At 64.8% G+C, this 56224-nt stretch carries 52 protein-coding genes and 1 pseudogene (2 of these 53 running past the window's edge); 26 read left to right on the top strand and 27 right to left on the bottom strand.

Features of this window, described 5'->3' with window-relative positions; genetic code table 11:
• The 5 genes from KHP16_RS14635 to KHP16_RS14615 all read left to right on the top strand — a co-directional run.
• Window positions 1-281: the 3' portion of a glycine zipper domain-containing protein gene (locus KHP16_RS14635; RefSeq protein ID WP_115954519.1), read on the top strand. It extends 178 nt beyond the left edge of the window; the window shows 281 of its 459 coding nt (coding positions 179-459); the start codon falls outside the window, past its left edge; its stop codon occupies window positions 279-281.
• Window positions 282-372: 91 nt separating this feature from the next.
• Window positions 373-942 carry a hypothetical protein gene (locus KHP16_RS14630; RefSeq protein WP_115954430.1) on the top strand — a complete coding sequence of 190 codons (570 nt, stop codon included), beginning with the start codon at window positions 373-375 and terminating at the stop codon, window positions 940-942.
• A 25-nt stretch (window positions 943-967) separates the two neighbouring features.
• Complete coding sequence (locus tag KHP16_RS14625) at window positions 968-1354, top strand: hypothetical protein (RefSeq protein WP_244214775.1); 387 nt, start codon at window positions 968-970, stop codon at window positions 1352-1354.
• A 9-nt stretch (window positions 1355-1363) separates the two neighbouring features.
• Complete coding sequence (locus tag KHP16_RS14620; RefSeq protein ID WP_179594298.1) at window positions 1364-1639, top strand: hypothetical protein; 276 nt, start codon at window positions 1364-1366, stop codon at window positions 1637-1639.
• A 79-nt stretch (window positions 1640-1718) separates the two neighbouring features.
• On the top strand, window positions 1719-2855 hold the full coding sequence (locus tag KHP16_RS14615; RefSeq protein WP_211960519.1) for an AI-2E family transporter: 1137 nt from the start codon (window positions 1719-1721) through the stop codon (window positions 2853-2855).
• On the opposite strand, the gene aspT is transcribed toward KHP16_RS14615, so the two are convergent.
• Together aspT and KHP16_RS14605 are read right to left on the bottom strand one after the other, a co-directional pair.
• Window positions 2839-4530 (bottom strand): aspartate-alanine antiporter, encoded by a 1692-nt coding sequence (aspT, locus tag KHP16_RS14610; RefSeq protein ID WP_121492525.1) that lies wholly within the window; start codon window positions 4528-4530, stop codon window positions 2839-2841. The genes KHP16_RS14615 and aspT overlap by 17 nt on opposite strands.
• Window positions 4531-4588: 58 nt before the next feature.
• A complete protein-coding gene (locus tag KHP16_RS14605) occupies window positions 4589-6205 on the bottom strand; it encodes a bifunctional aspartate transaminase/aspartate 4-decarboxylase (RefSeq protein WP_179594300.1) in 1617 nt (538 codons plus the stop codon).
• A 195-nt stretch (window positions 6206-6400) separates the two neighbouring features.
• On the opposite strand from KHP16_RS14605, the gene KHP16_RS14600 reads away from it, so the two are divergent.
• The gene (locus tag KHP16_RS14600) at window positions 6401-9136 is read left to right on the top strand and encodes an aminotransferase class I/II-fold pyridoxal phosphate-dependent enzyme (RefSeq protein WP_244835807.1); all 2736 of its coding nucleotides are present in this window, start codon (window positions 6401-6403) and stop codon (window positions 9134-9136) included.
• Between the two features lie 6 nt (window positions 9137-9142).
• Here KHP16_RS14600 and KHP16_RS14595 read toward each other — a convergent pair whose 3' ends face one another.
• Window positions 9143-9889 (bottom strand): SDR family oxidoreductase, encoded by a 747-nt coding sequence (locus KHP16_RS14595; RefSeq protein WP_109584160.1) that lies wholly within the window; start codon window positions 9887-9889, stop codon window positions 9143-9145.
• Window positions 9890-10006: 117 nt separating this feature from the next.
• Here KHP16_RS14595 and KHP16_RS14590 point away from each other — a divergent pair, with 117 nt between their 5' ends.
• Window positions 10007-10921, top strand: coding sequence for a LysR family transcriptional regulator (locus KHP16_RS14590; RefSeq protein WP_211960518.1), 915 nt, complete (start codon window positions 10007-10009; stop codon window positions 10919-10921).
• 5 nt (window positions 10922-10926) lie between these two features.
• On the opposite strand, the gene KHP16_RS14585 is transcribed toward KHP16_RS14590, so the two are convergent.
• The gene (locus KHP16_RS14585; RefSeq protein WP_373561966.1) at window positions 10927-11385 is read right to left on the bottom strand and encodes a phosphate-starvation-inducible protein PsiE; all 459 of its coding nucleotides are present in this window, start codon (window positions 11383-11385) and stop codon (window positions 10927-10929) included.
• Between the two features lie 202 nt (window positions 11386-11587).
• Here KHP16_RS14585 and KHP16_RS14580 point away from each other — a divergent pair, with 202 nt between their 5' ends.
• Together KHP16_RS14580 and KHP16_RS14575 are read left to right on the top strand one after the other, a co-directional pair.
• Complete coding sequence (locus KHP16_RS14580; protein ID WP_211960517.1) at window positions 11588-12829, top strand: MFS transporter; 1242 nt, start codon at window positions 11588-11590, stop codon at window positions 12827-12829.
• Between the two features lie 1226 nt (window positions 12830-14055).
• On the top strand, window positions 14056-14970 hold the full coding sequence (locus KHP16_RS14575; protein ID WP_211960516.1) for an AbiJ-NTD4 domain-containing protein: 915 nt from the start codon (window positions 14056-14058) through the stop codon (window positions 14968-14970).
• A 594-nt stretch (window positions 14971-15564) separates the two neighbouring features.
• Here the strand turns inward: KHP16_RS14575 and KHP16_RS14570 are convergent.
• From KHP16_RS14570 to KHP16_RS14545, 6 genes and pseudogenes are all read right to left on the bottom strand, one after another.
• Window positions 15565-16098, bottom strand: coding sequence for a restriction endonuclease (locus KHP16_RS14570; RefSeq protein WP_211960515.1), 534 nt, complete (start codon window positions 16096-16098; stop codon window positions 15565-15567).
• Window positions 16098-17000 (bottom strand): TIR domain-containing protein, encoded by a 903-nt coding sequence (locus tag KHP16_RS14565; RefSeq protein WP_211960514.1) that lies wholly within the window; start codon window positions 16998-17000, stop codon window positions 16098-16100. Before KHP16_RS14565 ends, KHP16_RS14570 begins: the two co-directional genes overlap by 1 nt.
• A gap of 152 nt (window positions 17001-17152) precedes the next feature.
• The gene (locus KHP16_RS14560) at window positions 17153-17479 is read right to left on the bottom strand and encodes a hypothetical protein (protein WP_211960513.1); all 327 of its coding nucleotides are present in this window, start codon (window positions 17477-17479) and stop codon (window positions 17153-17155) included.
• A gap of 150 nt (window positions 17480-17629) precedes the next feature.
• Window positions 17630-18320, bottom strand: a pseudogene (locus KHP16_RS14555) (transposase family protein); the annotation flags it as partial.
• Window positions 18321-18410: 90 nt separating this feature from the next.
• Window positions 18411-18926 (bottom strand): hypothetical protein, encoded by a 516-nt coding sequence (locus tag KHP16_RS14550; RefSeq protein WP_211960512.1) that lies wholly within the window; start codon window positions 18924-18926, stop codon window positions 18411-18413.
• 8 nt (window positions 18927-18934) lie between these two features.
• Window positions 18935-20077: an XRE family transcriptional regulator gene (locus KHP16_RS14545; protein WP_211960511.1), complete on the bottom strand. Its 1143-nt coding sequence runs from the start codon at window positions 20075-20077 to the stop codon at window positions 18935-18937.
• 149 nt (window positions 20078-20226) lie between these two features.
• Here KHP16_RS14545 and KHP16_RS14540 point away from each other — a divergent pair, with 149 nt between their 5' ends.
• Both KHP16_RS14540 and KHP16_RS14535 read left to right on the top strand, forming a co-directional pair.
• A complete protein-coding gene (locus KHP16_RS14540; protein ID WP_211960510.1) occupies window positions 20227-20682 on the top strand; it encodes an antitoxin Xre/MbcA/ParS toxin-binding domain-containing protein in 456 nt (151 codons plus the stop codon).
• The gene (locus KHP16_RS14535) at window positions 20679-21149 is read left to right on the top strand and encodes an RES family NAD+ phosphorylase (RefSeq protein WP_211960593.1); all 471 of its coding nucleotides are present in this window, start codon (window positions 20679-20681) and stop codon (window positions 21147-21149) included. Before KHP16_RS14540 ends, KHP16_RS14535 begins: the two co-directional genes overlap by 4 nt.
• 87 nt (window positions 21150-21236) lie before the next feature.
• On the opposite strand, the gene KHP16_RS14530 is transcribed toward KHP16_RS14535, so the two are convergent.
• From KHP16_RS14530 to KHP16_RS14515, 4 genes are read right to left on the bottom strand one after another with little or no spacing between them, the layout of a single operon-like run.
• The gene (locus tag KHP16_RS14530; RefSeq protein WP_211960509.1) at window positions 21237-22178 is read right to left on the bottom strand and encodes a GlxA family transcriptional regulator; all 942 of its coding nucleotides are present in this window, start codon (window positions 22176-22178) and stop codon (window positions 21237-21239) included.
• Window positions 22179-22208: 30 nt separating this feature from the next.
• Entirely contained in the window at window positions 22209-23633 is a 1425-nt protein-coding gene (locus KHP16_RS14525; protein WP_211960508.1) for an efflux transporter outer membrane subunit, read from the bottom strand.
• Between the two features lie 9 nt (window positions 23634-23642).
• On the bottom strand, window positions 23643-26810 hold the full coding sequence (locus KHP16_RS14520; RefSeq protein ID WP_211960507.1) for an efflux RND transporter permease subunit: 3168 nt from the start codon (window positions 26808-26810) through the stop codon (window positions 23643-23645).
• A gap of 37 nt (window positions 26811-26847) precedes the next feature.
• Window positions 26848-28101, bottom strand: a complete 1254-nt coding sequence (locus tag KHP16_RS14515) for an efflux RND transporter periplasmic adaptor subunit (protein WP_211960506.1) — start codon at window positions 28099-28101, stop codon at window positions 26848-26850.
• Between the two features lie 206 nt (window positions 28102-28307).
• Here KHP16_RS14515 and KHP16_RS14510 point away from each other — a divergent pair, with 206 nt between their 5' ends.
• Genes KHP16_RS14510 through KHP16_RS14495 form a run of 4 tightly spaced genes read left to right on the top strand, consistent with a single transcriptional unit; the run spans window position 28308 to window position 30429 of the window.
• Complete coding sequence (locus KHP16_RS14510) at window positions 28308-28628, top strand: DUF3817 domain-containing protein (protein WP_211960505.1); 321 nt, start codon at window positions 28308-28310, stop codon at window positions 28626-28628.
• Entirely contained in the window at window positions 28625-29041 is a 417-nt protein-coding gene (locus KHP16_RS14505; RefSeq protein WP_109584201.1) for a DUF2269 family protein, read from the top strand. Before KHP16_RS14510 ends, KHP16_RS14505 begins: the two co-directional genes overlap by 4 nt.
• An 18-nt stretch (window positions 29042-29059) precedes the next feature.
• Window positions 29060-30016: a GlxA family transcriptional regulator gene (locus KHP16_RS14500; RefSeq protein WP_109584202.1), complete on the top strand. Its 957-nt coding sequence runs from the start codon at window positions 29060-29062 to the stop codon at window positions 30014-30016.
• Window positions 30016-30429, top strand: a complete 414-nt coding sequence (locus tag KHP16_RS14495; RefSeq protein ID WP_211960504.1) for a nuclear transport factor 2 family protein — start codon at window positions 30016-30018, stop codon at window positions 30427-30429. Before KHP16_RS14500 ends, KHP16_RS14495 begins: the two co-directional genes overlap by 1 nt.
• Before the next feature lie 66 nt (window positions 30430-30495).
• Here the strand turns inward: KHP16_RS14495 and KHP16_RS14490 are convergent, their stop codons facing one another.
• From KHP16_RS14490 to KHP16_RS14480, 3 genes are read right to left on the bottom strand one after another with little or no spacing between them, the layout of a single operon-like run.
• Window positions 30496-31098, bottom strand: coding sequence for a malonic semialdehyde reductase (locus KHP16_RS14490; protein WP_211960503.1), 603 nt, complete (start codon window positions 31096-31098; stop codon window positions 30496-30498).
• A gap of 11 nt (window positions 31099-31109) precedes the next feature.
• Entirely contained in the window at window positions 31110-31967 is an 858-nt protein-coding gene (locus KHP16_RS14485; RefSeq protein WP_211960502.1) for a pirin family protein, read from the bottom strand.
• 13 nt (window positions 31968-31980) lie between these two features.
• On the bottom strand, window positions 31981-32568 hold the full coding sequence (locus tag KHP16_RS14480) for an NADPH-dependent FMN reductase (protein ID WP_109584206.1): 588 nt from the start codon (window positions 32566-32568) through the stop codon (window positions 31981-31983).
• Here KHP16_RS14480 and KHP16_RS14475 point away from each other — a divergent pair.
• Complete coding sequence (locus KHP16_RS14475; RefSeq protein ID WP_244835806.1) at window positions 32567-33640, top strand: LysR family transcriptional regulator; 1074 nt, start codon at window positions 32567-32569, stop codon at window positions 33638-33640. The two genes, KHP16_RS14480 and KHP16_RS14475, sit on opposite strands and share 2 nt — an antisense overlap.
• Before the next feature lie 24 nt (window positions 33641-33664).
• On the opposite strand, the gene KHP16_RS14470 is transcribed toward KHP16_RS14475, so the two are convergent.
• Window positions 33665-34630, bottom strand: a complete 966-nt coding sequence (locus KHP16_RS14470) for a LysR family transcriptional regulator (protein WP_179594330.1) — start codon at window positions 34628-34630, stop codon at window positions 33665-33667.
• A 191-nt stretch (window positions 34631-34821) separates the two neighbouring features.
• On the opposite strand from KHP16_RS14470, the gene KHP16_RS14465 reads away from it, so the two are divergent.
• The 7 genes from KHP16_RS14465 (at window position 34822) to KHP16_RS14435 (ending at window position 41725) form a co-directional block, all read left to right on the top strand.
• Window positions 34822-35796 (top strand): Bug family tripartite tricarboxylate transporter substrate binding protein, encoded by a 975-nt coding sequence (locus tag KHP16_RS14465; protein WP_244835805.1) that lies wholly within the window; start codon window positions 34822-34824, stop codon window positions 35794-35796.
• Between the two features lie 14 nt (window positions 35797-35810).
• Window positions 35811-37109, top strand: coding sequence for a 3-isopropylmalate dehydratase large subunit (locus tag KHP16_RS14460; protein ID WP_211960501.1), 1299 nt, complete (start codon window positions 35811-35813; stop codon window positions 37107-37109).
• Window positions 37106-37660, top strand: a complete 555-nt coding sequence (locus KHP16_RS14455) for a LeuD/DmdB family oxidoreductase small subunit (protein WP_121492562.1) — start codon at window positions 37106-37108, stop codon at window positions 37658-37660. Before KHP16_RS14460 ends, KHP16_RS14455 begins: the two co-directional genes overlap by 4 nt.
• A 48-nt stretch (window positions 37661-37708) precedes the next feature.
• A complete protein-coding gene (locus KHP16_RS14450) occupies window positions 37709-38911 on the top strand; it encodes a pyridoxal phosphate-dependent aminotransferase (RefSeq protein ID WP_109584212.1) in 1203 nt (400 codons plus the stop codon).
• Between the two features lie 31 nt (window positions 38912-38942).
• On the top strand, window positions 38943-39656 hold the full coding sequence (locus tag KHP16_RS14445) for an RraA family protein (RefSeq protein ID WP_115954776.1): 714 nt from the start codon (window positions 38943-38945) through the stop codon (window positions 39654-39656).
• Between the two features lie 93 nt (window positions 39657-39749).
• Entirely contained in the window at window positions 39750-41273 is a 1524-nt protein-coding gene (locus KHP16_RS14440; protein ID WP_211960500.1) for a M81 family metallopeptidase, read from the top strand.
• Window positions 41270-41725 (top strand): RidA family protein, encoded by a 456-nt coding sequence (locus KHP16_RS14435; RefSeq protein ID WP_211960499.1) that lies wholly within the window; start codon window positions 41270-41272, stop codon window positions 41723-41725. Before KHP16_RS14440 ends, KHP16_RS14435 begins: the two co-directional genes overlap by 4 nt.
• 10 nt (window positions 41726-41735) lie before the next feature.
• Here the strand turns inward: KHP16_RS14435 and KHP16_RS14430 are convergent, their stop codons facing one another.
• Window positions 41736-42722: a Bug family tripartite tricarboxylate transporter substrate binding protein gene (locus tag KHP16_RS14430; RefSeq protein WP_109584216.1), complete on the bottom strand. Its 987-nt coding sequence runs from the start codon at window positions 42720-42722 to the stop codon at window positions 41736-41738.
• A gap of 57 nt (window positions 42723-42779) precedes the next feature.
• Entirely contained in the window at window positions 42780-44237 is a 1458-nt protein-coding gene (locus KHP16_RS14425; RefSeq protein WP_211960498.1) for an amidase, read from the bottom strand.
• A 115-nt stretch (window positions 44238-44352) separates the two neighbouring features.
• Here KHP16_RS14425 and KHP16_RS14420 point away from each other — a divergent pair, with 115 nt between their 5' ends.
• Entirely contained in the window at window positions 44353-45267 is a 915-nt protein-coding gene (locus KHP16_RS14420) for a LysR family transcriptional regulator (protein WP_121492567.1), read from the top strand.
• Window positions 45268-45352: 85 nt separating this feature from the next.
• Complete coding sequence (locus tag KHP16_RS14415; RefSeq protein ID WP_109584219.1) at window positions 45353-45712, top strand: hypothetical protein; 360 nt, start codon at window positions 45353-45355, stop codon at window positions 45710-45712.
• Window positions 45713-45728: 16 nt separating this feature from the next.
• Here KHP16_RS14415 and KHP16_RS14410 read toward each other — a convergent pair whose 3' ends face one another.
• Complete coding sequence (locus KHP16_RS14410; RefSeq protein ID WP_109584220.1) at window positions 45729-47126, bottom strand: GntP family permease; 1398 nt, start codon at window positions 47124-47126, stop codon at window positions 45729-45731.
• Window positions 47127-47232: 106 nt separating this feature from the next.
• Between KHP16_RS14410 and KHP16_RS14405 the strand changes: the two genes are divergently transcribed.
• Window positions 47233-48114 carry a LysR family transcriptional regulator gene (locus KHP16_RS14405; RefSeq protein WP_109584221.1) on the top strand — a complete coding sequence of 294 codons (882 nt, stop codon included), beginning with the start codon at window positions 47233-47235 and terminating at the stop codon, window positions 48112-48114.
• A 24-nt stretch (window positions 48115-48138) separates the two neighbouring features.
• On the opposite strand, the gene KHP16_RS14400 is transcribed toward KHP16_RS14405, so the two are convergent.
• The 6 genes from KHP16_RS14400 to KHP16_RS14375 form a co-directional block, all read right to left on the bottom strand.
• Window positions 48139-49194 carry an aldo/keto reductase gene (locus KHP16_RS14400; RefSeq protein WP_109584222.1) on the bottom strand — a complete coding sequence of 352 codons (1056 nt, stop codon included), beginning with the start codon at window positions 49192-49194 and terminating at the stop codon, window positions 48139-48141.
• Between the two features lie 109 nt (window positions 49195-49303).
• On the bottom strand, window positions 49304-51790 hold the full coding sequence (locus KHP16_RS14395; protein ID WP_211960497.1) for a TonB-dependent siderophore receptor: 2487 nt from the start codon (window positions 51788-51790) through the stop codon (window positions 49304-49306).
• 99 nt (window positions 51791-51889) lie between these two features.
• Window positions 51890-52720 (bottom strand): FecR family protein, encoded by an 831-nt coding sequence (locus KHP16_RS14390; protein ID WP_211960496.1) that lies wholly within the window; start codon window positions 52718-52720, stop codon window positions 51890-51892.
• A gap of 20 nt (window positions 52721-52740) precedes the next feature.
• Entirely contained in the window at window positions 52741-53298 is a 558-nt protein-coding gene (locus KHP16_RS14385) for an RNA polymerase sigma factor (RefSeq protein WP_211960495.1), read from the bottom strand.
• A 111-nt stretch (window positions 53299-53409) separates the two neighbouring features.
• Entirely contained in the window at window positions 53410-55479 is a 2070-nt protein-coding gene (locus tag KHP16_RS14380; RefSeq protein WP_211960494.1) for a hybrid sensor histidine kinase/response regulator, read from the bottom strand.
• On the bottom strand, window positions 55472-56224 hold the 3' portion of the coding sequence (locus tag KHP16_RS14375; protein WP_211960493.1) for an ATPase domain-containing protein. Its footprint extends 756 nt past the window's final position; 753 of the gene's 1509 nt are visible here — the last part of the coding sequence; the start codon falls outside the window, past its right edge; its stop codon occupies window positions 55472-55474. Before KHP16_RS14375 ends, KHP16_RS14380 begins: the two co-directional genes overlap by 8 nt.

Genomic DNA, 56224 nt, shown 5'->3' with positions numbered 1-56224 from the left:
CACCGCCGCCGCAGGGCGGCCCCGCGGTCGGCGGCGGCGAACGGGTGGGCGGCGCCGCGCGCGGTGCCCTCGGCGGCGCCGTGATCGGCGGCATCGCGGGCGATGCGGGCAAGGGCGCCGCGGCCGGCGCGGCGGTCGGCACCATGGCCGGCGGCGCGCGGGCCCGCCAGAACAAGCGCAATGCCGAGGCCAACGCGCAGGCGCAGTCGGCCGGCGCCATGGACACGTATTACCGCGCGTACGGCGCCTGCATGGAGGGGCGAGGCTATTCGATACGCTGACCGGCGGGGCCGGCGGCGCCACGATGTCTTACGTTTTCGACAAGGAGGTCACATGCCAACACGACACGACCCACGACGTGGTCTGCGCTTCATGGTGCCGCTGCTGGCGGCGGCGGTCTGGTCCGCGGCGATCGCGCAGCCCGATGTCAAAAGCGACGTGACGCGCTCGCCAGGGCAGGCGACGGCGACCGCGACGGCTACCGCCGTGGCCACCATCACCGCGATCGACGCGCCGAAGCGGCACCTCACGCTGAAGACGCCGCAGGGACGCGTCCTGGATATGACGGTCGGTCCCGAAGCACGCAACTTCGAGCAGCTCCGCGTCGGCGACAAGGTCACCGTGTCCTATCAGGAAGCGTTGACCGTGAGCCTCAAGAAGGGCGCGGGCGATGCGAGCATGAAGGAACGCGAGATTTCGGAACGGTCGGAGCCGGGCGCCAAGCCTGGCGGCACGATGGGCCGTGAGGTCACGGTTGTCGCGCAGGTCGTGGCGGTCAACCCGTCGGCGCAGACGGTTACGGTCAAGGGGCCGCGCGGGCGCGTGATGGACCTCCACGTGTCCGATCCCGCGCAGTTGCAGGACGTCAAGCAGGGCGACCGCGTGCAGGCTGTCTATACCGAGGCGGTCGCCATCAAGGTGGAGCCGGGCACCGGGAAATAGCGGTGGACGGAAGAGGGAGCCAATCGTGAAGCAGCGCGTTATCGTGTTGGCCGCGGTCGCGGCCGCCCTGGGGACCGCGGCGCCGGCGCACGCGTACTTCGATCATTTCCTGAACGGCACCATCGTCGGCACGCTGGGCAAGGCCGGTACCGACGAGCTGACGAGCACGTTCGGGCGCGTGATGAACGATTCGCAGGACGGTACCTCGGTGCCGATCAAGCTGCCGCCCAACGACGCCGGCAAGGTCACGGAAGGCACCATCACGCCGCTGAAGACGCGCATGGAGTCGGGGCAGCGCTGCAGACAGGTGCGGACGGAACTGAAGCAGGCGGGCCGGCAGCCGGAACGGTGGCGCGGCTGGTACTGCCTGCAGGCGGATGGCAGCTGGAAGAAGACCCTGCTCAAGGACTGACGGCGCGCCATGTACAGGATCGGACTGTGGTTCATCGGCGCGGCATGCGGGCTGGCGGCACTCGGCGTGTTCTTCAGCGAGCCGAGCGGCCGCATGCCGGAGCGGATCAACCTGATACGCGTCGCGCTCGATCTGGAAGTGCAGATGATCCGGCTGTCCGAGGCGCCAACGCGTTACCTCGTCAACGTGCCGGCGTACGACTGGCTGCTGGGCTGCCTTGCACTGGCACTGATCGGCGCGATAATGATGGCGGCCGCGCGCTGGCGGCGTCATGCGCATTCCTGAGCCGGCGATTGCGCCAGCGAGCGATCGAGTTAGCCAGTGAGCAAGCCAGTGAGCAAGTCAGTGAGCAAGGGGGGCGGCCATGTCGCGGTCAATGTTTCCTGTCGCGCGCGTATCGCGCACGCTGATCGACGTTTATATCCGCTTCAGCCTCATCGCGCTGCTGGCCGTGTTCTGTTTTGAGATCTTCCGGCCATTCCTCGACCTCATCGTCTGGTCCGTCATCCTGGCGATCACGCTGTATCCCCTGCATCGGCGCCTGCAACGCCGGATCCTTGCCGGGCATGGACGCACCGCGACGCTGCTGATCGTGCTGGTCATCGCGGTAGTGCTGGTACCGACCTATCTGCTCGGGACCGCGCTGATCGAGTCGGGCGAGCACGCGATGGCGATCGCCCGCAGTGGCGAGCTTCGCATCCCGCCGCCCTCGGAGTCGGTGGCGCAGTGGCCGGTGGTCGGCCAGCGCATCTATGACTTCTGGCTGCTTGCGTCCACGGATGCCACGGCGGTCATGCAGAAGCTCACGCCGCAGATCAAGGCGCTCGGCGTCACCGTGATCGGCGCGGTAGGCGGCCTTGGGGCGGGATTGATGGTGTTCGTCGGCGCGCTCGTCGTCGCGGGCATCTTCATGGCCTATGGAGAGGGCGGTGCACAGGCCGCGTCTCGAATCGCATCACGGATCTCGGGACCGGAGCGCGGGCCCGTCATCCTCGCGCTGTGCACGGCGACCATTCGCGCGGTAGCGCAGGGCGTGATCGGCATCGCATTCATCCAGATGCTGCTCATCGGCATCGGCTTCGTGATCAAGGGCGTGCCCGGTGCCGGCCTGCTCGCGCTGGCCGTCCTGCTGCTCGGCATCATGCAGCTGCCGGCCTCGCTGGTGACCATTCCGGTGATCATCTTTGTGTTCGCCACCGACGGCGCGAGCACGGGCAACGTCGCGTTCGCCGTGTATATCTTCGTCGCCGGACTCGTCGACAACGTGCTCAAGCCGATGGTGCTGGGCCGGGGTGTCGCGGTGCCGATGCCGGTGGTGCTGATCGGCGCGCTGGGGGGCATGATCAGCGGCGGCGTCATCGGCCTGTTCGTCGGCCCGGTGGCGCTCGCCGTCGCCTATCAGCTGTTCTGGCAATGGGTCGACGAGGTGCGGGTGGAAGACGTGCCGCCCGCGGACGAGCAGACGCCCGCCGCCGGACGGGCGCTCACGCGAGAATCATGATGATGACCATCCCCCAGATCGTCAGCAGCGTGTTGCCTACCGCGTAGGTCACGGTATACCCGAGGCCCGGCACCTGGCTCCTGGCCGCGTCGCAGACCATGCCCAGCGCGGCCGTGGTCGTGCGCGCGCCCGCGCAGATGCCGAGGATCAGCGCGGGGTGGAAGCGGAACACGTACTTGGCGATCAGCATGCCCAGCACGAGCGGCACGGCGGTGGCGAAGATGCCCCACAGGAAGAGGCTGATGCCGAGTTTCTGCAGACCCGCGACGAAGCCAGGCCCCGCCGAAATGCCGACCACGGCAATGAACATGTTGAGGCCCACGGAGTTCATGAACCATAGCGTGGGCTCCGGAATACGGCCGAACGTGGGATGAATGGCGCGGAACCAGCCGAAGATGATGCCCGCGATCAGCGCGCCGCCCGCCGTGGAGATCGTCAGCGGGATATCGGCGACGTTGATCACCACGGCGCCGATCAGCGCGCCGACGAAGATCGCCAGCGACACGAATGCGACATCCGTCACCGTGGTGGGGCGATCGACATATCCGAGGTTGCGTGCCGCGGCGTTGATGTCCTGCGTACGGCCCACCACCGTGATCACGTCGCCGCGATACAGCCTGGTCTTCGGGAGCACCGGGATCACGGTCTCGGTGGGGCCGCGCTTGATCTTGCGGAGGAACACGCCGCGCGCCCCCGGCCAGCGCGCGAGTTCCTCGAGCGCCTTGCCGTCGACCGACTTGTTAGTGATGTAGATGTCGACGCCCTCGGTGGGGATGTCGAGCAGCTCCGCGTCCTGCACCTCGCGGCCGCTGGGGCCGAGCCGCAGGATCAGTTGGTCGCGCTTGCCCCCGATGGCCACGATGTCGTTGGCCTGGATGCGCGTGTCCTGTTCCACCTCGATGATCTTGCCGTCGCGCCGGATGCGTTCGACGAACGCCCGCACGCCGTCGCGCGTGCCCGCCTCGAGCTCGCCGATCGGCTTGCCGATGAAGACGCTGTCCGGCGCCACGGAATAGGCCCGGACCTCGAACTCGTGCCACTCCGTTCCCGCCTCGCCGCCGGAGCCGCCAGCGCCGAGCATCTTCTCGTACTCCCTGCAGGCCGCCGGCAGATCGATGCCGAGCAGCTTCGGCCCGATCTGCGCGAGGATGATGGCTGAACCGACCGTCCCGAAGATATAGCTCACCGCGTAGGCGATGGGCATGCCATCGAGCATCGCCTTGGTCTCCTCGGGCGTCAGTCCCAGGCGATTGATGGCGTCCGTGGCGAGGCCCATCGATGCGGAGATGGTCTGCGAGCCGGCGAACAGGCCTGCGGCGGAGCCCAGGTCGTATCCCGCCATCAGCGCGGCGGCGAGGGCCGCGCCGAGCGACAGCAGCGCCATCACCACCGCGAAAATGGCCTGCGGCACGCCATCCCGCGCGATGCCGCGAACGAACTGCGGGCCCACGCCATAGCCCACCGCGAACAGGAACATCAGGAAGAAGACCGACTTCACGTTCGCGGAGATCTTGACGCCGAGGATGCCGATCGCGATGGCGACAAGCAGCGTGGACGTGACCGCGCCCAGACTGAACCCCTTGAAGCTCTTGCCGCCGATCCAGTAGCCGAGGCCGAGCGCCAGGAAGATGGCAATCTCGGGGTAGGCCCGCAGCGTGTTGACGAACCAGGTCATGATCTCACCTCATCGTTGTTGTCGTTGTGCTTTTCTTGGGGCGGCTCCGCGTCCTTGCTCAGGTTTTTCTGGCCTTCGACCCCTTTCCATTCGACGCCCGATAGCGCTCGAGATACTCGTCCCGCAGTTTCCGTACCGAGCGCCCGATCTTGACGTAGTCCTCCTCGTTGAGATTCGCCAGCGACACGCGCCCCGACGGATGTCGCGTCCCGAAGCCGCCACCGGGGAGCAGTACCACCCCCGCTTCCTCGGCCAGCCGGAACAGCAATTCATGCGGCTGGATCGATTCGAGCAGCCACGCGACGAACTCCGGGCCGACCTCGCGACTCATCTGTTCCACATCCAGCAGCGTGTAGTAATCGACGACATTCGCGTCGGGTGCCTCGAGCGCCGCGCCCATGCCGCGGTAGAGGGCCGCCTTGCGGCTGCGGATCAGCTGCTTCATGGTGTTCTTGTACGTCTCGGCCGTGTCCATGAGCGAGAACAGGGAGAAGAGCACCATCTGCACCTGCTGCGGCGTGGACAGGCCCGCGGTGTGGTTGAGCGCCACGGTGCGGCTGTCCGCGACGACGCGGTCGATGAACAGCAGCTTCTCGGGCGTGGTGGTAATAGACGCGTAGCGGGTGTTCAGGGCGCCCGCGATATCCTTTGGATGCTTCGCGATCGCATGGTCGAGCAGGTTCGTCTTGTGCGTGGCAATGACGCCGAGCCGCCAGCCCGTGGCGCCGAAGTACTTCGAGTACGAGTACACGAGAATCGTGTTGTACGGGCACATGGCAAAGAGCGAGACGAAGTTGTCGGCAAAGGTCCCGTAGACGTCGTCGGTCAGGATGATCAGGTCCGGCCGCTCCTTCACGATCTCCGCGATGTAGGCGAGGCTCTCGTCGCTCACGCGGACCGATGGCGGATTGCTCGGGTTGACGAGGAAGAACGCCTTGACCTTGGGGTCGCGCAGCTTGTCGAGTTCCTGCTTCGGGTACTGCCAGCCGCCGGCCGGATCCGCATCGATCGCGATCTCGTGCAACTGGTACTCCGCAAGTTCCGGAATCTCGATGTAAGGCGTGAAGATCGGCTTGCCTAGGGCGATCGTGTCGCCCGGATTGAGCAGATGATTCGTGCGCATCGAGGAGAACAGGTACGTCATCGCCGCCGTGCCGCCCTCGACCGCATAGAGGTCGAAGTCGCCGACGAACGGATGTTTCCCGATCATCTCGCGCCGGATGTACTGCTTGACGATCTTTTCCGTCAGCCGAAGCATGCGGTCCGGCACGGGATAGTTGCAGGCCAGGATGCCCTCGCACATCTCGTAGAGGAAATCGCCGCCATCCAGCCCCAGCTGGTCTCGCACATACGACACGGCCCCCGCGAGGAACGACACGCCGGGCACGTCGTGATGCGCGCGCAGGAACAGGTCGAAGCGTTCTTCGATGCCGGCGCGCCGCGGGAATCCGCCGACCCCCGAGGACAAATAGGAGAACGACCGCTCCGATTCGATCATCGCGAACAGGCCGAGCTGCCAGAAACCGTGGCGCGGCACGGTCGCAAGGAAGTTCGGATTGCCGCGGCCGGCATTGAGCATGAGCCGGTTCGATGCACTGCCGGCCAGCTTGATCAGTTCGTCCTTGAGTTCGAACGGCGACAGGCTCGCCAGTTCTGAAGTATCTCGCTTGTTCATTGCGCGTCTCCGGTCATGTTCCCGATACTCAACGTAGGTCGCGGCGGCGTGACGCTCAATTGGCCGAAAGGGCTATCGGGACGGAAGACGGGTCCAAAGTCCAATGGCAATGCCCCAAAAGCGATCCAAAGTGATGGTGGGTATCCGAAACCGGATTCCTTTGGGAATCGGAACCCCTTGCACAGGAGGCCATTCATGGAACAGGATCGGGTACGCCCGGAGGCGCGCGGGCTGCATCAGTTTCTTGCCGCATCGGAAGGCCGCATCGATCGCTGGCGCACGTTGCACCGCGTCAGTCGCGCGATGGGGAACGGCACCGCGGCCGCTGACGATTGTCTCGCCCAGGCACGGGCATTGCTCGACGAACTTCGCCCGCTGGAGCAGCTCAACGGCTACCCGGGACCGCGGCTTTTCGCGCAGGTGGAAGCGCGGCTCGCGCAGCAGGACTGGAGTGCGTTGACGCGCCTGGTGGGACGCATCAGCAACGCGCTGCTCTCCAATAGCTATCGGGATCAGCGCGATGCGTGGCTCGCCGACGAAGAAGGCGAGGCGCGGCTGCCCGACTTCCTGCCGCCCTCGATCGGCCACGGACAGAGCCGCAAGCCGTACTTCGAAGTGCTGATCGTCTCCCCCGGCGAGCGTACGGCGTGGGAGGACCTGTGCGCTTCGTTCCGGTTGCTGCGCCGCGACGACGACCCCTTTGTGTACGAGCCCGTGGTGACGGGTTCGTTCGAAGACGCGCTGCTCGCCACGATCTTCAACTTCAACCTGCAGGCCGTGGTCATCGTCGACGGCTTCCCATTTGCTTCCGCCCATACGTCGCCCGAATTGCGCGAGATCATCACGCGCAACACGCCCGTGGGGACGCAACAGGGTGTCGACGACAACGGCGTATCCCTGGCGCGATTGCTGCGCCGCCTCCGTCCGGAGCTCGACGTCTATCTATCTACCGATCGCGACGTGGGGCACCTTGCGGGGTCCGATGCCGCGGCGCCGCTGCGCCGCATCTTCTATGGCGTGGAAGAGCCGATGGAAGTCCATCTGGCCGTGCTGGACGGCGTGAAAGACCGCTACGAGACCCCGTATTTCGACAACCTCAAGCGCTATGCGCAGCGGCCGATCGGCACGTTCCACGCATTGCCCGTGGCCCGCGGCAAATCGATCTTCAAGTCGAACTGGATCCGCGACATGGGCGAGTTCTATGGCGCCAACCTGTTCCTCGCCGAGTCCTCCGCGACGACGGGCGGGCTCGATAGCCTGCTCGAGCCGACCGGCAACATCAAGGTCGCGCAGGACAAGGCCGCGCGCGCGTTCGGTGGCGATCGCAGCTTCTTCGTGACCAATGGCACGTCCACCGCGAACAAGATCGTGCATCAGGCGCTGCTGTCGCCGGGAGACATCGTGCTGATCGATCGCGACTGCCACAAGTCGCACCACTACGGCGTGGTGCTGGCGGGCGCGCAGCCGCTGTATATCGATGCCTACCCGCTGACGCAGTATTCGATGTACGGCAGCCTCGCCATTCGCCCCATCAAGCAGGCGTTGCTCGCGCTCAAGGCCGAGGGCAAGCTCGACCGCGCGAGGATGCTGGTGCTCACCAATTGCACGTTCGACGGGCATATCGCCAACGTTCGCCGCACGATGCTCGAATGCCTCGCCATCAAGCCGGATCTGATCTTCCTGTGGGACGAGGCCTGGTTCGGCTATGCGCGCTTCTCGCCGTTCCTGCGCATGCGCACGGCCATGGGCGCCGCCGCCGACGTGCGCGCGATGTTGGCGGACCCCGCGTACCGCGATCGCTACGCCTCCTTCAAGGCATCGGTGCGCGACATACCGGACAGCGATCCGCGCCGTCTGGACATGGAGCAGCTGCCGGACCCGGACCGCACACGTGTGCGTGTCTACGAGACCGACTCCGTGCACAAGTCGATGTCGGCCCTCCGGCAGGGTTCCATCATCGTCGTTGCCGATCAGGACTTCCACAGGGTGGAGGCGCCGTTCAAGGAGGCCTTCTTCACGCATACCTCCACGTCGCCAAACCTGCAGATCATCGCGTCGATCGATCTCGCGCGGCGGCAGATGGAACTGGAGGGATATGAACTCGTGCAGCGCGCGCTGCAACTGGCCATCGAGCTGCGGCAGGAGATCAACCAGCATCCGCTGATCTCGAAGTACTTCCGGGCCGCGACGCCGGCGGAAATGATTCCGGAGGAGTACCGGCTTTCCGGCTTCGCGGACTATGCCGCGCCGGGCAAGACCGTCGCCGACACCGCGCAGGCGCTCCGCGACGACGAGTTCTTTCTCGATCCCACGCGCGTCACGCTGCTGTGCGGCGGCGCGGGCTACGACGGTACGCAGTTCAAGGGCCTGCTAGCGGAGAAGTTCGACATCCAGATCAACAAGACATCCCGTAACAGCGTGCTCGTGCAGATCAACATCAACAACACGCGCAGCGATCTTGCGCATCTGGTCAAGGCGCTGACGGATCTGTCGCGCGACATCGACCGGCGGTTGAACGAGGGCGGGGAAGGCGAGCGCGCGGCGTTTGCCGCGCGCGTGAAGGCGCTGGTCGAGGATGTTCCCGACCTGCCCAATTTCAGCCGCTTCCACGACGCGCTGCGCGGCGATCCGCGCAGCAGCACGCCGGAGGGCGATATGCGGACCGCGTACTACCTCGCATACCGCCCGGAATGCTGCGAATGCATCCGGCTGGACGATCCGCGCATCGACCAGCGGCTGGCCGAGGGGCCGGAGCTCGTGTCCGCCAAGTTCGTCATTCCCTATCCCCCCGGCTTCCCGATCATGGTGCCGGGACAGGTCATTACGCCCGAGACCATCGCGTTCATGCGCAAGCTCGACGTCAAGGAGATCCACGGCTTCAACGCCGCGCGCGGGCTCGAACTGATCCGGCCGGAGGCACTCGGCCGGTGACCGCTATCAGAACTCCTGCGCGGTCGGGCGCAGCACGATCTCGTTGATGTCGACATCGGCGGGCTGTTCGATGGCATAGGCGATCGCGCGCGCCACGGCGGACGAGGGGATGGCGAGCTTGTAGAAGTCCTTGACGAACTTCGCGCTCTCCTCGTGGGAGCTGCCGTGCTGGAGCTCCGAATCCACCGCGCCCGGCTCGATCGTCGTCGTGCGGATCGATGCGCCTACCTCGTGCCGCAGGCCTTCGGAAATCGCGCGCACCGCGAATTTGGTGCCGCTGTAGACCGTCCCGCCGGGGCTGAAGACCTTGACGCCGGCCACCGACGCGATGTTGATGAAGTGCCCATGCCCCTGCTTCTGGAACACCGGGAGCGCGGCGGCGATGCCGTAGAGCACGCCCTTGACGTTGATGTCGATCATGCGGTCCCACTCGTCGACCTTGACCTCGCTCATCGGGGCGATCGACATCAGCCCGGCGTTGTTGATCAGCACGTCCACCTTGCCGAATGCCTTCACGGCGGTCTCGATCAGCAGGCGCACATCGGCCTGTTTCGTGACGTCCGTGGGCACGACCTCGACGAAGCCGCCCGCCGCGCGGATATCCGCCGCGATGCTCGCCAGCCGTTCCACGCGGCGCGCCGCGAGCACGACGGTCGCGCCGAGCGCGGACAGGTGACGGGCGGTCGCTTCGCCCAGGCCGCTGCTGGCGCCGGTGATGACGACGACTTTTCCTGCGATGTTGTTGCTGCTCATGTTCGGCTCCTGAAGGGAATTCATCGTTGCGATGGAGCCTAGTATTGGTGCGGCGACTATTTCTTGAAATGGAAACGTTGAGATTTCATAATTCCAAAAAATGGAATCGAGATCGTCATGCTCAATCGCCTGGAAATGCTCCGCATCTTCATGGCTGCCGCGGAGACCGGCAGCTTCAAGCAGGCCGCGATCCACCTCGGCATTTCGCCGCAGGCGGTCACACGCGCGATTCAGGAACTCGAGCGGCTGCAAGGGGAAATGCTCTTCCACCGCAATACCCGTCAGATCCGCATCACGGACTTCGGCGAGCAACTGGCCAGCCGCGCGGGAGAGAGCCTGCGGCAGGTCGATCTGCTCTTCGCGCCACAGGGCCAGCGGCAGAACGCGGAGTTCGAGGGGGTGGTCCATCTGACGGCCCCGAAGGCGCTGGGCCGCATCGGGATGGTGCCCATCGTGGCCGACGTCGCCATGCGGCATCCCGGGCTGCGGATCGACCTCGATCTGAGCGACACCCCCGCGCATGTCATCGACGAGCGCATCGATATCGGCGTGCGGTTCGGCCTGCTGCGCGATAGCCGCTTCGTGGCGCGGAAGGTCGCCAAGCATGCGTTTCATGTGGTGGGCACGCCGGCGTTGATCGAGCGGGTCGGACTGCCCACGCATGTGCGCGACCTTGCCGTCCTGCCGACGACGGTCATGCACGACGTCACGACGGGGCGGCCGTGGCCGTGGCTCTTCAAGGGCGGCCAGCGCTTTACGCCCGCGCAGCCGGTCTTCTCGAGCAACGACTCGGAGGCCGAACGCGATGCCGTGTTATCGGGACTGGCGTTCGGGCAGATCGCGGGGTTCCTGGCCGACAGGCATATCGCCGCCGGCGAGCTGGTGCCGGTATTGCAGCCGTTTGCGCCGGAGCCGTGGGACCTGTGCGTGTATCGGCCGCAGACCGGCCCCGTGCCAAAGCGTGTGAGGGTAATTTTCGACGCCCTCGTCAGGGCGTTGGCGGACCCCGGTGCGCAGGCAGCTCGGCCCTAACGGCTTCAAGGCCCGCCATTCTGGTCCGCATGCCCCGCATCGTTGTCGTCGGGCAGCGGAAAGCGCGTCTGGCTGAAGCGGAGGATCAGCACGCCGCAGGCCAGCATCACGATGCCCGCGCAGAGGGCCAGCAGATGGAATTCGGTGACCTCGCCGAAGCGCAGGATCAGATCGCGCGCGAGCGACACCATCGCGATATACAGCGGAAACCGCACGGGCAGTTCCCCCAGCTTGAGATACCGGCCCACCATGGCAAGCACCTCGAGGTACAGGAACATCAGCAGCAGGTCGGTGATCGACACCTCGCCCTGCCCGATGATTTTCCATCCTTCCTGCGCCATCGCGAGGATGGTGGCCAGGCCGATCACCATCAGGCCCACGACTTCCACCGCGCTAAGAATGCCCTGCAGCCGCGCGCGCACAAAGCGCTCGGGCGACGACCCGCGATCGGAGTTCTTCACGATTCCTGCCTGTCCACCTGTCTATCTGTTCACGTCATGATGGCGGCGGCTTTCGGGGTCGGGTTGCGCTACATGCGACAGGATTTCGCATTCGCACACCAGCGTTCGGACACCAGCATGCGTGGCGCCCCACCGCGGAATATTCTCCCGCACGGGGTTGGATACCCGATGGCAATATAGCGGCCACTATCCCTGGCGGTGCCCCATGCGAATTTACTTCCTGTTATTCGCTTTGACCGCGATCCTCTACGTGGATCGCGCCGCGCTTCCGCTGGCGGCCGCGGCGGTCGCCCGCGAGTTCGACCTGTCGCCCGTGGCGATGGGTTATCTGCTCTCGTCGTTCGGTTGGCTGTACTTCCTCGCGTTGATCCCCATCGGGGGACTTGTCGGGCGTCTCGGGGCATACCGGGTCGGCGGCGTGGGGATCGGGCTGCTGTCGGTCGCCAGCGCCTCCCTTGCCCTGGCGTGGAGTTTCGGGTCGATCCTCGTAGGCCGCATGGCTGCCGGACTCTGCGCCGCCGTGACCTATCCGACCGGGACGCGCACGATCCGCGACTACGTTGGCGACACGCGATGGGGCTTTGCGACCGGCGTGCTGCATAGCGGCAGCCTCTTCGGTCCAGCCATTGGCGCGGTGGCGCTCACGTGGATGATTCACGCGTTCTCGTGGCGTATGGCTTTCGTCGCGACGGGGCTCATCGGTTTTATCTGGCTCGCGTTGTGGGTGGGCTGGCATCGTCAGCATGGCGTGCAAGGCGTTCCGCCCCGGCAGCCCCCGGACGCCGATCCATCGCGGGCGCGGCCGAGCAGGCCGGCGGGACTACTGTCCGTGGTGCGGTCGCCAAACCTCCGCGCGATCGCCGTCGCCCACGGCGGGGCAGGGTTCTCGACCCAGTTGTTCGTCGCGTGGTTGCCGGGCTACCTGCAGATGGAGCAATCGCTGTCGATCACCGAGACAGGGCTGCTGCTTGGCGGCGCCTACCTATGCGCCGGCATGATCGTACTGCTGGTGCTCAAGCTCAGCGACGCCTGCATGCCGGCGGATCTGACGCGCGGCACGCGCAGGTTCTGGGTAGCCGCCGCACTGTTCGCCGCCGGCATCGTGGCGAGCGTGCCGCTGCTCGACCATCTGTACGCCATCGTGCTCGTGATCACGCTGTCGCTGGCGGCATGCGCGTCGGCCGTGTCGCTGAATCTCACGCTCATCAACGACCTGACGACAGATGCGCGCGACGTCGGTCTCGCGGTCGGCTTCGTCAGCGCGGTCGGGAATGTCTTCGGGCTGCTGTCGCCAATCGTCACGGGGTACATCGTGGCGGCGACAGGGCGCTTCCACCTCGCTTTTGCGTTATGCGGCGGCCTGCTCGCGGCGGCCGCCATCCTGCTCCTCGCCCTCAGCGCGCGAGGGCAGCCGTCCGAGACGGCGGCGTCGTTCGATGCGCCATGATTTCGTTTTGCTCTGGTTTCGCGGTGCATTTTTCCGTTCTTAAAGTATCGGTAGAGATAATCAGGATTATCAAGACAAGCGATTTCTATGAAGTCGTGGAAACTTCTGTCGAGGTGGCTGGCGATCGCGGCACATTGGGGGGCGGATAAGCTTCGGACTTTCGCTGTGAAAAACCGTGTGGCCTCAGCGGCGCGGAAACTAAAGCAAGAGTTCCGAAGAGATTTGGTAGCGGAGCGGACAAAAATCGAACACCATAGACCATAGGCTTCGTCAGAATCACCCTAAGCGTTTGTCAAACGAGTCGACTACGCGGGAATCCCTTGTGTCGAAACGTGGGGCGAGGCTGCCGGCAGGCAGATCAGCGACCGCTACCGTCTCATCGCGTGAGCTTTGGCGTACAACGACCCTTGATATGACAATCGACGACTTCGTTGCGCGGGTGAATGCGGTGGCACAGTATGACGATGACGACGCCTTGAATACCGCAGATCCCAACTGATATCGTGGAGAACGCCAGCGTCACCGTGCATCTCTGCATCTAGACGGCGGCGGAGCTAGCCAGTCGGGGGGCATGGGGTATATCCAGCCCCCGGCTGGTCGAGAACGCGTCCCGGGGCCGGATGTTTTCGATAGCGTACGTGAAGTACAGCTTTTGGTGGTCTCTATTAAGACGTATCAAGACGAGATCGACTCAACAATGCGGTCGCGCAACAGCTTGGAATCGCAAATGTGGCGTGAGTTGTCTGGTCCCGTCCCTTTGGAGAATACCGCTCGGCGAAGTCACGGAGGCGGTGTGTTGGCCGACAAGATTTCCGGTATGCACGAAAGGAAGTTCGATGTTTGAAGAGAGAGACTGCTGGCTTTATCTCTTGATGCACCGGTCGGAGCCCTTTATGAAGATTGGTGTCGCCAATGACTTCCACGCTCGCGCCGTCGTCTTCGCTGAACCCGTAGATTTCACGAAGTCCTTCGTTGCGGCGGGTAGTCGCGAGGCATGCTACCGAGGCGAGAAAGTTCTACACAAACTCTCTTCAGAGGCCGTGCCCCGGCCCGTGAGGGAGATGGAGGAACCGAATGGTTTGAAGAACCTGCCGGAGCGCACTGGACGCGGTGTGGCCGGCGCCAGCTTACGTAGGGTAACTTGAGCATGCCTTCTGCGAGGACGCTCGGCGCAATGTCTGATCGTAGACGATTCTTCATCCGCGCAACATCGATAGCAAAACACCATGAAATCCTTGATCAAGCCGCCATTCTCATCACGAGCGAGAGAGTTACATATGCAAGTCGATGGCGATTTTCCTGCATCGGCGCGAACGGGCCTGCTGCATCTACTTTTCGATCTGGTTGAGCGAGCGTATGTTCCTGATTGGACAGTGATAGCTCGTGAGTTGAATCGAATCGCGCGCCGTTCCCCCGTTGCATACGACGCTTCCAGAGTCGATAGCTGCAACGAGGCAAAGGAAGACGCGAAATTCACCCTCGAACAGCAGCTGTCGTGGGAAAAGGTTTTTGATTTCTGTGAACGTTTGCACAACCATCTCCCGCAGGAAGTCGGCCACGAAGAAGGCTTCGCACAGTATGTCGTGGACGTCTCACGAGGCGACGTTCAGGCATACATCGCAACCGAGCTTCAGCGACTTTTCCACGAGGAAAGTCTTGCCTATGAATTCATAGAGGGCGCCGTTCTGCGCCGCGGGAGAAAGCACACCGTTGAACGAACAGCAAGATCGCAGGTAGTGCTAGGTGACAGCCGCTTATTGAGCGCACGCAGGCACTTTGATAAGTCCCTGCAGTTTTTCCGGCATCCTACGCGTCCTGATTATGAAAACGCCGTGAAGGAGGCGGTGTGTGCGGTTGAGGCAGCCGGTAAGGCATTATTTCCCGCGGCGAAAGCTTCGACATTGGGCGAGCTCACCAAATGGCTCGGTTCGGCGACAGAGGTTGCGGTACCGAAGGCGATCTGCCAAACGCTGACTGGCGTCTATGCATTCCGTAGTGGAGGCGACGGGATAGGGCATGGCGGCGGAACCGGCGGTAAAGCGACGCCCGAGCTTACCGAGTATCTGCTAGCTGTTTGTGCATCCCAGATCATCTATCTCGTCGATCTGGCAAATGGCTTGGAAGTCGAGATTCCGTTCTGACCCGGCCTCATCTGGGATAGCGTCGCTCCGTCCCACTATGCCAATGACCTCCCCAGGGGAAAGCGTCGTCATTATTGAGATAATGACAAATCCTACCGATTACTGATGCGGCTAATCGTTCTGAAAAGGAGGCACTATCGGCGTCCTAGCTTACGTCTATTTGGCCCCGTACGCCCACCGCTTTTGCCGACGCGGGACTGCTCGCCATCACGCGCGCGCTTCAGCAGCTCGACGTCGCCCACGCGGACAATCGCGCGTTCCTGCGTCGCGCCACGGCATGCGATTAGAGTCCGGGGGTTAAAAACTTTGCCTGTCCCTGGGCAAATTGCTCAGGGGTCAGGTAGCCGAGCGAGGTATGAGGCCGCTCGGTGTCGTACTCGATGCGCCGGTCTTAGATCCCGCCTGCCACGGCAGCACCTGCCCCAAGAGCGAGGCTTGGTCACCTTGCAGGTGTTGGGGGATGCCCCCGTGTGACGGCAGGCGTTCTGGCAAGGAGTAGTTCCCTTAGCAACTCACGAAAGTCGCGAAAGGAAAACTTCACGGGACTTTCCTGAACGGGGGTGTAATTTCGATGGCTGGCCGGCTTCCAGCAGACTAGAACTGATCAGCACCCATAATGCAATCGCCGTATTTATCCCGCATGAGTACGCTAAGGTCGTCGGTGTCGCGCAGCCCCTCAAGCTCGCCCCGGGTAATCACAATGACTTTCAGCCCGTCGCGATCGAAAACGCTTCGTAGGTGAGCGTGTGCCGCGGTGCGGTCGTTTGCGTCACCGGTGATGCCGTTTGCAGCCACTAGGATGCCAACGTCAACCCGGAATTTATGCAGCTTCCCCGTGAAGACCGTCAGGGTCGCAGCATTCACCGGGGCTTGCCAGTTTTTGCATTCGACGATCAGATGATTGGGAAGGAAAGGCAGCCCAGCCGGATGCCGCAGGTTGTAGAGCAGTATGTCGATCTCGAGGGAACCTGCATTGTCAACAATATTTCTTTTGATGAGCCCAACACCGTCAAGCCGGCAAAATGTCGAGGCGACCACCGTCTCAAGGGCTTCACCCTTTATCGCTGTGTTGCCCGCATCGCCGGCTGCAAGCCGAGCGGCAATGTCCATATGGTCGATCATCGCCATTAGCGCGCTCCATGTGCGATGCGCGCGCGCGTTTCTCGCACATAGGTGCCAAGCTCTCCGGAGCTAAGTAGCGCCTCGAAATCGGCAATCGGCAGCCACAGGATGTTGGGCGAAAGTTGCTGCTCCCGATGCGGAGGTGGGACCTCTGTTACGACTAACGCCATGCGAAGGCGTGATGCCTGCATGAAAGTCAACAATTGTTCCTCTAGTTGCCGCCCTCGTTGCGGATCAAATCGGATTTTCACTTCGATCACGACAGGATTCAACAGTTCCGGTTCGACATGCCCCAGCCATGCAAGGAAGTCGGGCCGAAACTTTGAGCCAAGCATATTGCCCGCATGATGCGTCGGTTCTGAGATCGGAGACCCACCCGCAGCGGTTACGGCATCGAAGACACGTTTCTCTAGTGCTGTTCCAGCGTCGCCATGAAGTTGCGGCAGTCGCAATTTCGTCGTGCGATGCCATAGCTGAAGTTTGGATCGTTCAATGTCTTCGGTCGCCAGTGGCGAGGCGGGCGTTGGCGGCGTTGCCAAAAAAGCATCGAGATGGAAGCCGAGTGCATCCGCGTTTTCGAGTCCCGATTCCACAATGAGGAGGTGATTGAGGTCGATCGGAAGCGGTCCAGCACCGGTTTTGATCAGGAAGACGGGCTTACCGAGACCCATAGCGATTCCCGTATCAAACGCACCGTGAATGTCCGCGTTGGTGCCGTTCATTACTACGAGGGCGAAGTCGGCGTCTTTAATACCGGCCATCGCATCGTAGCGTTCATGGACACCGCTCTTTGCCCATTCCCAGGATATTTGGCGATCTGCCAGGAGTTCTGGAAGACGCCCCAGGTCAAGGCCGAAAGGCGCCGAAATATAGCAACGATGATATCGTTGAATCAGTTTATCCGGCATGTGGCACCATACATTGAAGAATGCGTTGTTTGTCGCAGGTCGTAGGAAATAGGGCGGAACTATGTCTCGCTCCAGTGCGGGTTAGTACGGGCAACCCACGCGTTACCCGCGACGCTGTGTCCTTCGGAACCTCTACCACGTAACCTCTCGACTTATCGGAAAATTGCATGCAATGGGAATCCGGCAAAAGAAGAGAGGGGCGAGCATGCAGCATGGTCTCGATAATACCAGTCGAGTTTGTGGTGCAGTTGGGTGGGGTCATGGAGGGGCGGCGTCTTCCGCATGAGATTGTCGCGTACATAGCGCAGATCGACGTCGCCGTTTGCCGTGTGTGAACCTGCGGTGTGGCGCAACCAGTGGGCCGATGCCTTCTCAAGCAACGCGGCCCGCGAATCGAAATCGGCGCCTTGGGCACGCAGGTTCGAAAGGGTGCGCGCAGAAGTCTCTTTGAGAAAGAGGTGACGGATTCCACGCGACATGGCCGTTCCTGGCCACTGACGGAAGCAACAGGGATCGCGTTTCGTTGCGGTAGCGGCGCAGTTCCGCCATCAGGCTCTCGGTGGCATGCACCAGCCGCAATTTTGCCGCCCTTGCCGCGGACCTCCAGCCACCAACGTTCCACGCCGGGCGTTGGCGTCCTCCAGGGTGCTGATATTGCGCAGGCGCAGCTCCTTCACGAGCCGGTCCCTGCAGCGTGCGGTTCATCCGTTCCACACGGCCCTTGGCCCGACTCGTGTTGGCGCAGATGCTCTCGCACCCCGGGCGTGGACGCGGAAGATGCCGGCCTTGTCGCTGTAGAACGCCACCGGCTTGCCGTGGCGCTTGAGATAGGGCAGCGTCGCGGCGAAGTACCCAAAGGTGGTCTCGGTCGGCACGAACAGCAGCCGCATTAGCCGTCCGGTGGCATCATCGACGTAGACCAGCAGCGTGCACGCCGGCGCGCGGTGCTCGAACCATGCTTGGTCGCTCCGTCGATCTGCACCAGTTCGCCCAGACAGGCACGGCGGCTTCTTGGCTGGTGCAGTCTAGGTGGGCTGGCGCCGGGGTACTCAGAAGCCGGCGTCGATCATGATCCGCCTGACCGTCTCCTTGACCAGATCGAGCCCGTGGCACTCGCGTAGCTTCTCAGCCGGGAGAGCCGGGCCGAAGTCGGCGTAATGGCGTGATATCAGCGAACGGGCCTGTGCTTCGAGCCAGCGACCGCGCCTGTGCTTCGAGCAGCCTCGGAAACTAGGGGTGCCCGGGCTGACCGCGCTGATGCGACACCAGGCCTATCGGGCCATCCATGCGCCAGCGCTCGACCAGACGCCGGACCTGCCGGGTTCCCGCGATAGGCTGCGCTACTAGGCAATAAAAGCGATAGGGCAGGTGTCGCGTGCATTAAATGGCCCCACACGCCAATCAAAGCCATCACAGCATATTCATACGCAACTGCATCCGTACCGCCCCAAGCCAATCCTCGCTGAAGTGATGCTCCAATTTTTCCAACTGCTTGCGTCCAACACCGGCGCCTCTGCCAAGCTCCTGTAGCGACGTCACCCGATCCACCAGGCGAAGAACATGCGCCGCACGCAAGGCGGCGCGATCAGAGGTAGATATCACGGTGAGCACAGCCTCGGTTGGGTTGGCGTGGAGCCACGCCATCAGATGCAATTCGCCATCATCGAGAGCGGGTAGGTCATCTTGCTCGATGGCGAGCGTCGCCAACATGATGTCGGTGACATCATGGACTCTAGCCATCCCGGCAAGAAGATCTTCGCGCTTGATCGGGACGCGGCCAGGTTTCAATGGATCACCAGCACAGCACTCGTCGACGCAGCACTGCACCGTCTCAACATCGAAAGATTGACATAGCGCCTTCCAACAGCTGATTCGGTGCGCTTCGATGATGACGCACGTATCCAACAGCACCCGTTGCTTCGTCATTTGATCGCCTAGATCGCAAAGGGCACCGACTTTCCATAGTCCCGCATCAGTTCAGCAAGACCTTCAAGCGTCATCGAGAGGGCCTTGGCGGCCTTTCGGGTCGAGACGTGGCCGCGGGCGATGCCGTCGTGCAATAGTTTGACGAAGGACGCGGACAGCAGTTTCGGTGGCGTTGAAGCGCATCGCGGCACGAGCGGTGGTTGCTCGCACAAGGCCAGACACGTGAGTTTGTCGATCATCTTCGCGTTGAATAGCCGGAAAGCCAGCGCATGTGTAGAGACCTCCAATTGCTTGGCAACCTCCGCGAGATGTTGCGTGTTGCTGAAGCCTGCAGGATCGATGAGTTGAGACAGGGTCGCCGTTGGCATTAAGACCGCGGCGGCGAAGTTGTCGGCCAGCTGTTCGATTCTCCGGCTTCGCTTGACCGGCTTTGCGTCAGTGTCTTCGCGGTGCTCAGGTGTCAACGCATCCCAAGTCAGGGCGTGAAATAGCTCGTGTGCGACATCGAAGTTGCGCCGGACTCTGGACTCTTGTCTATTGATCACGATGACGCCGAGATCGGGGAGGCGGCACATTGCGCCTGAGATGGAGTGGGTGCCGTTGGTGCAGATATCCGCATCGATATGCAGCACCGCAATGTCGAGCCTGGTCTCGATGCGTTCAGCCAGGACTTCAGATGGAATCGTCCCGAGGTCGAGTTCCTGCGCCACGGCTTCGCCCCAGCGCCAGGCGTCCTCGAAGGCGGGGTTGGGCGGCATCCGCAGGAATTGCCCGAGAGCTTTCGATGGGCCATTCAGCGCGATATTCAGGTGCCGGAACAGTCCGACGATCTGCCCGATCTTTGCTTCGTATTCAGCCAGCGAGCTATCGGTGACCGACCGCGAGACGCGCCAGGAAAACTGTGCCTCGCCTTCGATGACGAAGGGATCGATGAACCAGTCGAGTGGGCGCGCGAGGATTTGGCTCAGCTTGACCAGTTCAGCTGGCTGCACCTTCCGCTCCCCGGTTTCGATCGTCGACATCGTCTGACGATCGGCGAAACCGACTGCATCGGAGAGCTGGTGCTGGGTGAGACCACGTGTTTCGCGTGCTGCGCGGATGCGTGCGCCCATCGTGCGGGCGGTGCTGGCCTTGAAATCGGGAGAAGTCATGCGCGAATCGTAATCTTGCAAATAGCAAAATGCAAGATTACATTGTGGTGAATTAGCAGCTCTTCCGGCATGCGCTTTGTTGAAAGACGAGGTCGGTTGCTAACTTGGCAATTTGCCGCTAACGTATGTGCAAATTGCCGGAACGTGTGATGCCAACAATCGCTTTCCATCCCTCAGGGGCACCCGCCCCATACGAGCGCTACCTCGATGAATTGAGCGGCTATCTGCATATCAAGGTACGCGGTGGCGCCGACCTCGCGACGCTGGCGAGCGAGAGGCTACCGGTGGAGACACTCGAGCGCCTGCTCGAGGCGGGGCTCTCGTGGGATGAAGTGGCCTTCATCATCCCGCGCCGCACGCTCAGTCATCGCCGGGAAAAGGGACAACCGCTGACCGTGGACGAGTCGGACAAGGCCATTCGGCTTGCCCGGATCCTGGCCCAAGCCGTGAATACCTTTGGAGACGTCGAGCGCGGACTCAACTGGTTGCGGCAGAAGCAGCAGCGGCTCGGTGGGCTTACGCCATTGTCAGTTGCAGGGACGGAGCAGGGCGCTCATCTCGTTGAAGAGCAGTTGGCGCAAATCGACGAGGGGTACTTTGCCTGATGATCCTTTGGCGAATCAGCAACTACGCGGATCTCAAAGGCATCGGGGGGCTGCGCGCAGGCGGACGATGGCATTTTCCCGGTCAACCCGTTGTATATCTGGCGGAGCACCCTGCGCTGGCGCTTCTAGACGTGCTAGTTCACCACGAAGTGTCGAGAATCGAGGATCTGCCGAGAAACTACCAGCTCTTGAAAGTCGACGTCGATGACGCGGTCGCGGTCGCCAGCATTGCCGACCTGCCGGCAGACTGGAAGCAGAACGCCGGCTGGTCCAGGAATGCCGGCACGGAATGGCTGTCCGTCCGATCCAGTCTGCTCCTGAAGGTGCCGAGCGTGTTGGTGCCATATGCATCGAACTACGTTTTTAACCCATCGCATCCCGATGCGGAGAAGGCTCGCATCCTTGAAGCCGAGCGCGTCGAGCATGACCCGCGCATCCTCTCGCTACTTTCGGAGCCGCGGGTATAGATCACCACACGCCGTCAACGCTACAAGCGACAGTCGTAGCTGATTGTCGCGGAGCAGCGAGAGGGGAAGAGCAGGATTGCGCCGGCGTTACGGTTGCCTGAATCGCTTCCTATAGGCCGAAGGTGTCAGTCCGACTACGCGCTGGAAGCGAGCGCGGAACGTGATGGCGGAGTCGAAGCCGGATGCTGAGGCCACCTGATCGACGCTGGCGTCGCTAGTCTCCAGTAACTCCTGGGCGCGGCGGATGCGTTGCCGGATCAGCCACTGGATGGGCGTGGTCCCCGTTTGGTCATGAAAGCGGCGCGCGAAGGTCCGCGGCGTCATCCTCGCCCTGGCCGCGAGCGTGGGGACGTCGATGGGCTTGTGAAGATTTTTGAGCATCCAGTCGCAGAGCGGAGAGAGGCTCGACGCATTGTCGACCACCGGCTGCCGGATGAACGCGGCCTGTCCGCCATCGCGATGGAGCGGCGCGACCGCGAGCCTTGCCGCCTGCACGGCCATTGCCTGGCCATAATCACGCCCGACCAGATGCAGGCACATGTCCAGCCCCGCCGAGCTGCCTGCCGACGTTACGATGTTGCCCTCGTCGACGAACAGGACATCCGTGTCCACCGTGAGGGCGGGATAACGTCGTGCCAGTTCTCCCGCCGCCGCCCAGTGCGTTGTCGCGCGATGGCCATCCAGCAGTCCTGCTTCGGCGAGCACGAAAGCACCGGTGCAGATCGATGCCACCTGTGCACCGCCCTCGAGCGCGTTCCTTAACGTCCTGGAGGCACCTGAGGAGATTCGCCGATCGATATCTTCCACGCCGGGCACAATGATGCGATCCGCGGCTAGTGCGTCTTCCAGCTTCCACGGCGCCCGGATATCGAAATGCCCGCCGGCATCCACCCGCGTCGTTTCGCCGCATACCATCACGCGGTATGCGGGCTTGCCATGGGCAAGCACCACGCGAGAGAACACATCGCAGGCGATGCCGAGGTCGAATGGCACGACGCCTTGAAGGGCCAGCACGGCGACGGTTATCAAAGCATCTCCCTGGATAGTACCGGCAACGTTCTACATTGTACGCAGCGGCTCAGACGCCCATCCACCCCCCAGCGCCCGGAACAGGTCCACCTGGGCGTTGGCGATGCGTTCCTCTGCATCCGCGACCTGCGCTTGCGCGTCAGCGAATGTGCGCTCCGCATCGAGCAGGGCGAGGCTGTCGCTGCGTCCCTCGCGCTGTTGTGCGCGGACAATGCGTGCGGCGCGATCGGCTTGCTCGCGCGCGGCAGCGAGGGCGGTGCGCTGGTCGACGGCACGGGCATAGTTCGATAGTGCGGTTTCCGTCTCGGCCAACGCCTGAAGCACGCTGCCATCGAATGTCGCAAGCGCGCCCGCGCTGTCTGCCTCGGCGGCCGAGATGCGCGCTCGGATGCGTTCCTGATTCGGGAACGACCACGAGATGCTAGGTCCCGCGAGCCATCGAAGCGGGCCGGCCCCGAAGAAGTCCCCTGCGCCGAACCCTGTCGATCCGATCGTCGCGCCAAACGATATGCGCGGATACAGGTCGGCCGTCGCTACGCCGATCCGTGCGGTCGCGGCGGCCAGTCTCCGCTCCGCGGCGCGGACATCGGGCCGCCGGGCGAGCATCGATCGGCCGTCGCCGACGGGAATGGGCATATCGAGTGTCGGTAAAGCATTGAGGTCTGCTGCGTCGGCGGGCAACTCTCCCGGCGCGCGACCGGTCAGGACGGCGAGCCGGAAGAGCGCCGCCTGCCGCTCGGCCGCGATGACGGGGATGTTCGAATGTCGCTGTTCCCGTAGCGCGGCGATTCGGGCGGTATCCAGCGATGTCGCCATTCCCGCTCTCTCGCGCCCGCTCATGACGCGCAGTGAGCGATCCAGTAGCGCGACGATCCGCTGCGCAACGGCAAGACGCTGCGCAGCACCGGCCGCGTTGAGGTACGCGCGCGTAGTGTCCGCCACGATGGCGACCTTGACGGCATCCCGGTCGGCTTGCGCGGCTTCGAAGTCGCCGCGTGCGGATTCGACCCCACGCCTCACCCGGCCGAACAGATCGATTTCATAGGCGATGCCAAAGCCCGCGTCGACGAGCGTGTGTTGACGATCCTGTCCGGGTAGCGCCTGGACGGCCGCCTGTCTCTGGCGGCTGGCCGTCGCATCGAATTCCGTGCCCGGATAGCGATCCGCGCCGGCATCGCGCAACATCGCACGCGCGCGTTCCAACCGGGCGACGGCAACCCGGACATCGATGTTCGCAGCTAACGCGTCTTCGATCAGTCGATCGAGGACGGGGTCGCGATAGAGTCGCCACCAGTCGTCACGGGCTGGGTTCTGGTCATAGAGAGAAGGCGCATCGCCGGCGGTGAAGGCGCCCTCGGCGTTAACCGGCACGGCTGGGGAAACATAGTCGGGACCGACGGCGCATCCGGTCAGGGCAAGGGCGAGCAGGCAGAGCAGTGGCTTGAGTTGTTTCATGGATGCACCTCAATCGGCATGCTGCACTGGCGTGGGCACCGCTATCCGGCGGCTGGGGGACAGACGTGCGCCAAGGGCGCGGCATACGACGTAGAAGGTCGGCGTATAGAGCAGCCCGAATCCGGTGACACCCAGCATGCCAAAGAACACCGCGGTCCCCAACGCCTGCCGAAGCTCGGCGCCGGCACCCTTGGCAACCAGCAATGGCACCGCGCCGAGAATGAATGCGAAGCTCGTCATGAGGATTGGCCGGAGGCGCGTTTGCGCCGCACGTACGGCTGCGGCAACGGGTGTCAGGCCCTCCTGTTCTTCCGCCTGGCGGGCAAACTCGACGACCAGGATTGCATTTTTGGCCGCAAGGGCGATCAGTACCACGAGGCCAATCTGTGTCAGCACGTTGTTGTCCATGCCGCAGAGCTGGATGCCGATCATCGCCGCAAGCAGACACATCGGAACGATCAGGATGATGGCCAGCGGGAGCGTCAGGCTTTCGTACTGCGCGGCCAGCACGAGAAACACCAGCACGACAGCGAGCGCGAAGACGAGCGCAGCCGTGTTGCCGGCGATCTTCTGCTGATACGCGATGCCCGTCCATTCTGTGCCGTACCCGGCCGGAAGCGTCTCCGTGGCCAGGCGCTCCATGGTGGCGAGTGAGCGTCCGGTGGAGGAACCGGGCGCGGTGTCGCCGTCGACCTCTACCGCGGGGAACAGGTTGTAGCGGACAACGCGATATGGTCCCGTTTCGTCATGGAACGTGGCAACCGAGCCGACGGGCACCATCGCGCCTGCCGACGACCGTGTCTTGAGGTTGGCAATATCGGCCGTGGTGGCGCGATGCGCCTGGTCGGCCTGCGCCGTGACGCGGAACGTGCGGCCGAGCAGATTGAAATCGTTCACGTAGGCCGATCCGAGATAGATCTGAAGCGCTTCGAACACACGCTCTGATGACACGCCCAGCATCTCGGCCTTGCGCCGGTCGATATCCGCGAAGATCCGCGGCGTCAGCGTATTGAAGAAGGTGTACACCTGCGACAGGCCCGCGGTTGCATTGGCTTTTGCGATGAGTTTTCCGGTTTCGCTGCCGAGCTCCTGATAGCCGTGGTCGCTGCGATCCTGCACCATCATCCGATAGCCGCCCGCAGAGCCAATGCCATCGATCAACGGGGGCGGAATGACCATGACACGCGCGCCATCGATATCCGAGGTGACTTTTCGCGCTTCCGCGAGAATGGCATCGGCATGACGCTCCCGCTCCTCGAATGGCTTGAGGGGGATAAACGCCGTGGCAGCGTTCGGTGAGTTGGTATTCGAGGCCGCATCGTAGCCGGGGAGCATGATCGTGCCCCGCACGCCCTCGATCGTCAGGAGCCGACGCGACACGTCCTGCAGCACGGCGTCCGTCCGGGACAGCGACGCCCCTGGCGGCAATTGCACCACCGTGATCAGATAGCTCTGGTCCTGCGGCGGAACGAAGCCGGTCGGTGTCACCCAGAACAGCCCGAGGGTGGCCATGATGAGCGCGCAATAGGACAACATGACCCGCCTGGGCCGGGCGACCATCCATGCGGTCAGCCGTCCGTATGCGGCGCTGAAGGTGTCGAAGCATCGGTTGAACGCATCGCCCGCACGGTGCAGCGCGCGGACAACCCGGTGATCGGCGCCCTTTGTCTCATGGGTGCGCAGCAGCTGCGCCGCGAGAGCGGGCGACAGTGTGAGCGAGAGGATCAGCGAGATGATCGTCGCGCCCGATATGGTCAATGCGAACTGCTTGTAGAACGCGCCTGACAGGCCGTTGAGGAATAGCGTGGGAATGAACACCGCGCAAAGGACCAGCACGATGGCGACCAATGCGACCGAAACTTCGTCCATTGATCTGCGCGCGGCCTCGAGCGGACTGAGCCCGAGCGCGAGATTGCGCTCGACGTTCTCGACCACCACGATAGCGTCATCGACAACGATGCCGATGGCGAGCACAAGGCCGAACAGGGACAAACTGTTGAGACTGTAGCCGGCGACAGCGAGGAGGGCGAAAGTGCCGATGAGCGACACCGGGATCGCCACGACGGGAATGATTGCCGCGCGCCAGCGTTGCAGGAAGAGGAAGATGACAAGCACCACGAGCGCCGCCGCCTCCAGCAGGGTGTTACGGACTGCGGCGATAGATTGCGCGATGAACTTTGTGGAATTCCACATGATGCGGTATTCGAGCCCATGGGGAAACGACTTCGCGGCCTCCTGCATCACGCGCTCGACGGTTTCCCCCGTCTCGAGGGCGTTCGTGCCCGGTCGCTGGAAGATGCCGATCATGATTGACGCCTTGCCGGAGAGATAGGCATTCGTGCTGTAGTCCGCGGCGCCAAGCTCGACGCGGGCTACATCTCGCACTCGAATTTGCCGGCCATCCGCGTCGGTCCGGACGATGACGTCGGCGAACTGGTTCGGTTCGGAGAATCGGCCTTGCGTACGCACGTTCAGCTGGAACGCATCGGCGGATGCGCTCGGTGGTTGTCCGAGCGCGCCGGCGGCGACCTGTACGTTCTGCGCGCGCAGCGCGGCCACGACCTCGCCGGCGGTCAGGTTGAGCGAGGCTGCCCGGTCCGGGTCGATCCATACACGCATCGCGAATTCGCGGCTGCCGAAGATGATGGCGTCTCCGACGCCATCGATCCGGCTGAGCCGGTCGCGTACCTGCGTGAGGGCGTAGTTCGAGATGTAATCCTGATCGAAGATGCCATCCGGCGACACGAGGTTTACCGCCATCAGCGCGCTAGGCGCCGTCTTGCGGGTGGTGACACCGAGGCGCTGCACGGCTTCGGGCAATCGCGGTGTCGCGGTGGCGACGCGGTTCTGCACGAGCATTTGCGCCGCGTCGAGGTTGGTGCCGACCTTGAATGTCACAGAGATCGCTACCTTGCCGTCGCCAGTCGATTGGCTCGAGATGTAGAGCATGTTGTCGACGCCATTGATCTCCTGCTCGATCGGCGCCGCGACGGTTTCTGCCACGGTCTCCGCCGAAGCGCCGGGATATGTCGCGGACACGACAACAGTCGGTGGAATGATGTCCGGATACTGGGAGACCGGTAGTCGGAAGTAGGCGATGGCGCCGACAATGGTAATCACGACCGCCAGGACTGCGGCAAAGATCGGCCGTGTAATGAAGAAGCGCGACAGGCGCATGGGTGCTTTCCTAGGGAAATGGCCAATCAGGCCGCCATCAGGATGCGAACGTGGCTTCGCCGGATATCGCCGGGGCCGGCGCGGGACGAGCGGGCGCCGCGGGCTCGATGCGTGTCGGCTTCGTCAGTACCTTGCTGCCCGGGGTCGCCATCTGGATACCGCCGACAACGACGGCGTCGCTCGGGGCAAGACCCGACCGCACGATGCGGAGGCCGTCGACCACGGGGCCCAGTACGACGGGTTTGGCTTCCACAATGCCTGCCTTCGTCACCGTCAGCACGACCTTGCGCGCCTGGTCAGTCTGGATAGCAGCGTCTGGAACGAGCAGGGCTGTCGTGGTGCCGCTGCTGGCCAGACGCATGTTGCCGAACATGCCGGGTGTCAGGAACAGATCTCGGTTGGGCACGACCGCGCGGAGCCGGATGGTCCCCGACCGTGGATCGAGACCGTTGTCGGTAAAGTCGAGCGCGCCGTGCCAGCGGTAATCCGCTTCGTCTTGAAGGCGGACTTCAATCGCTGACGTCTTTGCGCCATCTTGTTTTGCGCGTAGGGCCTTGAGGTAGAGCGCTTCGGACGCCTCGAACACGAAGTAGATTGGGTCGAGAGCGTTGATCGTCGTCAGCAGGGTGCCGCTTGTGCCTTCGCCGGTGGCGACGAGGTTGCCCGGGTCAACGCGCCGGTACGACACCCTGCCGGCGATCGGCGCGCGGACTTCGGTGAAATCCAGTTCCAGCAAGCGCGCGCTGACGCGCGCTTGCGCTGCAGCGACGGCGGCAATGCCGGCCTGAACGCGTGCGTGGAGGCGGTCGAGCTCGCTTTTGGAGACGGCCTCGTCGCCGACCAGATTGTCTGCGCGTTGTGCATCCGCGCGGGCCAATGCGAGTTCGCTGCGCGCGCTAGCCAGGTTGGCGTTGGCTTCGGCAAGGGCGGCCGCGAATGGCCGTCGGTCGATGGTGAACAGCAGTTCGCCGCGGCGCACGGTCGCGCCGTCCGTGAAGTGCACCGCCACGATCTGCCCTGAAACCCGAGGGCGAATGTCTACCGTGCGACTGGGTTCGAATCGGCCGATGTAGGTGTCCCATTCGTTGATTTGCCGTGAGAGTGGGATCGACGTCGACACCGTCGGGGGCGTCATCGCCGCGTTGGCGACGGGGGCCTTTCTAACGGATGCGAGAAAGGCAATGCCCAGGAGAGCCAGGGCGATGCCAGCCGTTCCTGCCGTTCGCCACAGTGACGTGCGTGGCCGGGAGCCCGATACGGCGTGTTCATCAAGTTTGGTGTGAGTGTTCATCCAATCGTCGATCGATGGTTGCCAGGTCGATCCGCATTTTCACCACCGTGCGGCTAACGGAGAAAGGACGAACTTCCCTCGTTTCTGGTCATGCGATGGCTGTGGCAGTAAATGATCGTAAATAGTCATTTCTGCCACTCACGTCCTGGTCCGAGTGCGCGATATAAAGCTACGGTTTCGATTCTTCAGACCGGGGGCTTTACGCTATGCAGTCGCCGTCCATACTTCGTCATCTCGAAATCGCCTCCGTGATCGAGGGCACCACGCTTGTTCTTCTGCTTGGCATCGCCGTGCCGTTGAAGCATCTGGGCGGGTGGCCGATCGGCGTACAGATTCTGGGCCCGTTGCATGGCCTCGCGCTGTTGATTTACCTGTGGATCGCTATACAGGCCGTCTCCGGCGCGGGGTGGCCGCGCGGCGAATTGCTACGGGTGTTTCTGCTCGCGGTGCTCCCGCTTGGCGGCTTCTTCAACGCGACATTCATTGCCCGCAAGATCGTCACGATAGAAAAGGGGCAGGCCCAATGAGTGCCTTCGCGCTATACCCCTGGATCAAGGCGTTACATGTCGCCGCGTCGCTGATGTTTACCGCAGGCGTGATAGCCGTGGCGGCGTTTCTGTGGGCCGCTGGCAAAGCCGCGGCAGACGTCGCGTCGATGGCGGGCGTGCTTCGTCGATGGGACAGGGCGGTCACCACACCATCGATGCTGCTCGTGGTGGTACTGGGGTTCGTTCTCGTTCGATCTGGCGGCTGGTTTGGCGCGCCGTGGCTACATGGAAAGCTTGCCATTGCGCTGCTCGTCGCCGCCGCGCATGGGATGCAGGTCGCAAGACTTCGCCGGTTGGCAGGCGGCGCCGAGGCGACGCGTTGGCGGCTGGGTCCGTGGCTGGTCGCGGGATTCGCATGCATTGCCATGTTGGCCGTGGCAAAGCCAGCATGAGCAGAGCCCGTGTCGAGTATGAACCCTTCGCTCGCGCTTCGGCATATCGGCTTTTTCGTTTATCCAGGCTTTCAAATACAGGACCTCGGCGGTCCGCTCGCGGCCTTCGAATTGGCGGGGTCCGGCGCCGGCGCGCCGCCATACCGTTGCCACGTGGTGTCCCATGCCGGCGGAGACGTTGCCAGCTCCGGCGGTTTGCGGATCATGACTTCGTTGATGCCATCTACGCTGGATACGCTGCTCGTCGTGGGCGGGGAGGTGTCCGACGATCCGGCCACGTTGCCCGCCATCGACGCACATCTTGCGACCGCGCTCCAGAACGGTACGCGGCGCATCGGCAGCGTTTGCACGGGGGCGTTCATTCTGGCCAGGGCGGGGCTGCTCGAGGGGCGTCGCGCGACGACGCACTGGAAGCACTCGCGTCAGTTGCAACGGATGTTCCCCGGCACCCGAGTGGAATCGGACCGCATTTACATCAAGGACGGCAATATCTGGACGTCGGCCGGGGTGACCGCGGGCATCGACCTTGCGCTCGCGCTCATCGAGGAGGACCTTGGCCACGCCGAGTCCCTGTCGGTGGCCCGCCACCTCGTGGTCTATCACCGTCGGCCGGGTGGGCAGTCTCAATTTTCCGCGCTGGCGGACATGGAACCGGAGTCGGACAGGATGCGGGAGGTACTGAGCTATATGCGCGAGAACCTCAATGCGTCCTTGTCTACGGAAACGCTGGCGTCGATTGCCTGCCTCAGTCCGCGCCAGTTCGGACGAACGTTTCTCGCCGAAACCGGCGAGACCCCCGCGAAGGCTGTCGAGCGGCTGCGCGTCGAGGTGGCGCGTCACCGCGTGGAGCGGAGTGCCGAACCGATTGAAAAGATCGCCGAGGCAGTGGGATTCGCGGACCCTGAGCGCATGCGCAGGGCATTCATCCGAATCACGGGACATCCACCGCAGAGTCTGCGACGGATGGCGGACTAATGCTTGGCATCACCAAAGGAGCAACAATGATCTCTCACCTCAAGCCAGTACCGACCAGCGAGTACGAAGCGGTAATCGACGCTGCGCAAGGCTATGTGGACGGATACCGGACCGGCGACATCGCAGCGATCGAGCGCGCGTTTCATAAGGAGTCGATCATGTGGGGCTACAGTGGCAACGAACTCATTCAGGGCGCCGCTGTGCCAACCTTCGCCAGCTTCTTCGGATCGCTCGGTGGCTCGCCTGAGGTCCGCAGTCGCGTGGATATCTTGGCTATTGATCCCACGGTCGCGGTCGTGCGTGTGGACATGGAGAATGACGTTATCGGCGCGAGTTTCCATGACTATCTGTCTCTTCTCAAGATTGACGGTCAATGGAAGATTATCTCGAAGGTCTTCCAGCGTTATTCGTGAACGGGTGCCAGCGCCTGATCCATCCGACTGTGGGGACGATGGCTGGTCGAGCACGGCAACTGACCGCTATGCGAGCTGGCATGCCTCTTCGAACGTCAGCCGCGGGTCGCGCGGATGAAGCTTCGGATCGTCGCCATACTCGAGCGTGCAGATGAAATTCGCCTTCCACGTGGTCCCGTTGAAAAACGCCGCGTCAAGCAGGGCGTTGTGGAAGCCGGACATGGGACAGACATCGAGGCCCAGCCCGCGTGCCGCTAGCATGAGATAGGCGCCCGTCAGGGAACTGCTGCGGTACGCGATGGACTCGGCAAACGCGGCATCGGCGTCGAACATCGGCTTGACGTTCATGCGAGGGAACAATCGGGGCGCGTCGTCGAAGAAGCGTTCGTCCTGCGCGACGATCACGGTCACCGGCGCCTCCTCGACCTGGCGACGGTTGCTGCCCATCCCTTCCAGCGCGGGATAGAGCTTCCGGCGTCCCGCCTCGGAGCGAACGAAGACGAGGCGCGCGGGTTGGAGGTTACCGCTTGTGGGTCCCCACTTGATCAGCTCGTAGAGGTGACGCAATGTGTCGTCGGCCACCATGCGGTCGGTCCAGTGATGATGGGATCTTGCGTCCGTGAACAGTTGTGCAAGGGTGGAAGGGGACAGTGGTTGGCGGGCGGACATGACTGGTCTCCTTACATTTTGCCGATTCGGCCTTCCCGAAGCAGGCGGCGGCCAATGGCGTCGATATGATCCTCGCCGATGCGCAGCGCGGATGGCGAGGTGTGCACGGAGTAATAGCCGAGGGACAGCGGGAATTCGTGCGGCACGGCGGAGCCGAGAATGAACTGCGTATCGGTGAGGGCTTCGAAGTCCACCTTCCAATGCGACCGTTCAAAGGCGATCAGTTCTTCCGCATACAGCGCCTCACCGTTAGCGAGCAACTGTCCTTCGGCCGGCGATACCCACAGGACAGTTTGTCCGGGTGGCGGCTGATAAGTCCAACGCTCTCCGGCCTTCAGCGTCACGGCAAGCACGTTCATCGGCGACGGCGCGGCGATGGCGCTATGCGCATGGCCGTAGCTGCCCAGCAACACACGCGCCGGTCCCTCGCCGGCGATATCGCCGGTCCCCTGAAACGCTGCAACCGTGGGGCCGAGCTCGAGGTTCGGCGGCAGCGCCACCCAGAGTTGGTATCCGCGCACGCGGCCGTGATCGGAGTCGCCCACGCTGCCACCGTGCCACATGCCCTTGCCTGCCTGCATCCATTCGATGCCACCGCTGGGCAATACCACCGTATTGCCATCGGGATCGATGAGGTCCATGCGTCCGTCGATCAGGAACGACAGCGTGGCGATACCCGAATGAGGATGCAGCGGCCCGACGAATGGCGGCCCCTGCATGTCGAAGAAATCCAGAAACACGAAAGGCTTCAGGAACTGCCCCAGGTCCGACGGGCTCATCAGGCGAACCGCCGGTCCATTCTTTCGGCCATGCGTGCGATGCGCGATGGCACGGCGTTGTACGTGGTGCGCTTCAGCGGTGAGTGACATGATGGCGATCTCCTTACGCTGCAAGGCGCGCGGTCTTTAGCGCGGTGCTCCACCACAGCAGGTCGTCCACCATCGCGGTGGCGTGCTCGTCCTTTGCCTTAAGGGTGGCGGCAATCTGCTCCGTGTTGCCCTGGAAGTGGGCAAACACGGCATCGACGGGCAGGTGAACCGCATGCCGGATCGGGGCCATCTGCAGTTCGATGGAAATCTCGCGCAACTGTTGGACCGCACGCGCGCCGCCCACGCTGCCCCAGCTCACGAAGCCGATCGGCTTCCGTTGCCACTCGGCATACACCCAGTCCAGTGCATTCTTCAGGACGGCCGGCGGTGCGAAGTTGTACTCGGGTGTCGCGACGATAAAGGCGTCGGACGTACCGATGGCCTCGGTCCATCGCCGCACAGCCTCGTGGTCGTATGGCGGGCGGCCCGGGATGCCGGGCAGCATGGCGCTATCGAAGAACGGCAGCCCGAAGTCGCGAAGGTCGAGGAGGCGCGCCGAAACGCCTTCACGCCGATCCAGATGCGCCTTGATCCAACGCGCCGGTGCGTCGGAGAAGCGATGCTCGCGGGTGCTGCCGATGATTACGGATACGTTGGTCATGCTGGGCTCCTTTGGTTGGCATGTGGCGCTGCGGTGCGCCTGGAGCCCAATGTATGAAAATGCTCTCTACGGAAAAATCCGGCACAATGAGATGCACTCGTGCATTTTTGTGGGTAATCCAATGGATCTCAACGATATCGCGCTCTTCGTCCATGTCGTCAGGGCAGGCAGCTTCGCGGAAGCGGGCCGGCGGCTGGGCATGCCGCCGAGTACTGCAAGCCGCCGTGTGCAGTCGCTGGAAGCGGCGCTGGGCACGCGGTTGATGCAGCGCACGACGCGGCGGCTGGCACTCACGGACGCAGGCCGTAACTTCTTTGCCGAATCCGCGGATCGGATCGATGCGCTGATGCGCGCGGCGGGGCGGGTGGCCGAGGACGCCAACGACATTGCGGGGCGGGTACGCGTAGCCGTACCAGCGGACTTCTTCGAGTGGTTTCCAGCCGATGCGCTTGCGAAATTCGCCGCGGCGAATCCTCGCGTGCGCTTCGAGTTCGAACTCAACGACGCGCGAGTGGACCTGCTCGGTGACGGCATCGATGTCGCGCTACGCGGGGGCGATCAGGATCCCTCGCTGTTCGCGCGCAAGCTCGGAACGAGTTCGGCCATCCTCGTGGCGAGCCCGGACTACCTCGCGCGGCGTGGACGTCCGGCCGAGCTTCGGGATCTTGCAAAGCATGATTGCATTACGTCGCCCTCGCGCGGGGGGCCGCGCACCACATGGCGGCTCGGTGCGCGGGGCAGGGCCATGTCTTCGGTGGAAGTCGATGGGCCGTTCCAGGCGAACACTTCGTCCGCGCAGCTCGCCGGGGCGATGGCTGGCATGGGAATCGCGTTGCTGCCTGCCGCTCTGACCGTGCCGCTCGTCGAGAGCGGGCGCCTGCGCCGGGTGCTACCCGAGTTCTCCTCCGGCGTCATCGGTGTCCATCTGGTCTATCACAGCCGTCGTCAATTGCCGCGGGCCGTATCGGCCTTCATCGAGTTTGCGGCCAGCACCATCACGGCCCGCGGACTGATACAGCCGGACCGCGCGCCGTCGCCCCATCGGAAACGAGCCGGAGTGGCGGCGAAGTAATCCGCGAAGTTCAGGCGGGGCGCCTCATGATGCCGACAGTGGCTGCTGGCCCGCCATCAATGACACCCCCTCCGGCATGACCTGCGCCGCGAGCGTCGTCCGCAGGATCCCAAGCAACCGCTGCGCGCTAGGCGAAATCGACCGCAACTGCCGCGTGATCACGCATAACTCGCGCGATAACCGCGGCCCATGCAGTTCGCGGAACGTCAGGCTCTCGAACTCGTTGCGCTGGAACGCAAGCGCGGGGAGCACCGAGTAGTAGTTGCCCCGCGCCAGCATCGCGAACAGATAGGTAGTGCTCTCGACCTCGTCGTGCTCGCCGCCGAGCACGGGCCAGTGCGCCGCATGGGTCAGCAGGAACTGGCCGATGCCCGTGTCGGGCGAGAAGCCGACATAGCGCGCATCGGACGCGCGGGTCAGGTCGTCCCATGTCACGGGCCTGTCCAGCGCCGCAACGGGAGAGTCGCGGTGGCACACGACGCCATAGCAGTCGCGCACGAGCGGCGTGTAGTCGAGGTCCTCGTGACCGCGGTATTTGCTGTCGATGGCGAAGTCGACCTCGCCCTCCAGCACCAGCCGTTCCGTCTGCTGCGCGGCCGGATTCCGCAGCGAGATGGTGATGCCGGGATACGCCTCGCGAAAGACCGGCAACGCGGGCACCAGGAACTGGCTGATGACCGAGGAGGCCGCGCCGATACGGATATGGCCACGCTCGCCCTGCGCCAGCGCCAGCAGGTCCGACACCGCGCTGTCGAAGCCATTCACCACGCGCTCGGCCTCCGCCATGAAGCGCGCGGCGTGCCCGGTCAGCACGACGCGCCGCGTGGTGCGATCGAACATCTTGAGGCCCACCGCCTCCTCCATCTGCTGGATCGTCGCCGTCAGCGCGGACTGGGTCATGCATAAGCGGCCGGCGGCGACGGTGAACGAGTTCGTCTCGGCCACGGCGAGGAAGCAGCGCAACTGCTTGAGGGTGACGTTGTGACGCATGGCGGGGCAAGGGGGTGCGGGGCCTGGGCGGAAAGCTCGGCAAGAGGCGCCGCCCCGGATTTATCGGATTTTCGTAATAGTCGGCGGAAAAAATTCGTTTGTCCAGACAAATGGCCGTCCTTAGACTTTCTCCGCAGCCATCGTGCTGACCGATTCGCCCCCCAACGATCGACCTTCTGCCCAGGACCCCCATGAAGACCCTGACTGGTGTTGCCGCCGTTCTCCTTGCCACGCTGCCAATGCTCGCGCTCGCCGGCCCCGAGGACACGTATCCCGACAAGGCCGTACGCATCGTCGTGCCGTTCGCGGCGGGCGGCTCCACCGACGTGGTCGCGCGCATCCTCGCCGAGAAACTCCAGGCCCAGTTCAAGCAGCCCTTCGTCGTGGACAACCGCGCCGGCGCCAGCGGCAATATCGGCGCCGAGCTGGTCGCCAAGTCCCCGGCCGACGGCTATACGTTGCTGATGGGCGCCACGGGCATCCTGTCGATCAACGACCACCTCTACGGCAAGCTCAACTACAACGCGCAGAAGGACTTCGCCCCGGTCGCCTACGCCACCGAGAACGCCAACATCCTGGTGGTGTCGCCGACCTTGCCCGTCAAGGACGTGCCGTCGCTGGTCTCGCTGGCCAAGACGCAGCCCGGCACGCTGAGCTTCGCGTCCTCCGGGCCCGGCAGCTCGACGCATCTTTCCGGCGAACTGTTCAAGTCGATGGCCGGCGTCAACCTGCTGCACGTGCCATACAAGGGCAGCTCCGCGGCACTGACCGACCTGCTTGGCGGCAACGTGTCGATGCTGTTCGACAACGCGCCGTCGTCCATCGGCTTCGTCCAGCAGGGAAAACTGCGCGCGTTGGCGGTTACCAGCCGCAAGCGCATTCCGGGTCTGCCCAACGTGCCGACACTCGATGAAGCGGGCATCAAGGGCTACGAATCGCTGTCGTGGAGCGGCGTGGTGGCACCCGCCGCCACGCCCCGGCCCATCGTGATGAAGCTCAATCGAGCCATCGACCAGATCCTGAAGTCCGACGACGTCCGGGCGAAGCTCGTGCAGCTCGGTGTGGAGCCGGTCGGCGGCACGCCCGAGGATTTCGCGAAGCTGATCCAGACCGAGCACGACAAGTGGGGCACGGTCATCAGGACCGCCGATATCAAGCTCAACTGAGACAGGATCGTTACATGATCCACGCCTCCAAGACCGCCACCACGCGTGCCCAGACCCTCGCCGAAAAGCTGCTCTCGCGCGCTGCCGGGCGGACGGTCTACGCCGGAGACCTCGCGATCTGCGCGCCCGACGCGGCCATGGGGACCGACGGCTCCATCCCAATGGCGCTCGACTATTTTCGCGACATGCAGCCGGACGGCACGCTGCCCGCACCGGCCCGAGCCGAGCGGCTCGTGTTCGCGCTCGACCATTACGGCCCGGTGTCCGGTGAACGCGCGATGGCCCTCCAGCAGCGCGCCCGCGACTATGCGCAGGCGCACGGCATCTGCACCTTCGAGGTCGGCGAGGGCATCGGCCATCAGCTGATGCTCGAGCGTGGCCGCGTATTGCCGGGGCAGCTGGCGGTCGGCGCCGATTCCCATGCGGTGTCATACGGCGCGCTCAACGCGTTCGGCTCGGGCATCGGCTCGTCCGATTTCGCGGGCATCCTGCAATGCGGCCAGCTTTGGCTCAAGGTGCCGGGATCGGTCCGCATCGTGCTGACCGGCAAGCTGCCGCCGTATGCATCGGCGAAGGATCTCGCACTGACGATGGCGCGGCGGCTCGGCGCGGGCGGGGCCAACTATCTCGCGCTGGAATTCGCGGGGCCCGGCGTGGCCGCGCTCGACATGGACGACCGCATCGTGCTGGCCAACATGTCCGTGGAGATGGGCGCCAAAGCGGGCCTTTTCCCGTACGACACGTGCACGGGCGCCTGGCTGGACACGCGCACCGATGCGCCGTTCGACCCCGCGGAGGCCGATGCCGATGCGGTCTATGTCCAGACGCTGACGTTCGACCTCGATGCCATCGCGCCGCAGGTGGCGCTGCCGCATCGCGTGGACAACGTCGTGGATATCGATGCCGCCGGCCACACCGCGATCGACATGGTGTACCTCGGCACGTGCACCGGCGGCCGGACCAAGGACTACCGGGAAGCGCTCGACGTGCTCAGGCAAGGCGGCGGCGTCGCCCCCGGCGTGCGGCTGATCGTCACGCCGGCGTCGGCCGCCATTCAGGCGGAGCTCGAAGACAGCGGCATGCTGGCCGAGTTCTACGCGCTGGGCGCCGAACTCCAGCCACCGGGCTGCGGCTCCTGCTGCGGAACGTGCGGCAGCGTGCCGGCCGATGGCGAACGCGTGTTGTCCACCGCCAACCGCAACTTCAAGGGGCGCATGGGCAATCGCCAGGCGCAGATTTTCCTCGCGTCGCCGCGCGCGTGCGCGACGGCCGCCGTGACGGGCCGCCTGACCGATCCGCGCGAGGGCCCATGACGATGGAAGCATCTGCCTCCTCCACGGCGAGCCTGACGGTGATCCCCGGCCGCGCGCGCCTGCTCGGCGACGACATCAACACCGACTACATCATCTCCTCGAGCCGCAAGAAGGACAGTGTCGATCCCCTCGTGCTGCGCGGCTACCTGCTCGAAGACCTCGATCCGGACTTTGCCGCCTCCGTGCAGGAGGGCGACATCCTCGTGGCGGGCCACAACTTCGGCTGCGGCTCCGCGATGGAAGTCGCCGTCACCGTGGTGCTGGCCGCGGGCATCCGCGTGGTCGTCGCGCGAAGCTTCGCGCGCACGTATTGGCGCAATGCCATCAACAACGGTTTGCTGCTGATTACCGCGCCGGTCGACGACCTGTGCGAGCTCGTGCGCGAAGGGGAGGTCGTTGCGCTTCACCTCTCCGGTTCGCGGGCCGAACTGCGCGTCGGGGCCGATGCGCGCCGTGTCATTCCCTGCGAGCCCGTACCGGAGATCGTGCTGAAACTCCGCGAAGCCGGCGGACTCGTTCCTTATCTGCGCCGCCACCGGACGCTTGCATAGCCCTCTTCGGCGAACCCACCTGAACCCTCACACCCGTCCACGACCATCATGAGCCTGATCGCAGCACGCCTCAATCGCATCAAACCATCGCCGAGTTCCATGGCCGGTCAGCGCGCGCGGGAACTCCGCGCCGCCGGCCGCGACATCATCGGGCTGACCTCCGGCGAGCCGGACTTCGACACGCCCGCCCATATCTGCGAAGCAGCCGCGCGGGCCATGTCGCGGTCACAGACCAAGTACACCGACGTCGGCGGCACGCCCGAACTGCGCGCGGCCATCGCGGACAAGTTCCGCCGCGACAACCAGCTCGACTACGCGCCCAATGAACTGATCGTCGGCACGGGCGGCAAGCAGATCATCTTCAACGCGTTCATGTGCACGATCGAGTCGGGCGATGAGGTCATCGTGCCCACGCCGTACTGGGTGTCATATCCGGACATCGTGCTGCTGGCCGAAGGCAAGCCCGTGTTCGTCGACTGCCTGCCTGCGAACGGCTTCAAGCTCGCGCCGGAAGACCTCGAGCGCGCGATCACGCCGCGCACGCGCTGGCTCGTGCTCAACGCGCCGAACAATCCGAGCGGCGCCGCGTATTCGCACGACGAGCTGAAGGCATTGGCGGAGGTCCTGATGCGGCATCCGCACGTGTGGGTGATGACGGACGACATCTACGAGCACATCCTGTACGATGGCCGCAGCTTCGCGACGATCGCGCAGGTGGAGCCCGCGCTCAAGGACCGGACGCTGACGATCAACGGCGTCTCGAAGGCGTATGCGATGACGGGATGGCGCATCGGCTACGGCGGCGCGCCGGCGGCGCTCGTCAAGGCGATGGTCAAGCTGCAATCGCAGAGCACGTCCAACCCGTCCTCGATCAGCCAGGCGGCCGCCCTCGAAGCGCTCAGCGGGCCGCAGGACTTCATCGCGGAGCGCACGCGCATTTTTCAGACGCGCCGCGATGCGGTGGTGAGCCAGCTCAACCGCATTCCGGGCATCCGCTGCCATTCGCCCGAGGGGGCGTTCTACGTCTTCCCCTCCTGCGCGGATGCCATCGGCAAGGTCACGCCGACGGGACAGCGCATCGAGACGGACGAGGACTTCGTGCTCTATCTGCTGGAGGCGCAGAACCTAGCGGTGCTCCAGGGCGGGGCCTATGGCGTGTCGCCGTTCTTCCGCATCTCGTTCGCGACGTCGATGGAAAAGCTCGACGCGGGGCTTGCGCGTTTGCGCGCGGCGTGCGAAATGTTGCGCTGATCACCGCGCATTCGATTCGACAAGGCGAAACATGACGACCCAGCCAGCATCTGCAACGCCCTCCAAGGCATGGCCTCCGGGCTACCGCATCAATCCGCGCGCGGACGGTCCGCCGCCCGCCATCGTCGCGGCGTTCCGCAGCATGCCCGTCGCCGCCATCGGCGATGCGATGAGCCGCAACATCGGCACGTACGGACTGCGCCAGTACCACGCGCGGCTGGACACCGTCCTGTGCGGGCCGGCCGTGACCGTCCGCGTGCGCCCGGGCGACAACCTGATGATCCACAAGGCGCTCATGATGGTGCAACCCGGCGACGTGCTCGTCATCGATGGCGGCGCGGACGTGACGCAGGCATTGGTCGGCGGACTCATGCGCACGACCTGTATCGCGAAGCAACTCGGCGGCCTGGTGATCGACGGCGCCGTGCGCGATCTGGTGGAATGGGCCGAAGAGGGCATGCCGATCTTCGCGCGCGGCCATACGCATCGCGGGCCGAGCAAGGACGGCCCCGGGGAGATCAACATCCCGATCTCTTGCGCGGGCATGGCCGTCCTGCCCGGCGACCTGATCGTCGGGGATGCCGATGGCGTCATCGCGGTACCCGCGGCCGAGGCAGAGGACGTGCTGCGCCGCACGCGGGCGCACCTCGAACGCGAAGCCGCGATCCGCGAGACCAATCGCACGGGCACCGCGGATCCCGAACGGTTCGATGCAGTGCTGCGCGCGAAAGGTCTTCCGGTCTGAGTGACCTCGTCGGTATCGTGCATGGCATGCGATGATGCGGGGGCGCGCCGCCGCATCCCCCATGGCGACCATGTCCGACAAGCCGAGGAGTTCATGAAAGTTCTGATTGCCAGGCTCAACCACGAAACCAACACCTTCTCGCCGGTCGCCACGCCGCTGGCATCGTTCGATCCGCAATACGGTGCCGACGGCTACCGCGCAGCCAGGGGCTCGCGTACCGCCGCCGGCGCGTTCATCGACCTTGCCGAGGCCGCCGGCGCGGAGATCGTCGTCCCTGTCATCGCGGGCGCCAATCCCAGCGGACGCGTGGCGGCCGCGGCGTATACGCACCTGACCGATACGATCGTCGAGGCGGCGGTGGGATGCGATGCGGTGTTGCTCGACCTGCATGGCGCGATGGTCGCGGAGAACAGCGACGACGGGGAGGGCGATCTGCTCGCCCGCCTGCGTCAGATCCTGCCCGTCGCACCGATTGCCGTGGCGCTGGATCTTCACGGCAACATCACGCAAGCGCTGATCGATCACGCGGACATCGCGATCAGTTTCAAGACCTATCCGCACATCGACATGTACGAGACCGGAGAGCACGCCGGACGGCTGCTGTTCGAGATGGCGGCGAAACGCATCCGGCCTGTCATCGCCTGGCGGCGGCCGCCGTTGATGACGCACACCCTGTGTAGCCGCACCGACGAAGGCGCCATGGCGCGCGCGGTGGCCAGCGCGAAGGCGGCCGAGCGCGATGGCATGCTTGCGGTATCGGTGCTGGCCGGGTTCGGGCTGGCCGATATTGCCGCGCCGTGCCTGTGCGTGATCGTCGTCGGCAATGGCGACCAGCAGGCCGCGGAAGCCGTGGCGGATCGCATCGCGGCACAGATCTGGGAAGAACGCGAGGGCTTCGTCTACACGTCCGCGCCGCTGGAGGTATCGATCGCCGAGGCAGCGCGGGCTGCGCAGGGGGAGGACGGGGAGGAGGGGAAGGGGAGCGCGCGCCGTCCCGTGCTGCTGCTTGACCATGGCGACAACTGCATGTCCGGCGGCACCTGCGACAACATGGCGGTCCTGCATGCGGCCCTCGCGCGGGGCCTCGACGGCATCGCGGTCGGTCCCGTGTGCGACCCCGAGGCGGTCGCGGCGCTCATCGCGGCGGGTGTGGGGGCGGCCGTGACGCTGCCCGTCGGCGACAAGGTGGCCATGCCCCAGCTCGGCGTATTCCCGGAACCCCGCCCGCTGTCCGGCACCGTGGCTGCGATCAGCGACGGCGAGTATGTGATTTCCGGCCCCACCTATACGGGCCAGCGCATCCGGATGGGCCGAACCGTGCTGCTCGATACGGGCGCGGCACAAGTCATCGTGACCGAGACGCCGCAGGAGCATTGGGATCTCGGCATCTTTACCCACATCGGCGTCGACCCGCACGCCGCGCGTTTCCTGCTGCTAAAGTCGCGCATGTACTGCCGTCCGGTCTTCGTACCCATCGCGAAAGCCGTCGTGGAATGCGACGGCGAAGGCGTGACGAGTTCCCGCTACGAGAAGTTTCCGTTTCGCAAGGTAGACCGGCCCGTGTTTCCGCTGGACCGGGATACGGCATGGCAGGGCGTTGACTGGAGCCGACCATGATCCTCGTCGATCGCCTGTCCCAGGCGGGCCTCACGCTGCCTCCGCCCATCCGTCCGCTCGGTTCGTACCGTACAGTCTCTGTGTCGGGGAAACAGCTCTACGTCTCCGGCCTCGGACCGTTCGAGGACGGCAAGCCGATCGTCGGTGTCGTCGGCGACGACATGTCGCTGGAGGCGGCCCAACGCGCGGCGCACCTCACCATGCTGATGATTCTGTCGTGCATCGACGAGGCATGCGGACTGGACAACGTCGAGCGATGCAGCCGGCTGACCGTCTACGTGCGCGCGGCAGCGTCGTTCACCCAGCATCCGCAGGTGGCCAACGGCGCCAGCGATATCCTGCTGACGCTATTCGGCGAGGACAAGCTGCCGGCACGCAGCGCGCTCGGCGTTCATACGCTGCCGATGGGCATTCCTGTCGAGATCGACAGCATTTTCGAATTGAAGGGTTGAGGGGCGGACGTCAGTCCGCCTTGATCTCCGCGCGTGCCGCTACCGCGCGCATGGCCGGCAGTTCCTTCTCGATCCGCGCCTGCACGGTCGCGCCGTTGCCGTAAGCCGGCGTTAGCCCGAGTTCCACCATGCGCGCCTGCGTTGCGGGCGCGGTGGCGACGTCCGCCAGCGCCTTTTCCAGCTTCTGCTGCACCGGCGCGGGCAGTCCCGCCGGCGCCATCAGCGCGAACCAGCTGCCCATTTCGAAACCCGGATACCCGCTTTCCGCGACCGTCGGCACCTGCGGCAGGGCACGCTGGCGCTGGGCCGAAAGCACCGCCAGCGGCTTGATCTTGCCCGACTTGATCAGCGGCTGGCTGGCCACGACCGTGTCGACGGACACGGGCACCTGACCGCCGACCAGCGCCGTCAGGCTGGGCGCGCTGCCGTTGAACGGCACGTGCACCATGCGGATGCCGGTCGTGGACTTGAGCATCTCGGCACCGAAATGCACGGACGATCCCGCGCCGAACGAGCCATAGGAGAATTTGTCGGGCTGGGCCTTCGCCTGTGCGACGAGGTCCTTCAATGAGGCGATATGCGTGTCGTTGTTGGCCACGAGCACGAGCGCCATGTCCGCGACCTGTCCCAGCGCGGTAAAGCTTTTGTTCGCGTCGTACGCGAGGTTCTGGCGAATGGCGGGGTTCAGCGTCAGCGTGCTGTTCGACGCGAGCAGCAGCGTGTAGCCGTCGGGCGCGGCCTTCGCGACCTGCGTCGCGCCCACGACCGTGCCGGCGCCGGGCTTGTTCTCGACGACCACGGACTGGCCGAGCTTCTCGCCGAGTCCTACCGCGAGCAGCCGGCCCAGCACGTCCGTCGCGCCGCCCGCCGCGAATGGCACCACAAGCCGAATGGGGCGGTCGGGATAGGACGTGGACTGCGCGAAGGCCTGCGGTGCGGCCAGCATCAGGGTCAGTGTGCCGCAGGCGAGCAGCAGCTTCAGGGGATTCGGGGTCATCGCGTCGATTCCTGATAACAATGGGGGAAGGGCAATCTGGGAGGCGTTCAGCCAGGTTCAGCCAAGCAGGGGACTCCGATGGCGAGAGAATCCGCCAGCCTCGTCATAGGCATGGCCGAGCTGGAGCACCGCCGCGTCGCTTTGCGCGGGGCCGATGATCTGGATGCCGGCAGGCAGGCCATTCGCGCCGAATCCCGCCGGCGCCGCGAGGGCGGGAAGCCCGGCCATCGTGGCGGGCACCACGGTCTGCATCCACCTATGATAGGTGTCCATGTCGCGGCCATCGATCGCGTGCGGCCAATCCCATTCCGCGGGGAACGGGAATACCTGCGTGGACGGCATGACGAGGTAGTCGTAACGCTCGAACAGGGTCCGCAGGGCCTGATACCACGCACTGCGCACGCACATTGCCTCGAACACGCGGTTACCGGACAACGCGCGTCCGCGCTCGATTTCCCACACGGCTTCGGGTTTCAGCTGCGCCCGCCTGGCGGGGTCTTCCCACAGCGCCTTGTTCGCGCCGGCCACCGCGAAACTGCGCAGATCGATCCACGCCATCCACAGTTGTTCGAGATCGAACGCGGGCAGCGCGGGCTCCACCGTGCAGCCGATCGCGCGCAGATGCGCGAGCGATGCCTCGCAGGTGTCCAGCAGGCCCGGCTCGGTCGGCAACTGACCGCCGAGATTGCCGAGCCAGCCGACGCGGACGCCCGACCAGTCGCGCGCGGGCGGCAGGGTGAAGCTGCCGTGCGGTTCGGCATGGCGTGTCAGCGGCAGACGCGCGTCGAAGCCCGCCTGCACGGACAGCAGCATCGCGAGGTCCGGTATGTTGCGCGCCATCGGCCCGGCCACGCTGAACTGCTGGAAGAAGACTTCGTCCGTCGGTCCATGCGGTACGCAGCCGACGGATGTGCGCAGCCCATACACGTGGTTGAACGCGGCCGGCGTGCGCAGCGACCCCATCATGTCCGAGCCGTCCGCCACCGGCAGCATGTGGAGCGCCACGGCCACTGCCGCGCCGCCGCTGCTGCCGCCGGCCGAGCGCGACGGGTCCCATGCGTTGCGGGTGGTGCCGTAGACCGGGTTGTACGTGTGGCCGCCGAGCCCGAACTCGGGGGAGTTGGTGCGGCCGACGAACAGGGCGCCGCCCGCGCGCATGCGCTCGAAGATCACGGCATCCGTGCGGGAGACCTGGCCGGCGAAGATCGGCGAGCCTTTGGTGGTGACCATGCCGGCTGCCGGCATGATGTCCTTGGGCGCCTGCGGGAATCCATGCAGCGGGCCGCGGCTGTGGCCACGCGCCAGTTCCGCGTCGCGCTCGCGTGCCAGCGTATGCAGGGCATCGCGGTCGGTCGGCGCGACGATTGCGTTCACCTCGGGATTGTGGCGGTCGATCTGGGCCAGAAAGGCATCGAGCACCTCCACGCAGGAGATGTCGCGCGCATGGATCGCTTGCGACAGGTCGGTGGCGTCGAGTTCGACGATGGAAGTCGCGGCGGACGATTGCAGTGTCATGAAATCTCGTGTCGGGGTCGCTTCGGAAACAGCATACGAGTGGGCGTGCCTTTTCGACAATCGATGATTTTTCCAGATATCCTTGCGTAAAACGCAAACCGGAGAAACCCCGATCGTGCTGTCGCATCGCCTGCAGGACACCTCGCTACGTTATTTCCTGGAAGTCGTGCGCTGCGGATCGCTGACCGATGCGGCCAGGCGGCTCAATGTCACGGTGTCCGCGGTCAGCCGGCAGGTCGCCGTGCTGGAGGAAGCGCTCGGCGTACCGCTGTTCGACCGCCGTCCCCGCGGGATGGTGGCCAGCGCCGCGGGCGAACTGCTGGCCGCCTTCGCGCTGCGCGGGGCGCTCGACGCGGACCGGGTCGTGACGGAAATCGCGGCCCTGCAGGGCTTGCGTCGCGGCCGGGTCCGGGTCGCCTCGTCCGCTGGCTTTGCCATCGACTTCCTCCCACGGGCGATCGCCGAGTTCCGGACGAACTATCCGGGGCTCCATTTCCATGTGCGGGTGTCGCCGCCGGCGGAAGTCACGAGCGTGGTGCTTCGCGGCGATGCGGATATCGGCATCACCTATAGCCGAGCGGCCGGGCACGGCATCCGCGTCGAGCACCGCCAGCCGGCGCCGGTGATCGCGATCATGCGGCCCGATCATCCGCTCGCACGCTTCCGCAGCATCACGCTGGCCCAGATGCAGGCGCATCCGATCGCCTTGCCGGAGGGCGACAACACCGTGCGGCAGCTCTTCGACATCGCCTGCAGCGAGCGCGGCATCGTCTTCGAACCGGTGCTGGTGACCAATCATTTCGAAACGTTGACGAGCTTCGTCCTGCACGGCGGCGGCCTGTCGATCTCGGGCGCCGTCACCGTCGGCGACCGCGTCCGCCGGGGAGAAATCCATCCTGCCACGATCCGCGAACGCGGCATGAACAGCCGCGTCATCGAACTCCAGACGCTGGCCGGCCGCGTTCTCCCGGAAGGCACACTGGCTTTCCTGAAATACATCCGGGAGCGGCTGGTAGCCGAAGGCGCATGAAAGCCCCCGAGGGCTCGCTCCGGGAATCGCCTGCTATAGTCACGGCCTGTCAAACAGGCATCGCCCCCTTGGGCATCCACGAAGCATGAGCGATAAACCGATTCGCGTGTCGCACGTCGCGGTACCGGGCACGCTGAGCGTTCTCAAGCTGAAGTCGCACCTGAGGACCACCATCGGCAACTTGGCGGCGGAAGGCCCCGAGGATGAGATCCTGCTCGTCAAGGTACTGGTCCCACGCGCGCTGGGACTCAAGGCCGGCGAGCGCTTCTTCGACAAGGTCCTGCAGCAGATCGTCGGGGACGACAAGCGAGTGCGGCGCGTGTCCGTCGAGTTCGTCGATGGCGACATCACGCCCGAGGTCATCGCCGCCAGCGAAGCGCGCGTGCAGGCGGAGGTCGCGCAGTACGGGCATCTGCTGCAGGACGCCGACGACGCGTCCCAATAGCATTCCCACAGACGCCTCAGCCCACAGGCATCGCCGCGTTGAAGATCAGCACCATGATCAGCCCGACGACGGCCACGATCGACTGGACCACCGAGATGGTCTTGGTCGCTTCGCTCATGGTCATGCCGAACGACTCCTTGACCATCCAGAACCCGGCATGGTTGGCGTAGTTGAAGAACAGCGACCCGCAGCCGATCGACAGCGCGAGCAGCGGCAGATTGAGGTTCGGATCGCTGCCGGCGAGCGGCGCCAGCAAACCTGCCGCACCGACGATGCCCACCGTCGCCGACCCCGTGGATACGGATAGCAGCATCGCGATCAGCCACCCCAGGATCAGCGGCGGAAACGCGAGCTGCTGGGTCAGATGCACGATGGCGTCGCCGACCTTCGCGCTCGTGAGCATCTGCTGAAACGCGCCGCCCCCCGCGATGATCATGATGATCGACGCAATGGGCTTGAGGCTGTTACCGAGCGCGCCACGCAGCTTCTCCGCGTCGCCGCCGCGAGAGATCACCAGCGCCACGATCGCAAACAGCACGCCGAGCAACATGGCAATCAGCGGATTGCCGAGGAAACTCGCCACATGCAGCGCGGCGCTTCCCTTGGGCAGCACCGTCTCGGCAATGGCATGCACGAGCATCAGGATCGCGGGCAGCAATGCCGCCAGCACGCCGGTCCCGACGCCCGGCCGCCGGCCCGCATCCGCTTTTTCGCTCGCTTTCTCGGTCAGGGTGAACTGGTCGAGCAGAGCCTGATCGGGCCGGGTGCTCATGCGCGGCGACATGAAGGCGCCGTAAAGCGGACCGCCAAGAATCATGGCCGGAATGGCGGCGAGAAAACCGTACAGCATCGTGGGACCCACGGACGTCTTCAGGCTCGCGATCGCGGTGAGCGGACCGGGGTGCGGCGGCACCATGCCATGCATCGCGGCCAGCGCGGAAATGACGGGGATGCCCACATACACATAGGCCGACCCCTTGAAGCGCCCCTTGCTCTCGAGCTTCCGGGCCACGCTGAAGATCAGCGGCAGCATCACGACCAGCCCGACTTCGAAGAACATCGGAATCCCGACCACGAACGCCACGAGCGTCATCGCCCACGGGATCATCCGATCGGAGGCACGCTTCAGGATCGCATCGGCGATCTGCTCCGTGGTGCCCGCATCGGCAAGGATCTTGCCCAGCATCGCCCCGAGCGCGATCACCACGCCTACTGCCCCGAGCGTCTTGCCGGCCCCATCGACCAGATGCTTGACGATGCTTTCCGGCGCCATGCCGGTCGCGAACCCGACCCCGACGGAAACGATGAGCAGTGCAAGGAGCGGATGCATCTTGATCCGCGACACGATAAGGGCAACGAGCAGGAGCACGCTGACGAGGGCCGTCAGCAGCAGTTGTAGATCCAGGGGCGTCATGAAGTGTCAAAGCGAGACTGCGAGGGGCTCCATTATCTTTCCATTATCATTCGTGTGGAAGATTCGCCGCACAGGACCCTCAAACGACCTCAAACAAGCCTTCGCCATGGATCTGCTGAACAGCATGACGGTCTTCGTCCGCGTCGTCGCTTGCGAGAACTTCACCACGGCCGCGGACCAACTGGGCATTTCCACCACGATGGTCAGCAACCATATCCGCGGGCTGGAGACGCGGCTAGGCGCCAAGCTGCTGCACCGGACCACCCGGAGGCAGAGCCTGACCGACATCGGCCGCGCGTATTACGAGCAGTGTGTCGACATCCTGTCGCGGATAGAACTTGCCGAGACGAGCGCGCGCGAACAGCGTGCGAATCCGAAAGGTCTGCTGCGAATCAGCGCGGTCGTCAGCCTCAGCGCGCATACGCTCGTGCCGCTGATCGCCCAATATATCGAGACCTATCCGGAAGTGGAGGTCGAACTGATCTTCAGCGACGAGGTCGTGAACCTGATCGAGGGCGGGTTCGACGCGGGTATCCGCTACGGCGACCTGCCGGATAGCGGACTCGTCGCGCGCGAGCTGGGCAGGACCCGTCTGGTTCCATGCGCCGCACCTGCGTATCTCGACAGCCACGGCGTGCCGGAATCCCTCGCCGACCTGCAGGGACACACCTGCCTGGCCTTCCACAACACCGTCGCGCAATGGCAATGGAAGTTCGGCGGTGGCGACCCCACGTGCGTCGCCACCAAGGGACGGTTCAGTACCAACAACATGCCGGCCCTGCGAACGGCCACGCTCGCGGGACTCGGCATCGCCATGCTGCCGCGCGATCTGGCGGACGCCGATATCCGCGAAGGGCGCCTGATACCGTTACTGGAGGCATTCGGCGCGCCCGACCGCCCGCTGCATATCGTCTACATGCAGGACCGGCTGATGACGCGCAAGCTGTCGAGCCTGATCGATTTTCTCGTGGCGCATTTCCCGAAATAACGGAACCTGCTATCCCCGAGGCCGTCAGGACGCCGTCGCCCCCGCCCACAGGTCGACCGGCCCGAGGCGGTCCGCACCCTGCGTTTCGAGCATCCAGCCCGGGTACTCGCGCGGCAGCACGCTGACGGCGTCGATGGCCGCGATCTCGTCGCGCGACAGTTCGATCTTCGTAGCTTCGAGGTTATCGGTCAGCTGGTCGAGCCGCTTCGCGCCGACGATCACGCTGGTCACGACTTCGCGCGAAAGCAGCCACGCCAGCGCGATCCGCGCCACGCTGCATTCGTGAGCCCTGGCGATCGGGGCCAGCACGTCGAGCACATCCCACGCGCGCGCCTTGTCGACGATCGGGAAATCGAAGTCCGAACGGCGCGAACCCTCGGGGTTCTGATTGTCGCGGCTGAAACGGCCCGACAGCAGGCCGCCGGCAAGCGGACTCCAGACCATGAGGCCGAGTTTCTCGTGCTGCATCAGCGGAACGAGCTCCCGCTCGAGGTCTCGGCCCGCCACCGAGTAGTACGCCTGCACGGTCGCGAACCGCGCATAGTTCTTCGCGTTCGAGATGCCCAGCGCGGTGGCGATTCGCCATGCGGCCCAGTTGGAGACGCCGATGTACCGCACTTTGCCCTGCGTGACCAGATCGTCGAGCGCGCGCAGCGTTTCCTCGATCGGCGTCACCGTGTCGGTGGCATGGATCTGGTACAGGTCGATATGGTCGGTGGCCAGGCGCCGCAGGCTGGCATGCACCGCGTCCATCAGATGGCCGCGCGACGCGCCCACGTCGTTGCGCCCAGGGCCCATGCGGCTGTAGCCCTTGGTGGCCAGCACATACGCCGTGCGCGGCACGCCCAGATTCCTGAACGCCTGCCCGAGCGTCGTTTCGCTTTCCCCGCCCGAGTAGACATCCGCAGTATCGAAGAAGTTGATCCCGGCGTCGAGGCTCGCCTTGACGAGCGTATCGGCCACGTCCTGGCCGACATTGCCGATATGCTTGTAGATGCCTTGACCGCTGCTGAAGGTCATGGTCCCCAGGCAGAGCTGTGAGACGAGAAGTCCCGTATTGCCAAGCTGCTTGTATTGCATGGTGTTTCCCTCGGAATCGATGCGACCCGCCAACTGTAGTGCGCCGGCCGAGGGAGAAACAGCGCCCGAGGATGAAAGGAGATTCAAGCGTCGGTTGACAATGGTCCGCTCAGAACTTGTAGCTGACCGTCCCCAGTACCGTGCGGCGGCTGCCGAAATAGCAGCCCGTGGAGGAGATGCAGGTGCTGACGTAGCGTCGATCGAAAAGATTGGTCGCGTTGACCGCGAGCCGGACGCCGCGCAGTTGCATGAAGGACTTCCCGAGGTCGTAGCTCAGCGCCGCGTCGAACACGGTGGCGGCCGGCACGCGGAACGCATTCGCCGCATCGCCGTAGGACCGTCCGATATATCGCACCCCCGCGCCCAGTCCCAGCCCCTGGAACACCGTCTGGTGGAAGGTGTAGTACATCCACAGCGAGGCCTGATGCACCGGCACGAACGGCAATGCGTTGCCTTGGGTGGTCACGCCGCGCGCATTGGCATTGGCCTTCAGCACCTCGGTGTTCGAGTACGCGTAGGACGCCACCACGTCCAGCCCGCGCGAAAGGCTCGCCTTGCCTTCGAGTTCCACGCCGCGGACGCGCGCCTCGCCGCTTTGCGTGTTGAAGTTGATGTTCAGCGGATCGGGCGTCAGCACGTTGGTTTGCCGCAGGTCGAACGCGGACAGCGTGACGAAGGCATTGACGCCCCTGGGCGCGTACTTCACGCCCACCTCGGTCTGGCGGCCGCGCGTCGGCTCGAACGGCGAGCCCGTCCGGCCGATACCGGCCTGTGGCTGGAACGAGGTCGCGAAGCTTGCGTATGGCGCAAAGCCGCTGTCGAATCGGTACGTCAGCCCGGCGCGTCCGGTGAACGCGTTATCGCTCTGCCGCGTGCTCACCGTGTTACCGGTTTGCGCGGTAAAGGTGTCGGTATCGCTGCCCGCCCAGTCGTAGCGGCCGCTCAGCAGCAGTGTCCAGCGATCGATCGACAGGCTGTCCTGCACATAGCCGCCCACCTGATGGCGCGACTGGTCGACGCGTGTCCCCAGCGGCGGCCGGCTGACCGGCGCGCCATAGACGGGATTGAACAGGTCGAGGGCGCGAACGGCGACCAGTTGGGACTCCTCGTAGCGCGCGCCTTCGTACTGGTAATCCGCGCCCAGTAACAGCGTGTGTTGCACGGGGCCGGTCCGGAAATTGGCTTCGGCCTGATTGTCGATGGCAAACACACCGCTGCGTTCCGGGAACGCCCAGCCATATCGGCTTTCGGTGCGGAGGTCGGGGTTGATCGCCAGACCCTGCACGCGCTGCGAATCCGTATCGATGTAGCTGTAGCGCGCGTTTTGCCGGAACTGCCACGTCTCGTTCGCGCGATGCTCGAACTTGTAGCCGAACAGCATCTGCTCGCTTTCGAACTTGTCGTAGGCGGGTTCGCCGATGAACCGATTGGTGGGAATGCTGCCATTCGGATTCGGCAGCAGCGTACCAGCCGCGGGCAGCGCGGGCGGCGCGCCGCCGCCATCGGAGCGGATCTTCTGGTACTGCGCCATCAGCGTCAGCGAGGTATCGGTGCTGGGGCGCCACGTCAGGCTAGGGGCCACCATCACGCGGCGCTCGTTCAGATAGTCGATCTCGGTATTGGTGTCGCGCGCCAGCGCCACCACGCGATACAGTAGCTTGCCGTCCTCGTCGATGGGCCCGGTGAAGTCGAACGCGCCCTGGGCGCGGTCATGGCTGCCGGTTTGCAGCACCACTTCACGCGAGGCCTGTGCCTGCGGCAGCTTGCTCACGAGATTGAGCAATCCGCCCGGCGAACTCTGGCCATACAGGACCGATGCCGGCCCCTTGAGCACCTCGACGCTTTCCAGCGCATAGGGGTCGATCCGTGGCTGGGAGTAGCCGCGCGCGCCATACGGCAGGCGCAGGCCATCGAGGTAACGCAGCGGGACGAACCCGCGGACCGCCAGCCAGTCGTAGCGCAGATCGGTATCGCCATACTGGTTGACCACGCCCGGCGTGTACTGCAGCGCCTGCATGACGCTCTGCACGCCTTGTTCATCCATCTGCTCGCGCGTGACCACATTGATGGTTTGCGGCGTGTCGATCAGCGGTGTGCTCGTCTTCGCGCCGCTGGCGCGGTGAGGCACCACGCCATCCGCATTGCCCGACATGTCGGCCGTGCTGGCGCTCACCGTGACCGTCGGCAGCGTGGCGGCGCGCATGTCCGCGGGCGCCTGCACCACGGTGAATGTGCGCGGGCCGTTGTTGACCACGCGCAGGCCGGAGCCGGCCAGCATGCGGGAAAGCGCGTCTTCGACGGTCAGCGTGCCACGGACGGCGGGCGCGCTGAGGCCATCCGCCAGTGCGGTCGCAAACAGGATCTGCGTGTCGGACTGGCGCGCGAGGGCCGCGAGCGATTGCGCCAGCGGCTGGGCGGGAATGTCGATGGCCCGGGCCACGCCCTGCGCGATAGCGCCGGCGGCGAGCATCCCCGCGAGGGCTGGAATCAACTTCGGGACGAGTATCGGGACGACCCGCCGGACGAGCACCATCGGCGGGCAGACGGCAAGACGGGAAGCGCGGGCGGCGCGCCGGCGGCAGACGGTGGACTTCACGAAGACTCCCTGATGTGTGGCCGAACCGTTCGGCCTGTTCATGGAGTTGCCGTGCGCCGGCACCGCCCTGTACACCTGCCGCGCGAAAAAATTTTCACATCAGGGACGCGGTCTTGCGGAAAGATGCACGCTGCCGTCAGCGTCGCCGCGCACGGAGACGGGCAGGATGCCGGGCAGCAGGCGCAGGATCGCCTCGACCTGGTCGCGGTCGAACTCGCCGGAGAGGCGTAGCTGCGCCACGCGGGGGTCGTCGATCACGATGGGCGAGGGCGCGTGCGGCTGCATTTCCGCGATCGCGTCGGCAAGCGTCGCGCCATCGAAAGAGAACTTGTCGCGCTGCCACGCCAGGGCCCGTTCCGGGTTCACGCTCACGGTGTTCCCGGGTCGGCCACCGGCCTCGACATCCACGCGCTGGCTGGCGCGCAGCGTTCGCGTATGGCCTCCGGCCTCGACCTCCACCGCGCCCTCGAGCACGGTAACGCGCGTGCGGCGCGGCAATCGCTGGACGTCGAAGACCGTGCCGATGTCGCGGACACGGGTATCGCCAGCCGTCACGACGAAGCTTCGCAGGCCATGCGCGACGGTAAAGACGGCTTCGCCACGGTCGAGCGAAAGCGTGCGGGAGCGCAGCGCCCAATGCACGGTGAGCTGGGTGTCCTTGTCGAGCGTGGCGATGCTGCCGTCGGCGAGAGGCACGGTTTGCGAGGCGGATCCGGCGGTGAACTGCTCCGTGCGGTAGACGGGATCGGCGAGCCACGTTGCCACGGCCGCGAGGAACACTGCCATGGTGGCGGCCGTGTACTGACGACGCCGTTTGCGCCGGCGCGCGTGCGCGGCGGCGGTAATGGCCTCCACCGACGGAAAGCGGTCGCGCAGCGCGTGCTGATAGGGAGAAAGCGGATCGTGCGTCCGCTCGGAAGAGTCTGTCATGGATGAAACCGCAGTGGGACTCACGACGACGTTTCCCGCGGGCCGGTCGTGACGGCGCCCGGTTCGCCGAGTGCCGCCAGTTCCGGTGCGAGCAGCGTCAGGGCGCGCGCCAGATGGCGCGCCACCATGCCGCGCGAGATGCCCAATCTTACCGCGACTTCCTGCTGCGGCAGGTCATGCAGCCGATGAAGGATGAACACTTCCTGACAGCGGGGCGGCAAGGCCGCGATGCTTCGTTCGAGCCGGTCGACCGTCTGCCGGTGCGCGATGGCATCGGCCACGTCGGGGCTGGCGTCGATGTCGCCCATGTCCGCGTGCCATGCGTCGGTGTGGGTCTGCCGCGTCGACTCCGCGCGATGGCGGTCGATCGCGCGATGGGTGGATACATGGCGCAGAAAGGCGAGAGGCTTCGTGACCTGACCGGCTGGCGGACGCTCGAGCAACTGCACGCAGACGTCCTGCAGCACGTCCCGCGCCAGGTGCGGATCGCCGAAACGGCGACGGATGTGGTCGACGAGTTCATCGTAGTGGCGGAGCAATGCAGCGAACAGCGGAGGGTGGGCGGGGTCGCGCAGCACGGCCAGAGCAACATCAGGGAACGATCGACGGCGCTAAGTATAAATGATAGTAATTCGCATTCACAAACGAAATCGCCCGGCTGTTGTTTTCGACCCGTCTTTGGAGGCGATTCAGCTACGGCGCGCGTACCGGATTGCCAGATTGACCTGTGTCACCAGTTGATCGAGTCGAAACGGTTTCCGCAAATGGAGGACGCTCGTGTCCGTGTCCGGCACCTCCGCATAACCGGTGGCGAGAATGATCGACAAGCCGGGACGCAGCAGCCGCGCGGCGCTGGCCAGTTCGGTGCCCGTCATCTGGGGCATCGAGTAGTCCGTCAGCAGGACGTCGAAGTCCATATCGCTTGCCAGCAGTTCGAGCGCGGCGTCGCCGGAGTCGGCGGAGACGACTTCGTGGCCGGCGTCCTCCAGCAGCAGGGCGGTGCTTGTCGCCACGAGCGAATCGTCGTCGACGACCAGAATTCTGCCAATGGCATCGGCCTGCGCGACCGGTGCGACAGTTGCGTGCGCCGGGGCAACCGGCCGCGCGGTGTTTTCCCACGCCCGGATGGCCTCCTTCGCCAGCGCCGGAAGCCACAGCGTCGCCCGGGTGCCGCGGCCGGGCTCGCTCTCCAGCCGGAGCGCACCCTTCAGTTGCCGGGCGAGACCGCGAATCATGGACAGCCCGAGCCCGGTCCCCTTGCCGATTTCCTTCGTCGTGAAGAAGGGCTCGCCGGCCTTGGCCAGCGTTGCCGCGTCCATGCCGACGCCTTGATCGCTCACCGTGACGCGGACATACTCGCCGGCCGGCAATTCGGGATCGCCTGCCGTTTCTCGCGTGTCGACCGCGATGGTGATGCGGCCACCGCGCGGCATCGCGTCGCGCGAATTCACCACGAGGTTCAGCAGCGCGAGTTCGATCTGGTTTGCATCCACGAGCGCCGGCGGGGCGCTGTCGGGCGCGTCGATGCGCAGATCGAAGGCGGGGCCGATGGACCGCGTGATCAGCTCTTCCATGCCGCGGACGAGTCGGGCCAGGCTCGTCGGGGCCACGTTGAGGTCCTGTTGCCTGGCGGCGGCCAGCAGGCGCTGCGTCAGCGCGGCACCGCGTCGCGCGCCTTGCTGCGCGCCGTCGATCAGCCGGATGAGCTTGAGGTTGGACGCTGCCTCCTTGCGCGCCAGTTCGAGATTTCCGAGGATGGCCGCGAGGAGATTGTTGAAATCGTGCGCAATGCCGCCGGAGAGCTGGCCGATCAGTTCCAGCTTCTGCACATGACGCAGCTTGTCTTCCGTCTGCTCGCGGCGCCGGATTTCTTCGAGCATGCCGCGATGGGAGGCTTCCAGTTCCGCGGTACGCTCCCGCACCTTTTTTTCGAGCGATTCGTTGGCGCGTCGCAGCTGCTCCTCCGCCGCGACGCGGTCCGTGACATCGAGGCACACGCCGACGAAATGTCCCGTGCCGCTCGCTCCGCCGCGCAGGTACCGCGCGCGCGCGTCAACGGTGCGCACACTGCCATCGGGCCAGATCAGGCGGTGTTCGAGCGCGTAGTCGGCGCCGGTCTCAATGCTGCGCGCGAGCGCCGCCATGATGTGCTGGCGGTCGTCCGGATGGGTGGTGGCCAATGCGTCGGCGTAGGTGAAGTCCTCATCCTCCGCGCGCCCGAAAATCGCCTTGCACGTTGCGGAGGCGGTGAGGATCTCCGTTGGCACATCGAGTTCCCACGAGCCAAGATGCCCGGCGGTCAGCGCGGTGCGGAGGCGCTCCTCGCCTTCATGCAGGGCTTCCAGGCTCTTGCGGGCCTGGAACTGCCGTTGCCGCGCGCGCACGGCCGCGCCAATCACGCTGACGAAGGTGGTAGGGTGGAACGGGCGTTCGACGAACGTGACGTTGCCCAGGCTCTCGGTCATGCGCGCAACTTCGTCAGACCGATCGCCGCCGTCCGCCACGCGCCGGGTGAGCACGATGAAGGGCAGGTCGGACCATGGCGGCTGTGAGGCGACCCATGCCGACAGGGGGCGCAGATCCCCGCGCAGTTCTTCCTCGGTCACGACGACGCAGCACACCGCATCGTCGAGAGCGCTTGCCACCGATTGCAGGTCCGCGCAAATTCGCGCCGGAGTTTGTGCCCTCGCCAGCAGCGCCGCGGCAACGGCCGCATCGCGGCCGGCAGGTGCCAGGATCAGGGCGGGACAATCATTCATCGCCGGAAAGGTCACCGTTCAGCAGCGGTCCGGCGTTGCCCGCGAATGTGGGCACGCCCCGCAGCACGCCCTGAAAATCTTCCAGCGGCTCGCCGACCATGAGCCCCGTGCTGCCCAGCCGATATTCGCGGATCGATTCCTCATGGGCGCCGGTCCGCTTCTTGATGACCGACACCGCGCGGCGTACGCGGCCGAACGCTTCGAAATAGCGGAGCAGGATCACGGTATCGGCCAGGTACGTGACGTCGACGGGCGCCTTCATGTCGCCGACGAGGCCGTGCTGCGCTACCGTCAGGAACGTGTTCGCTCCCTGCCGGTTCAGATACTGGAGCAGTTCGTGGATATGCAGCGTCAATGCGTTTTCTTCCGGCATTGCCGCCTGATAGCCGTTGATGCTGTCGATGACGACCGTCTTCGCCTGCAGCTCGTCCACGCTCGTCCTGACGCGATGCGCGAACTCTCCGGGCGACAGTTCCGCGGCGTCGACCTGCTCGACATGCAGGCTGCCAGAAGCCCGCATGGCTTCGAGGTCGATGCCCATGGCGCGGACGCGACCGAAGAGCAGGCCCAGTTCTTCGTCGAACACGAATAGCGCCGCCTTCTCGCCGCGCGCGATCGCGGCGGTGATGAACTGGAGCGCGTACAGGCTCTTGCCGGTGCCCGACGGCCCGAGAATCAGCACGCTGGATCCTTGCTCGACGCCGCCGCCAAGCAGCTTGTCGAGCCCGGGCACGCCGCTCGTGCG

Source organism: Cupriavidus plantarum (assembly GCF_905397285.1).
GTDB lineage: Bacteria > Pseudomonadota > Gammaproteobacteria > Burkholderiales > Burkholderiaceae > Cupriavidus > Cupriavidus plantarum.
This window is presented reverse-complemented; position numbering and strand designations above follow the sequence as displayed.

Bases quoted from the DNA above. Each gene is read 5' to 3' on its own strand.
- KHP16_RS14595 (WP_109584160.1), bottom strand. From the start codon at position 9,889: ATGAGCAGCAACAACATCGCAGGAAAAGTCGTCGTCATCACCGGCGCC.
- KHP16_RS14500 (WP_109584202.1), top strand. From the start codon at position 29,060: ATGAACCCTTCGCTCGCGCTTCGGCATATCGGCTTTTTCGTTTATCCA.
- KHP16_RS14425 (WP_211960498.1), bottom strand. From the start codon at position 44,237: ATGACACTGCAATCGTCCGCCGCGACTTCCATCGTCGAACTCGACGCC.
- KHP16_RS14575 (WP_211960516.1), top strand. From the start codon at position 14,056: ATGAAATCCTTGATCAAGCCGCCATTCTCATCACGAGCGAGAGAGTTA.
- KHP16_RS14570 (WP_211960515.1), bottom strand. From the start codon at position 16,098: ATGGCGATGATCGACCATATGGACATTGCCGCTCGGCTTGCAGCCGGC.
- KHP16_RS14410 (WP_109584220.1), bottom strand. From the start codon at position 47,126: ATGACGCCCCTGGATCTACAACTGCTGCTGACGGCCCTCGTCAGCGTG.
- KHP16_RS14620 (WP_179594298.1), top strand. From the start codon at position 1,364: ATGTACAGGATCGGACTGTGGTTCATCGGCGCGGCATGCGGGCTGGCG.
- aspT (WP_121492525.1), bottom strand. From the start codon at position 4,530: ATGACCTGGTTCGTCAACACGCTGCGGGCCTACCCCGAGATTGCCATC.
- KHP16_RS14455 (WP_121492562.1), top strand. From the start codon at position 37,106: ATGACGATGGAAGCATCTGCCTCCTCCACGGCGAGCCTGACGGTGATC.
- KHP16_RS14440 (WP_211960500.1), top strand. From the start codon at position 39,750: ATGAAAGTTCTGATTGCCAGGCTCAACCACGAAACCAACACCTTCTCG.
- KHP16_RS14485 (WP_211960502.1), bottom strand. From the start codon at position 31,967: ATGTCACTCACCGCTGAAGCGCACCACGTACAACGCCGTGCCATCGCG.
- KHP16_RS14470 (WP_179594330.1), bottom strand. From the start codon at position 34,630: ATGCGTCACAACGTCACCCTCAAGCAGTTGCGCTGCTTCCTCGCCGTG.
- KHP16_RS14475 (WP_244835806.1), top strand. From the start codon at position 32,567: ATGCTGGGCTCCTTTGGTTGGCATGTGGCGCTGCGGTGCGCCTGGAGC.
- KHP16_RS14510 (WP_211960505.1), top strand. From the start codon at position 28,308: ATGCAGTCGCCGTCCATACTTCGTCATCTCGAAATCGCCTCCGTGATC.
- KHP16_RS14465 (WP_244835805.1), top strand. From the start codon at position 34,822: ATGAAGACCCTGACTGGTGTTGCCGCCGTTCTCCTTGCCACGCTGCCA.
- KHP16_RS14600 (WP_244835807.1), top strand. From the start codon at position 6,401: ATGGAACAGGATCGGGTACGCCCGGAGGCGCGCGGGCTGCATCAGTTT.
- KHP16_RS14480 (WP_109584206.1), bottom strand. From the start codon at position 32,568: ATGACCAACGTATCCGTAATCATCGGCAGCACCCGCGAGCATCGCTTC.
- KHP16_RS14415 (WP_109584219.1), top strand. From the start codon at position 45,353: ATGAGCGATAAACCGATTCGCGTGTCGCACGTCGCGGTACCGGGCACG.
- KHP16_RS14550 (WP_211960512.1), bottom strand. From the start codon at position 18,926: ATGACGAAGCAACGGGTGCTGTTGGATACGTGCGTCATCATCGAAGCG.
- KHP16_RS14405 (WP_109584221.1), top strand. From the start codon at position 47,233: ATGGATCTGCTGAACAGCATGACGGTCTTCGTCCGCGTCGTCGCTTGC.
- KHP16_RS14540 (WP_211960510.1), top strand. From the start codon at position 20,227: ATGCCAACAATCGCTTTCCATCCCTCAGGGGCACCCGCCCCATACGAG.
- KHP16_RS14565 (WP_211960514.1), bottom strand. From the start codon at position 17,000: ATGCCGGATAAACTGATTCAACGATATCATCGTTGCTATATTTCGGCG.
- KHP16_RS14495 (WP_211960504.1), top strand. From the start codon at position 30,016: ATGCTTGGCATCACCAAAGGAGCAACAATGATCTCTCACCTCAAGCCA.
- KHP16_RS14400 (WP_109584222.1), bottom strand. From the start codon at position 49,194: ATGCAATACAAGCAGCTTGGCAATACGGGACTTCTCGTCTCACAGCTC.
- KHP16_RS14520 (WP_211960507.1), bottom strand. From the start codon at position 26,810: ATGCGCCTGTCGCGCTTCTTCATTACACGGCCGATCTTTGCCGCAGTC.
- KHP16_RS14545 (WP_211960511.1), bottom strand. From the start codon at position 20,077: ATGACTTCTCCCGATTTCAAGGCCAGCACCGCCCGCACGATGGGCGCA.
- KHP16_RS14445 (WP_115954776.1), top strand. From the start codon at position 38,943: ATGACGACCCAGCCAGCATCTGCAACGCCCTCCAAGGCATGGCCTCCG.
- KHP16_RS14435 (WP_211960499.1), top strand. From the start codon at position 41,270: ATGATCCTCGTCGATCGCCTGTCCCAGGCGGGCCTCACGCTGCCTCCG.
- KHP16_RS14560 (WP_211960513.1), bottom strand. From the start codon at position 17,479: ATGTCGCGTGGAATCCGTCACCTCTTTCTCAAAGAGACTTCTGCGCGC.
- KHP16_RS14430 (WP_109584216.1), bottom strand. From the start codon at position 42,722: ATGACCCCGAATCCCCTGAAGCTGCTGCTCGCCTGCGGCACACTGACC.
- KHP16_RS14490 (WP_211960503.1), bottom strand. From the start codon at position 31,098: ATGTCCGCCCGCCAACCACTGTCCCCTTCCACCCTTGCACAACTGTTC.
- KHP16_RS14590 (WP_211960518.1), top strand. From the start codon at position 10,007: ATGCTCAATCGCCTGGAAATGCTCCGCATCTTCATGGCTGCCGCGGAG.
- KHP16_RS14505 (WP_109584201.1), top strand. From the start codon at position 28,625: ATGAGTGCCTTCGCGCTATACCCCTGGATCAAGGCGTTACATGTCGCC.
- KHP16_RS14525 (WP_211960508.1), bottom strand. From the start codon at position 23,633: ATGAAACAACTCAAGCCACTGCTCTGCCTGCTCGCCCTTGCCCTGACC.
- KHP16_RS14615 (WP_211960519.1), top strand. From the start codon at position 1,719: ATGTCGCGGTCAATGTTTCCTGTCGCGCGCGTATCGCGCACGCTGATC.
- KHP16_RS14460 (WP_211960501.1), top strand. From the start codon at position 35,811: ATGATCCACGCCTCCAAGACCGCCACCACGCGTGCCCAGACCCTCGCC.
- KHP16_RS14380 (WP_211960494.1), bottom strand. From the start codon at position 55,479: ATGAATGATTGTCCCGCCCTGATCCTGGCACCTGCCGGCCGCGATGCG.
- KHP16_RS14580 (WP_211960517.1), top strand. From the start codon at position 11,588: ATGCGAATTTACTTCCTGTTATTCGCTTTGACCGCGATCCTCTACGTG.
- KHP16_RS14390 (WP_211960496.1), bottom strand. From the start codon at position 52,720: ATGACAGACTCTTCCGAGCGGACGCACGATCCGCTTTCTCCCTATCAG.
- KHP16_RS14450 (WP_109584212.1), top strand. From the start codon at position 37,709: ATGAGCCTGATCGCAGCACGCCTCAATCGCATCAAACCATCGCCGAGT.
- KHP16_RS14605 (WP_179594300.1), bottom strand. From the start codon at position 6,205: ATGAACAAGCGAGATACTTCAGAACTGGCGAGCCTGTCGCCGTTCGAA.
- KHP16_RS14515 (WP_211960506.1), bottom strand. From the start codon at position 28,101: ATGAACACTCACACCAAACTTGATGAACACGCCGTATCGGGCTCCCGG.
- KHP16_RS14630 (WP_115954430.1), top strand. From the start codon at position 373: ATGGTGCCGCTGCTGGCGGCGGCGGTCTGGTCCGCGGCGATCGCGCAG.